The organism is Aeromonas rivuli, assembly GCF_000820045.1.
Lineage (GTDB): Bacteria > Pseudomonadota > Gammaproteobacteria > Enterobacterales > Aeromonadaceae > Aeromonas > Aeromonas rivuli.
Genome location: NZ_CDBJ01000027.1, coordinates 216,541 through 274,211, shown reverse-complemented (window position 1 = coordinate 274,211; position 57,671 = coordinate 216,541). Strand labels below are relative to the sequence as shown.

Below are 57,671 nucleotides of genomic sequence, written 5' to 3'. Positions count from 1 at the left end.
ACTCGTTGTGCTGGCGAAACGAGATGAGGTAGCGCAACAACTTCTCCCGGTCCAGACGCGGGCCCCGATAGTGGATGACCACTGATCCCCAATCCGGTTGACTGGTGACCAGGCAGTTGGACTTGAGCAGGTGGCTGTGCAGCGTCTCCTCTACCTCGCCTTGACCGGCGGCCCCGATCAGCAGATCTGCATCGAACTCATAGTTGTCGATCTCGATGTCGAGGTCATCGATGCACTCGCCCGGCAAGTCCACTATCTGGTGCGGCGCCTGTGCCAGGGGAGTGAGGGTCACGGCGACCTCGGCGCCAGCACAGGCGCTCAGGTCTTTGGCCAGCAGCTCGCGGACCGCCGCCAGGCTAGTGCAGCGAGTCTGGTTAAAGGAGTTGAGATAGAGCTTGAACGACTTGGACTCGATGAGGTTCAAACTGGTGGCGGGCACGCTTATCTCACCCAGCGCCACCACAGGTTTGCCTTTGTCATTGAGCCAGGAGAGCTCGTACAGGGTCCAGATGTCGGCGCCATGGAAGGGCAAGGGATCCGGCAGGGCCAGATCGTTTCGGTTCAGACTGCGGGGCACGGGTTGCAGCAAGGAGGGGCTGTACTGGCTGATGTAGGCGGACTGTTGGCCCAGGCTCAGCCCCTGCAGGGCGTTGGCGTATCTGTCTTGTTTGCTCATGGGATTGATGGTGCAATAGCGAATGTTGTCGCTAATTGTGAGGAATTTCGATGTCGGATCAAGTCTTGTCTGCCCTGGCGCATTTTTTTTCGCGCTGGCAACGCGACGGTGAGGCGAGACGGGGTCTGCCCTTGTGTCAGTGGGAGCCGGATTGGCGCTCCCCTTGTGAGCTGAGTGAAGCCAATGGTGGGCTGGTCGCCTGGCGTCCCCATGCTCGTACTGACGCTGCCGACTTCACCGCCCTGGAGGGCGCCCTGGAGCTGGAACTGCACCCGAGTGCCAAGCTGTGGTTTGGCCACTGGTTCAGTCGTCCACTGCCATGTCTGTTCAAGGGATTGAGGCTGGAGCTGATCCTGCCCTGGAATGAACAGGATCTCGATCTGCTGCGCGAGAACCTGATAGGTCACCTGCTGATGCTGCGCAAGCTCAAGCGCTCCCCATCGCTCTTTATTGCCACGACCCGCAACGAGATGACGCTCATCTCCCTGGATAACGAGACGGGGCAAGTGTGGCTGGAGTGGTTGGACAGTGGTCGCCGGTTGGTACTGGCCCCCTCTTTGCCGCACTTCTTGGCGAGTCTGGAGACCTTGCCGGACTAGCTGCGTCAAGTCGGCTTCAGTGCAAAGGGCGTCCCGGTAGGACGCCCTTCGTGTTTGGGGAGAAGGAGTATGGGGAGCGCAGCCCTGCCCGGGTGCGCAACCTGCTAATCCTTGAAGTCCCAGGAGATATTGGAGATCAGCCGACAGGGCTGGCACTGGAAGTCGAAGATCTCGTGCAGGGGGGTTGGCAGGGCCCAGTCACCGCCACAGCCGGGGCAGGGGCGAGCGCGCTCCTCTGGGGCACTCAGGCCGCCGACGCGGTAGAGATAGTAATAGACGGGGATGCCGGTCAGGGCTTCGAGCCGCTTGCACAAGTCAGTACCACGCCGAGCCAGGCGGCTGCCGGGGTCGCCAATCTCGTGCAGTGCCACATGTTCGGCAATGGAGCCATTCATCTGCAGCTGATCGCACGCTTCCCAATCTTCCTGCCACTTGATGATCTGCTTCTGATCGCCATTGGCGATGGCGGGCAGCCGATAGAGGGGCACGGGGGCGAAGTGATCGCCGCAGCGCAGGGGGGAGCAACTGTGCAGGAAGCTGGTGTAGAGCAGTAACCAGCTCGGTCGTCCGCAAGGGTCGGTGCCATCTGAGAGCAGATCGGCTCCCAGCAGCTGTAGCTTGGGGGCGAGCAGGCCTGCCTGGTGCAGGCCTTGTTCGGCCAGGACAACCTGTTCACTCTGGTTATCCGGGTGCAGGCTATCTTGCTCCGGGCAGACCACCCGGCTGACGAAGTGGCCTTGCTGCATGCTGGTGGGAAACTCCCGGCCCAGGATCTGACCCTGATAGCGCAGCATGTCCAGATAATTGACGATGGCGCGTTCGGCGTCGCCGAGGGAGGTATCGCGGTAGCATTCGAAAGTCAGTTCAAGAATATACATGGAGAGAGCTGGGCCTGATTTAGCGGGGCTGGGTCATGAGGGCAAGCAGGCGATCCAGCTTCTGTTCGAGTCTGTCGAGCTGGGCAGCGAGGCTCTGCACGCTGGGTTCATGGAGCAGGGGCTCTTGGTGGGGTTGTAGCCCCTCATGCCTGTCATGGGGCGCTGGCTCGTCCTGTTGCTCTTTGAGTTGTGCCTGCTTCCACTGACTGAGGCTCTTGAGCAGCTCGGCCATGGGCACGGCCTGGCTCAGGCGCGCCTTGACCATGGCGGTGGTGGGGGTGATGCCGCGGGCTTTGAGCTCGCTGGCAATCTGGTGGATCTCGGCGGATGACATTGGGCTTCCTCTGGTTCTCTCTCACGGGCGGCATGCCAGGGCCCCGGCTTGGCGGCGCTGGGCGGCCAGAGCTTACCCTGACTGCGCCTTGCCGAACAGGGGCCTCATTGGCGCAGCAGTACATCGAGTTGATCTATGGTCTCGCTCCAGGCGGCGTCATCGCGCAGGGATTCCCGCAGGAATTGGGCCTGGGAGGCGTTCCAGAACGGTGCCTCGCTCAGTTCCATCTCTTTTTGCAGGCTGTGGCTGTCGATGAAGTGACGCAGGCTGGCCGCATCATTGGCCAGTCCCAGCTGGGCAAAGAGGGTGGGCATGTCATGTACCATGGGGTCCATCGTCTTTCTCCTTGAATGAAACCCCTAGATTATAGACAGCCCGCCTCCCTTCCTGGTCCCTGGTCGTCCAATGGGCCGTGCTCAGCGCCAGTCATCCGGCACTTGTCACCGCCACAAGCCCCTGGCCCGGGTAGTCATGTTATCCACCGCCGGGCAGCCGGTGCGGCGGGATCTCCACCCCTGCCACGTTGAGCCCCTGCATGGTGAGGGTGCCAAGATAGTGACTCTCCCCATCGCTGCTGAATTCAAACTCGTAGCAGGTGAGCAGGCGCAGCGGCCGGTGGGCAAGCCGCCTGTGGCTGCGCGCCACCGACAGCAGTTGCAACTCATGCTGCTGGCAGTAGCGCCTCAGGTATTGCCAGGCCAGCTCGGCCTGGCGCCGCTGGTGCCAAAACGCGCTGGCCAGACAGACCAGCAGCATGATCCAGAGCATTTCTTCCATGGACGGGCTCCTTGAGGCCGGGTCAGTTGGCGTTGAACAGGCGACCGATGGCGCGGCTCAGCGCCTCGCTGCGATCCGGACTGCGCAGGATGGCGAGTACCTGGGGACGCAGCAGTGGCAGGGTAACCAGCTCGGCGAAGACCTGATTGAAGAAGGGGGTTGGCTGGTCAGCGAGTCGTTCCAGGAAAAGATCGAGCAGGGGGCCCTGTTGCAGATCCGGCCAGAGCCGTCCGGCGATGGCGAGCAACAGGCTGGGGCTGGGCTGGGTTTCCAGCAGGGTCAGCAACTTGTTGGTGCGTGCCTGGTTAGTGGCACTGGCGGCGAAGGCGCGACACAGATAGGCCAGGGTCTCGGGATCCGGGGAGGCGCACTCCTGCTCCTTGCCAAGGCGCTCAAGCAAGGCACCTTGCAGCGCAGGGGGCAGGGCGGCACTCTCCAGGCTCTGGCACAGGGCGTGGAGCGGCTCATCGGGCAGGCGCGCCATGGCCTTGCACACCAGCGCCAGATTGCTCTCTTGCTGCAAGCGCTCGGCGAAGTCGGCAAAGCCCTGCAGGCCGAGCTGTTGCCAGCCATCCTGTCCGGGTGCTGCCAGATAGTGGCACAGCGCCTGATAATAACTGGAGGGGGCCTGCTCGAGCTGGCGTCCCAGCTTGGCGTGCAGACTGGCCATCTTGGCTTCGGCCGGGCGGAAGGTGTAAGGGTTGTCTGCCAGTCGCTTGGCGGTGGCATCGTCCAGATCGCCGGTGAGTTTGTAGCCCAGGGTCTCGGCGACCAGATCCATGAAATGCTTGGGGCCGGCCGAGATGAGCAGGCCGCGCTCATCGAGGGCAAACTTGAGGAACCAGAGATAATGTTTCTCTTCGGTCGCTTGAAAGAAATGCACCCCCAGCCAGGCGTGTTGCTGCAACGGCCAGGGGTAGGGAATGGCCTGCTGCTCGATGCGCACAAACTCGGCGCTGTCGAGGGGGCGGACCTGGCGGCCCAGATCAAACAGCTGGAATTGCGTCTCGGCCTGGGTCAGGAAGTCGGTCAGGGTATGAATGGCGGTCATGGCATGGGATGGCTGATGGGTCATGGCCCCGATTATAAGGAGCCAGCTTCAGATAGCCAGCGGTGAGGGAGTGAGGGCTTGCGGCCCCCTGCCTAAGCCCGGTGAGATTGTGTATAGTGGCGCCCCTTTCGATACGCCCTATGAACAGTGTGGTGCTTTGCATCCACCGGGGGATTCATGACGACAAAGGGGAGCCGGTGCAACGAGCCCGGTTGGCAGAGATAGTGAGGAGTTGATGATGAACAAGTATCTGTTAGTGGCTGGCCTGCTGGGCGAGCTGAGCGCCGAGTTGCAGCGTTTGGATCGCTGGCAGCTGGACAATCCGGGTGAAGAGGCGTTGGCCAGCACACTGCCATTTTGCGTCGATACCCTGAGTTTTGATCAATGGTTGCAGTTCGTGCTGATCCCGCGCATGGAGCAGCTGGTGCTGCTACAGGCGCCCTTGCCAAGCAGCGTCTCTCTCTATCCCATGGCGAGCGAGAGCTATAAGGAGGAGCTGGCGGAGGTGACTGACTTGCTGCGGCTCATCGCCCGTTTCGATCTGCTGCTCTCAGGCAAAGTGGTGGAGCAGTGACTTGCCCCTCATCCCCTGGGGATGAGCTGAGACCCACAGGGGCAGATGCTGGGGAGGGCGATCGTGCACTGCACCACAGCTCATCCTTGGACTCATTGCCAGCCGATGAGCAACAGCGGGATGAACTGAGGCCGACCCTGCTCTATCAGGATGAGTGGTTGGTGGCGGTCAACAAACCCTCGGGACTGCTGGTGCACCGCAGCTGGCTCGACAAGGGCGAGACCCGCTTCGCCATGCAGATGACCCGGGATCTCATCGGTGGCCGTCATGTCTACCCGGTACATCGGCTCGACAGGCCCACCTCGGGTGTGCTGCTCTTTGCCCTGAGTCCCGAGGTGGCACGCAGCCTGACCGAGGCCTTCAGTGGGCGACGGGTACACAAAGAGTATCTGGCGCTGGTGCGCGGCTGGGCTCCCGAGCAGGGGCTGATTGACTATCCGCTCAAAGAGCAGCTGGACAAGATAGCCGATGCCCTCGCCACCCGAGACAAACCCGCCCAGGAGGCGGTGACCAGCTTCAGGCGCCTGCATCAGGTCGAACTGCCCCATGCGGTTTCCAAGCAGCATGCCACCAGCCGTTACAGCCTGGTGCGACTCTTCCCCCACACGGGACGCAAGCATCAACTGCGCCGTCACATGGAGCACCTCTTCCACCCCATGGTCGGGGATACCACCCATGGGGATGGTCGCCACAATCGCTTCTTCCGGGAACATTTTGGCTGCCAGCGCCTGTTGCTGGTGGCGCGTACCCTCAGCTTCGAGCACCCCGTGCTCAAGGTACCCATGCGTATTCAGGCCCCGCTGGGTGCCGAGTTGTTGACGCTATTTGGCAAGCTGGGCTGGCCAGCCAGCGAGAGTGACTACTGAGGGGGATCGGCTTAACACCAGTCAAATCAGTGTATTGATCTCTTGACCTGTCCCCCGGATGCTCGCTGTGGCATGCTGAAACCATTCCCAACGCGAGGAGGCAAGATGGCACAGATAGATATCGTAGTGGGCAGCGTCTATGGCGCCGCCTTCCTGGTCGCCGAGACCCTGATGGATGAACTGACGGGCCAAGGGCATGAGTGCAACCTGCATGAAGAGGCCCGCCTCGAGGACATCTCGCCGACCCGTTTCCTGCTGCTCGTCTCGGCAACCACAGGGCAGGGGGATGTGCCCCCCAATCTGGAAGCCTTCGCCGCCGATCTGAAAGACAGGGCGCCCTATATGAAGGGGCTCAATTATGCGGTGATCGCCATGGGTGACAGCAGTTATGAGCACTTCTGCGGCGCGGGTCGTCAGCTCGACACCTTGCTGCTGGAATTGGGGGCCCAACCCTTGCAGCCCAGACTGGAAATTGATGCGACTGTGGTCGATGAACCTGAAGTGGTCGCACTGGCCTGGCTAAGAGAGTGGCAGGGGCAACTCCAGTGAATTGACCGATTAATGCACTCTCATCGCTATTTATAATCGATAACACGGGCCCTCCATATTGGGCCCGTTATTTTTCCTACATCCCTTCCTCACACACACCCTTATTTCATTCCCCCATCATGATTAATTAGAGCACCTACTCTTAAACAGGGCACAGATAAAAGAGTGGCTTGCTGACAAGTCGCAAATTTAAAAGTTCCTCATTGAAAGCGATTTCAGTCATGTTTTTGTCATTGTTTTGATGGTTTATTACTTATTGCTCGATGCGAATTAATTTATGACACCGTTTTCAGATTGTGTCTGTGTGGTCATTTTTCGATTTAATGGGTGAGTTATTGCTATTTTATGGCTTCGTACGGGCGTTATTAGCCCATTGAAATAAATGGGCGCTATTTGTCCCTGTTTTGTGAATTGGCTCATGTTTGTCCCCATATCGCCTACCTATAATCGACCCCGGTTATCACCGAAACGTTTTTATGGTGATAGGAAGTTAAACCTAAGGATCACACACTCCTCAGCGGGAAATAAGGAAAATGAAAATGAAAGCAAAGTGGCTCCCGATCGCTGCAGCAGTTACCGCAGCCCTGGCTTCTCAAGCCGCCTTCGCCGTTGATTTCCACGGCTACTTCCGTTCCGGTGTCGGCATCTCCGAAGATGGCGACATGCAGACCTTCGACAAACAGAAAGTCGGTCGTCTGGGTAACGAGAACGAAACCTATGGCGAAGTACAACTGGGCCAGGAAGTTTATAACAAGGATGGCAAGTCCTTCTATGTCGACTCCATGGTGGCCATGGTCACCAACCAGTCCAATGACTGGGAAGGGACTGGCACCAGCTGCAACTTCGACACCAAGCAGTGTGAAGATGACGCCACTTTTGCCCTTCGTCAGTTCAACGTCCAGGCCAAAGGCGTGCTGGGCTTTGCCCCGGAAGCCACCCTGTGGGCCGGTAAGCGTTACTACCAGCGTCACGACATCCACATCTCCGATTTCTACTACTGGGATGTGTCCGGTCCTGGTGCCGGTATCGAGAACATCCAGGCCGGTCCGGGCAAACTGTCCCTGGCCTGGACTCGCAGCGATGCCGGTGAGCTGAACAACAACATACTGGACGTGCGTTACGCCGGTATCCCGCTGTGGAGCGATGCTTCCCTGGAAGTGGGCGCTGACTATGCCATCGCCAACCCCACCGACGATCAGGACAAGCTCGATGGCGACATCAAAGATGGTGTCATGCTGACGGCTGAACTGACTCAGAACATGTTGGGCGGTTTCAACAAAACCACGCTGCAGTACATGAGCGACAGCTATGCCACCCTGCCGATTTACTACGGCGCCGGTAACTGGACCAGTCAGGATGGTGCCAGCGGTGACGGCTTCCGCATCATCAACTGGGGCGTACTGCCGATCGGTGACAAGGTCGAGTTTGGTCACCAGCTGGTTTATGGTCAGTCCAACGACGTGACCATCAACGGTGTGACTGGTTCTGATGCCGATACCTTCTCTGCCGTGATCCGTCCCATGTACAAGTGGGATGACATCCAGAAGACCATCCTGGAGCTGGGCTACTATCATGACACTCAGGACGTCCGCGATCAGGACAGCCAGGACCGCAACGGTCAGAAGTACACCATTGCCCAAGCCTGGTCTGCCGGTCCCAGCTTCTGGGCCCGTCCGGAGATTCGCGTGTTCGCTTCCTACCTGAAGTCCGGTGGCGATAACGGCCAGACTTTCAATGGCAGCAACAACGATGACAACACCTGGAACTTCGGTGTCCAAGCGGAAGCTTGGTGGTAAGCCCGACTTTCAGTTAAGTTAGTGACTGCCCCCACTTGGGGGCAGTTTCGTTTCGCCGGGTAACGGCCACCGGATAAGAGGGATAATAAGAATGACGCTGGTAAAGATGTCGATTGCCGCCGCAGTGACCGTCTGGTTGACCGGTTGTGCGGGTAATATGGGCGTGCCCTTGCAAGAGCATGCGGCCGTTCTGGACAATGCCGATCAGGCCAAGCAGGCCCTGTCGCAGGCCAGCAACTGCTGTGCCGGTTTCAATGAGTTCCAATATGCCAATCTGCCGGAAGGGGAGACGCTGCTTAGCCTGGATGGCAAGCAACCCAGCTACCGTTTCGATGAAGGCATGAGCTATTTTGCCGCTTATCGTCTGCCCAAAGACACGGGTAACCTCTACATTCGCTTGGCCTCACAGGTTGGCAAAACTGTGCTGCAACCCAAGGTTGTCATGCTGGATGCCAATTTCAAGGTAACCCGTGTACTGGGTGAATCGGTGTTCTCCTATCAGCCTGCTCACCTGATGGATGCCGATCGCATCGAGGGCAAGGTGTTTGTCGATCGCAGCATGCCGGGCAATCCTGCGAGCGAAACCTATATGGTGGTCTATGCACCGGCAGATCAGTTGAGTGGTTCCACCACCATCTTGCACCCTGCCAAAGCCTTTGCCCGGGCCAACAACACAGTCGAACCCGATATCAAGGATCCGGTGATCCCTCACTCCCCTTGGGGACTGGTACAGATAGTGGTCACCGACATGGCCAAGGCACAGGGTATTGAGGCCGTGTTCACACCAGAATATGCCGATAAAGTTGCCATGAGTCAGGCCAAGCCGGCCACCACGGCAGTCGTTGCCACTGGCGCGACGGCAACCGCTGTAGCTGCGACGGCGCCAAGCAAACCCGCGCCAGCCATGCTGAGCGAGACAGAGGCGTTCTATCAGTCTCAGATCGAGAAAGCGGTCAAGGCTGGCGATATCGATAAAGCGATGCAACTGGTCAGTGAAGCCGAGCGGGGCGGTTCTAGTCGAGCCAAGTCAGTATTCGTTGATGCGGTGAAAAAATCCCAAAAATAATAACGGATTTTTTATCCTTCACTATATTTATCAGGCCTCCATTGTCGGGGGCCTTTTTAATGGTTATATTGTTTCTACACAAGATGATTAAGTGGTTACATTGAGTTACGTTTCGTTTCCTTTTATTACGGTTGGCAGTATTTAGATGCAATCTGAAACGGCACTTTTCATCGAATTGAAATATAGTAGTGTTGCCAAATTTTAACCAGAAAACGACGTTAAAGACTTATTTAAATCATCTTGTGATCTCCTCTCCAAATTTCCTATCTGCTAATTCCAGAGTAAAGAAATTCCCTTTTCTCTGAGTTATATTGTTCTCGTCAAAATAAAAACACCCGATCTCCCTTTTCCGGTTAGCTTTCATACCCATGATAGGCTTAACTTCGAATGGGTCCGTTAGGGAACAATCATTCAGGAGTACACACATGTTACAAAACGCATTCTCCAACCTGCAGAAAGTCGGTAAGGCGCTGATGCTGCCTGTCTCGGTCTTGCCTGTTGCAGGTATCTTGCTGGGGGTGGGTGCCGCCCACTTTAGCTGGATGCCCGAAATCGTCTCCCAGTTGATGGAGCAAGCCGGTGGTTCAGTGTTTGGCCAGATGGCCCTGCTGTTCGCCGTGGGTGTTGCCCTTGGTTTCACCAACAATGATGGCGTTTCCGGCCTGTCAGCCATCGTCGGCTACGGCATCATGACGGCAACCTTGTCTGTGATGGCTCCGGTGATGGGGGTCGACAAGATCGATACCGGTGTACTGGGGGGTATCCTCGCCGGTGGTGTGGCTGCCTGGGCCTTCAACCGTTTCTACAAGATCCAGCTGCCAGAGTATCTGGGCTTCTTCGCCGGCAAGCGCGCCGTGCCCATCATCACCGGTTTCGTCTCCATCGGTCTGGGTGTGATCCTGTCGGTGATTTGGCCACCGGTTGGCGGAGCCATTGCTGCCTTCTCCGATTGGGCTGCCAACCAGAACCCGGTACTGGCCTTCGGTATCTACGGCGTGGTTGAACGCTCCCTGATCCCGTTCGGTCTGCACCACATCTGGAACGTGCCCTTCTTCTATCAGGCGGGTACCTGTGTCAACGCTGCCGGTGAAACCGTACATGGCATCATGACCTGCTTCCTGACTGCTAACGACGCGACTCGCGCCGCTGGCAACGGCTTCGGTCAACTGGCCGGTGGCTATCTGTTCAAGATGTTCGGTCTGCCTGCTGCTGCGTTTGCCATTGCACACTCTGCCAAGCCGGAAAACCGCGCCAAGATCGTCGGTATCATGGCTTCTGCTGCCCTGACCTCTTTCCTGACCGGTATTACTGAGCCAATCGAATTCTCCTTCCTGTTCGTCGCTCCCGTGCTGTACGCCATCCACGCGCTGCTGGCGGGCCTGGCTTATGTGCTGACCAACTCCTTGGGCATTGTCCACGGTCATACCTTCTCCAACGGTTTCATCGACTTCGTAGTGCAATCCCCCAATGCCCAGAAAATGTGGCTGCTGGTGGGTCTGGGTCTGGCCTATGCCGCGCTCTACTACGTGGTGTTCACCGTTGTCATCCGTGCCATGAACCTGAAAACCCCTGGTCGTGAAGACGAAACCGTGGAAGTGAATGCCGTCCAAAGTAAAGACGAGATGTCTGCTGCTCTGGTTGCCGCTTTCGGTGGTAAAGATAACATCGCCTCTCTGGACGCCTGTATCACTCGCCTGCGGGTTGGTGTGAAAGAGGTTGCCAAGGTTGACCAGGCTGGCCTGAAGAAGCTGGGTGCTGCCGGTGTGGTCGTTGCTGGCTCTGGTGTACAAGCCATCTTCGGTACCAAGTCTGACAACCTGAAAACCGACATGGATATCTGGATGAAGAGCAACTAATCCGCTTGCTTGAAAGACAGATGTGAAAAGGGAGGCGCCAGCCTCCCTTTTCTATTGCGGCCGCGGAGTGTCTGCGCTGGCAGGTAGGCGAACAGCCCGGCTTGCGTGACAGCGTGTGATGGAGTGGCTGCACCCCTTGTATCAGGGGCTGAACGACGAGGCGGGAGGTTTTTTACACCCCAATAGCAAGGGCGCCATCAGGCGCCCTTGCTATTGGTGCGGCGCTGGCCGCCATCAGAGTTTCTCGAGATCTTTCTCTATCTCGCTGATCTTGTTGGCCACCACTTTCTCCAGGTGGCGCAGATCCCGCAATATCTTCTGCTTGATATCAGGGTCGGCCTGGCTATGGACCCCCTGGGTCAGGCTGTCGAGTTCATCCACCACATACTTGAGGTTGGCATTGATCTCGGTGACATCCTTGTACTGGTGGGTACCAGAGTCGACCAAAATGGTTTTGCGTTGCCGGGGGTATTTAAACTTGACGCTCTTGGCGAAGAACTCTCCTTTCAGCTTCTTGAAGTAGATCTTGAGGATGTCGTGGTTCGCTTCCTGACGGAGGGTGTAACTGTCCACTGCCGCGGGATCCTGGATCCCCAAACTCTTCAGATTCTCGTACATTCGACTATTTCCTTGGCTTAAAACCGTCTCGCCCCACCATGATAACCGAGAAAGCGCGACAGGCCTGTGACTGGGGCGCCAAAATAAAAAGAGGCCCGCACGAACCCTTGCAGAGGGAGAGCGCAGGGGCTGGCCTCATCGAGGCCACACCGGGACGATCCGCTCCCATCGGGGGCAAGACAGCAACAAAAAAGGCGCCATAAGGCGCCTATTTTGCATTCAATGACCCATCACTCGTCGATGGAGCGCAGCAGGGCATTGATACCCACCTTGGCGCGGGTCTTGGCATCGACCTTCTTGACGATGACCGCCGCGTAGAGGCTGTACTTGCCACATTTGGAGGGCAGGGAGCCGGAGACGACTACTGAGCCTGCCGGGACGCGGCCATAGTGGATTTCGCCGGTTTCACGGTCATAGATACGGGTGGATTGGCCGATGAAGACGCCCATGGAGATGACGGAGCCTTCCTCGACGATGACACCTTCCACCACTTCGGAGCGGGCACCGATGAAGCAGTTGTCTTCGATGATGGTCGGGTTGGCCTGCAGTGGCTCCAGCACGCCGCCGATGCCGACGCCGCCGGAGAGGTGGACGTTCTTGCCAATCTGAGCACAGGAGCCGACGGTGGCCCAGGTATCGACCATGGTGCCTTCATCGACGAAGGCGCCGATGTTGACGTAGGAGGGCATCAGCACGGTATTGGGCGCGATGAAGGAGCCTTTGCGGGCGGTGGCCGGCGGCACGACGCGCACACCGGCTGCCTTGAACTGCTCGGTAGTAAAATCGGAGAACTTGAGCGGAACCTTGTCAAAGTACTGGGCGTCGTCGCCCTTGATGATGCCGTTGTCATTGATGCGGAAGTAGAGCAGCACCGCTTTCTTCAGCCACTGGTGGACGACCCACTCGCCAGCAATCTTCTCTGCGACCCGCGCCTTGCCGCTGTCCAGCAACTCGATGGCCTGCAAAATGGCGGCCTTGGTGGCGCCATCGACGGAGCCTGGGGTGATGGTGTCGCGGCGCTCGAAGGCCGACTCAATGATCTGTTGCAACTCGGTCATGATGGGGTTCCTTTAAAAAATTCCGTTTGTTGTATCACACTTTTCCCGCCGGTTTTAAGGGGGAGGGTCGATTTCTTCGTCCAGCAAGCGGTCGGGACTGGCTGGTCAGGGTGTCCCGACGGTCTGCGAGCGTCACTGGGTTCAGCTTTCTTGCTCCTGGGGGTTGAGCTGATGGACCAGCTTCTCCTCCAGACTGAGCTGTTCGGCCTGGGTCAGCGGCTCGCCGTCGCGATTGGTCAGGCTGAAGAAATCCTCTACCCGCTCGCCTATGGTGGTGATCTTGGCGGCATGAAGGCTGAGACCGCACTGTTGGAAAACCGCCCCTATCCGGGCCAGCAACCCCGGGGTATCCAGCGCCGTCAGCTCCAGCAGGGTGTGGCGGTTCTCTCCCTTGTGGGGCAAGAACACCACCCGGGTCGGCACCATGAACTGGCGATGACGGCGGGACAGGGGTTTGTTGCGCAGCACCAGCTTGCCCGGTTCTTGCAATGCCTTCTCCAGTGCCTTGCGGATGGTGGCGGTGCGATTGGGGCTGATGGGTTCGCCATTGGGCTCCAGCACGATGAAGGTGTCGAGCACATAGCCACTGCGCGAGCTCATGATCTGGGCGTCGTGGATGTTGAGGTTCTTCTGATCCAGTGCCGAGGCGACGGTGGCAAACAGATTCGGGGTATCGCGGCAATAGATGAACACTTCGCTGCCGCCTCGGGTCGGGTGTTTGCCTATGGTGACCAGCGGCGTCTCGCCTGCACCCTCCTGTTCGAGAATGTGACGGCTGTGCCAGGCGATCTGCTCCGGACTGTGGCGCAGGAAGTAGTCCGCCTTGAAGTCGCTCCACAGCGCCGTGATGGAGGCATCGTCCAGATGACGCTGACTGAGCAGCTGGCGCGCCTGGCGCTGGTTCTCACGGATACGCAGCCGGATATCGGGCGGGTTTTCCAATCCCTGACGCAGCGCCTTCTGAGTGGTGAAATAGAGCTCGCGCAGCAGGGTGCCTTTCCAGTCGTTCCAGAGACTGTCGTTGGTGGCGCAGATATCGGCCACGGTCAGGCAGTAGAGCAAGTCCAGGTGCTGCTCATCGCGCACCTTCTGGGCGAAATCGGTCACCACCTCGGGATCGTGAATGTCCCGGCGCTGGGCGGTGACCGACATCAGCAGGTGATGACGCACCAGCCAGGCGACCAGGCGGCTCTCGTAACGATCCAGCCCGTGCAGCTGGCAGAACTCCAGGGCATCGACGGCACCGAGCTCGGAGTGATCCCCGCGCCGTCCCTTGGCGATGTCGTGGAACAGGGCCGCGATACAGAGCAGCTCGGGTTTGCGCAGCCGGTTCACTATCTCATGGCAGAGCGGATGGGTCTGGCGGCTGGCCGACGTGGGGAAATGATGAATGTTGTTGAGCAGGCGGTGGGTGTGCTCATCGACCGTGTAGGCGTGGAACATGTCGAACTGCATCTGGCCGACGATGAGGTTCCACTGAGGCAGATAGGCCGCCAGTATGCCGTACTTGTGCATCAGGGTGAGCGGCTGGCCTATGCCGTTGGGGTGGCGCAGCAGCGCCATGAACAGGCGGCGGCACTCGGGGATATCTTGCAGCCAGCAGTCGAGCTTGCGCCGCGCCTCACGCAGCTGACGCAGGGTCGCCGAGTGAATGCCGGCTATCTCGGGGTGCTGGGCTATCTGGTAGAAGAGCCGCAATATGGCGGCGGGATCGCGACCAAACAGCTCGGCGTCCACGGCATCGATAAGCCGGCCACGGAGCTGGAACTCGTCGCTGATCCGGCGCACGTCCATGGCGGTATTGCCGAGGATCGCCTCATCAAACAGCTGTAGCAGCATCTCGTTGAGCTCGGACACCCGCCGTACCGTCTGATAGAAGCGCTTCATCATCTGCTCGACCGATCGGTTGCCTTCCCCCTCGAAACCCAGCATCTCGGCGACGGTGCGCTGCCGGTCGAACAGCAAGCGGTTGTCACCTCTGTTGATAGCCATGTGCAGGGCGAAGCGCACCTTCCACAGGAAGTTCTGGCAGTCGAGCAGCTCACGGTACTCGGCGCGATTGAGGAAACCGTGGCTGGTCATCTCATAGAGGGTGGTGGCGCCGAAATGGCGACGGGCAACCCAGGCCAGGGTCTGGATGTCGCGCAGCCCCCCCGGGTTGCTCTTGAGATCGGGTTCGAGCTTGTAGGCGGTGCCGAGGAACTGCTGGTGACGCTGGGCCTGCTCGGCGCGCTTGGCGCGAAAGAAATCTTCGCTCGGCCAGAACACCTCGGGGCGGGTGGCCTGTTGGAGCGTCTCGAATCCGCCGAGGTTGCCCGTGATATGGCGCGCCTCGATGAGGTTGGTGGCGACCGTGATGTCGGCCAATCCCTGTTCGATGCACTCGGCCACGTTGCGTACCGACTGACCCACTTCCAGCTTCAGATCCCACAGCAAGGTGATGAACTCACCGATGCGCAGCCCCAGTGCCTCGTCGAGCTGCCCCCCCTCATAGAGAATGAGCAGGTCGATATCGGAGTGGGGATGCAACTCGCCACGGCCATAGCCGCCCACGGCGATGAGCGTGAGGTGCGTCTCCTGATCGAAGCCGAACTTGTGCCACAGCCGGGTGAGCAGCTGATCCATGTACAAGGAGCGGGTCGCCACCAGTTCGATGATGTTGTCGCCAGCATCGAAGCGGGCGTGCAACCAGCCGAGAAAACGGCTCAGGTACTCTTTGCAGTTATCCCGGCTGAGGTCATCATCGGGCAGCAGATGGGGGGAAAGCAGGCTGGCGTCCATGGCATCTCATCGTCTGGAAAACAAAAACCCCGGCGCTGGGCCGGGGTTTGATGTTAACCCTGTTTGATATGGCGGTCGATAGTGTCGTCCGGGCGAAGGGTGAGCACCTCGCAGCCATCCTCCGTCACCAGCAGGGTGTGCTCCCACTGGGCAGAGTCGCCGCCATCCTTGGTGGTGACAGTCCAGCCATCCTTGGGGTTGGTACGGCAGTGGTACTTCTTGCTGTTGACCATGGGCTCAATGGTGAAGCACATGCCCGCCTTGAGCTCCAGCTTGCCGTTGTTGCGGTAATGCAGGATCTGCGGCTCTTCATGGAATTCGCTGCCGATACCGTGGCCACAGTAGTCACGCACCACGGAGAAACCGGCCTGCTCGACGATGGGCTGGATCACGGCACCAATCTCGGTGATGCACATGCCCGGGCGTACCCGCTTGATGGCGGCATACAGGCTCTCCTGGGCAACCTTGCACAGCTGGCGGCGCAGGGGGGTGGTCTGACCGACGATGAACATGGCGGAGGTATCACCGTGGTAGCCATCTTTGATGACGGTGATGTCCAGGTTGACGATGTCGCCTTCCCGCAATTTCTTGTGGTTGGGGATACCGTGACAGATCACATCATTCACCGAGGTGCAGATGGATTTAGGGAAGCCGTGATAGTTCAAGGGGGCCGGAACGGCCTGTTGGACATCGACGATGAAGTCATGGCACAGAGTGTTGAGTTCGTCAGTGGTGACGCCTGCCTGTACGTGGGGGGCTATCATCACCAGCACATCGGCGGCCAGTTGGCCGGCAACGCGCATCTTTTCAATCTCTTCCGGCGTCTTGATTTTAATGGACATGGGATCTCTCTTGCGGCCTGGTTCTTCGTCGGCATGGCCGACAACAAGCAGGTAATGAAAAATAGATGCGTTTGCAATCAGGGCAAAATTTTATCCGCAACCCCCGCCGACTTCCAGTGTGATTGTCATCACAAGGTCAAATCATTGGCGCAGAGTCGACCCCGTTGCACTTTTTTTAGCGCGGCTGCTGGTGGCGCCAGTGGCAAACTTATGGTATAAAGCGCGCCGGAACCGGAACTACTTGTCCCGGTTTCATCACCCTAATCAATAACACACACACATCGATACCTGTACCGGGGTGCCCCTTTGGGGTCGGTTACATGGGATGTGTGGAGGCCTAACCCCAATACAGAGGTATAAAATGGCTAAAGTTTCTATGCGCGACATGCTGCAAGCCGGCGTTCACTTCGGTCACCAGACTCGTTACTGGAACCCGAAAATGAAATCCTACATCTTCGGTGCCCGTAGCAAGGTTCACATCATCAACTTGGAAAAAACCGTTCCGATGTTTGACGATGCCATGAACTTCGTGAGCTCCGTTGCTGCCAAAAAAGGCAAGGTACTGTTCGTTGGTACCAAGCGTGCTGCGTCTGAAGCCGTCAAAGATGCTGCTATCCGCTGCGATCAGTTCTACGTGAACCATCGCTGGTTGGGTGGCATGCTGACCAACTGGAAAACCGTTCGTCAGTCCATCAAGCGTCTGAAAGATCTGGAAGCTCAGAGCCAAGACGGTACCTTCGAGAAGCTGACCAAGAAAGAGGCGCTGATGCGTACTCGCGAAATGGACAAGCTGGAGAAGAGCCTGGGCGGTATCAAGAACATGGGCGGCCTGCCTGACGTGCTGTTCGTTGTCGATGCCGACCACGAGCACATCGCTATCAAAGAAGCCAACAACCTGGGTATCCCGGTTGTCTCCATCGTTGATACCAACTCCAATCCGGACGGCGTTGATTACGTCATCCCGGGTAACGACGATGCGATCCGTGCCGTTCAGCTGTACCTGAATGCTGCTGCTGACACCGTACTGGAAGCTCGCGCTCAAGACATCGTTGTTCAAGCCGAACAAGATGGCTTCGTTGAAGCTGAGTAATTGATAAGGACTGTTAAAGCCCTTATTAACCAAGCTGATGTAATTGGTTAGCAGGGGCCCTTGTGGCCCCTGTTTCTTGTCAATTCAAGACCGAGGATACTGGACATGGCTAACGTTACTGCCGCCCTGGTAAAAGAACTGCGCGAGCGCACCGCCGCTGGCATGATGGATTGCAAAAAAGCACTCGAAGAAGCCAATGGCGACATCGAGCTGGCGATCGAGAATATGCGTAAATCTGGTCAGGCCAAAGCCGCCAAGAAAGCAGGCCGTATCGCTGCTGAAGGTGTGATCTTTGCCCGTACCGAAGGCAATGTTGCCGTCATGATCGAGCTGAACAGCGAAACCGACTTCGTCGCCAAAGATGCCAGCTTCATGGGCATGGGCCAGAAGATCGCTGACATCGCTGCGACCCAGAAAATTGCTGATGTTGACGCCCTGAAAGCGGCCGACTTCGGTAACGGTGAGTCCGTCGAACTGACCATCACCAACCTGATCGCCAAGATCGGTGAGAACATGAACCTGCGTCGCGTGATGCTGGTTGAAGGTGACAACCTGGGTACCTATGTACACGGTTCCCGCATTGGTGTTATCACCAAGCTGACCGGTGGCTCCGCCGAGCTGGCCAAAGACTTGGCCATGCACGTTGCTGCCAACAGCCCGCAATTCGTCAAGCCTGAAGATGTGTCCGCTGAAGTCGTTGCCAAAGAGCGCGAAATTCAGATCGACATCGCCATCAACTCCGGCAAGCCGAAAGAGATCGCCGAGAAAATGGTTGAAGGCCGCATGAAGAAGTTCACCGGTGAGGTTTCCCTGACTGGTCAACCCTTCGTCAAGGATCCGTCCATGACCGTTGCCGAGCTGCTGAAGAAAGAAGGTGCTGACGTTGTTTCCTTCACTCGCTTCGAAGTGGGCGAAGGCATCGAGAAGCAGGAAACTGACTTCGCTGCCGAAGTTGCTGCCCAGATCGCGGCTGCTCAGAAGGCATAACCGAACCGGTTTTAGCTAACTCCAGACCGCGACTTATGTCGCGGTCTTTATATGACCAGGAATCAGTGACATGAGTACCAATCCCAAACCTGCATACCGACGTGTTCTTCTTAAGTTGAGTGGTGAAGCCCTGCAAGGATCCGAGGGTTTTGGCATTGATCCGGCTGTACTGGAGCGGATGGCCCAAGAGATCAAAGAGCTGGTTGAGCTGGGTGTTCAAGTCGGTCTGGTCATCGGCGGCGGCAACCTGTTCCGTGGTGCCGGTCTCGCCAAAGCGGGTATGAACCGCGTGGTGGGTGACCACATGGGCATGCTGGCTACCGTCATGAACGGCCTGGCGATGCGTGATGCCCTGCATCGTGCTTATGTGAATGCCCGTCTGATGTCTGCCATCTCCTTGCAAGGTGTTTGCGATTCCTATAGTTGGGCTGAGGCGATCAGCCAACTGCGCGCCGGCAAGGTTGTCATCTTCTCTGCCGGTACCGGCAACCCCTTCTTTACCACTGATTCTGCGGCTTGCCTGCGTGGGATCGAGATCGAAGCCGACGTGGTGCTCAAGGCCACCAAGGTCGATGGTGTCTACACCGAGGATCCGGTTAAGAATCCGGACGCCGTGTTGTATCATGAGCTGAGCTACGACGAAGTGCTTGATAAAGAACTCAAAGTAATGGATCTTGCCGCCTTTACCCTGGCGCGCGATCACGACTTGCCGATCCGTGTCTTCAACATGAACAAGCCGGGTGCCCTGCGCCGGGTTATCATGGGTGAACCGGAAGGCACGCTGATCCACCACGTCGGCAAGTAAGATTGCAGCGAACCGGAAGGCGGTTTGTTATCCATTGCGTCAGTAAATTAAGCTAGAAACGGACCCGTCGCGGGTTCGTTCGCCAAAAGGAAAACCACTGTGATCAACGAGATTAAAAACGACGCCAAGGACCGCATGTCCAAGAGCGTAGAATCGCTCAAATCCCAGATGTCCAAGATCCGTACCGGCCGTGCTCACCCGAGCCTGCTCGACGGCATCCAGGTTGAGTACTATGGCGCAGCGACTCCGCTCAAGCAGTTGGCTAACGTGGTGGCCGAGGATGCCCGCACCTTGTCCATCTCCATCTTCGACCGCTCCATGATGCAGGCGATCGAGAAAGCGATCCTGACCTCGGATCTGGGTCTGAACCCGTCCAGCAATGGCCAGACTCTGCGTGTGCCGCTGCCGGCGCTGACCGAAGAGCGCCGTCGCGATCTGACCAAGATCGTCCGCTCCGAGGCCGAAGGTGCCCGGGTTGCCATCCGCAACATCCGTCGCGATGCCAACGCCGATCTGAAGGCCCTGCTCAAGGACAAAGAGATCTCCGAGGACGACGACCGTCGTGCCCAGGAAGAGATCCAGAAACTGACCGATGCCTTCATCAAGCTGGCGGATGACGCCCTGGCCGTGAAGGAAAAGGAGCTAATGGAAATCTAAGCGTCTGACAGGTATATTACGAGCGCCGTGTAGTGCCCCTGCACGGCGCTTTTGTCTTTGTGGGAGAAATGAATGTCGCGTTTGGCAGCCTTCGGCGATAGCGCCAACCAGTGTCTGCCCCGCCATGTTGCCATCATCATGGATGGCAACGGGCGCTGGGCCGAGAACCGTGGCAAGATGCGGGTCTATGGGCACAAGGCCGGCGTCAAGGCCGTGCGGGAGACGGTGACCTTTGCCACACGGGCCAAGATGGATGCTCTCACCCTCTTTGCTTTCTCCAGTGAGAACTGGCGTCGTCCGGAAGGGGAAGTCAGTGCCCTGATGGAGCTCTTCCTCACCGTGCTCGGCAGCGAGGTCAAGAAGCTGCACAGCAACGGCATCCGCTTGCGGGTGATTGGCGATACCTCGCGTTTCAGTGCGCGGCTGCGGGCCAAGATCGCCAAGGCAGAGGCACTGACCGAGCATAATCAGGGTCTGACCCTCAATATTGCCGCCAATTACGGCGGTCAGTGGGACATTACCCAGGCTGCGCGCAAGCTGGCCGAAGCCGTGGCGGCGGGTGAACTCCAAGCCGAGGAGATCACTGAAGCCCGACTGGGACAGGCCATCTGCATGGCCGATCTGCCCCCGGTCGATCTGCTGATCCGCACCGGTGGAGATCACCGCATCAGCAATTTTTTGTTATGGCAGCTCGCCTATGCCGAGCTCCATTTTACGCCTGTGTTATGGCCCGATTTTAACGAGGCCGAGTTCAGTGAGGCAGTTGCCTCTTTCGTGGCCCGCGAGCGTCGCTTCGGGTGTACGGGTGAACAGATCCGGGAATTGATCGCCGAGCAACAGACCGGCTAAACCCCGCTCCCAAGAGAGAGGTTTCTTTTGCTAAAACAACGAATTATTACCGCATTGTGTCTGATCCCCCTGGTGCTGGGGGCGCTGTTCTTCTTGCCTTTGAAATTTTTTGCCCTGTTGGCAGCCCTGGTCTTCTTGCTGGCCAGTCGGGAGTGGGGTGGTTTTGTTAGCAGTGAGCGGCGGGAATGGATACCCCTGCTGTTTTGTCTCTTGCTCGGTGCCAGCCTGATGTGGCTGCCGGTGGAGCAGCTGTGGGCACCTGGACTCAACCCCATATTGATGGGGGTACTCTGGACGGCGGCCAGCTGGTGGCTGCTCGGCCTGCTGCTGGTGCTGCGCTACCCCCAGAGCGCCAGACTGTGGAAGGAGTCTGTCTGGCTCAAGTCGCTGTTTGGCCTGGTGACGCTCATCCCCTTCTTCTGGTCTATGGTCGCTATTCGCGGCTACAACTTCTATCACGACTCCTCCATGGGCGCCTGGATCCTGCTGTTCGTCATGGGCCTGGTCTGGGCGGCAGATTCTGGCGCGTATTTTTTCGGCAAGGCGTTTGGCAAACACAAGCTGGCTCCCTTCGTCAGCCCGGGTAAGACCATCGAAGGTCTGTGCGGTGGCCTGTTTACCGCGGGCCTGCTCGCGGTCGGTGTGACCTGGTGGATGGGGTTCGTGCCCGCCAAGATGGGCACTGTGCTGCTTTGCTCTCTGCTGGCGGTGCTGGCCTCGGTGCTGGGCGATCTGACCGAGAGCATGTTCAAGCGTGAGGCGGGCATCAAGGATTCCGGCAACCTGTTGCCGGGTCATGGTGGCATTCTCGATCGTATCGACAGCCTGACGGCGGCCCTGCCAGTCTTCCTGCTCAGCTATCTGTTGCTGAGCCAGGGGGGCTGATGCGCCAGCTCGTTATCCTGGGGGCCTCCGGCTCCATCGGTCAGAGCACCCTCAGAGTGCTGCGTCATAATCCGGGCCGCTGGCAGGTACTGGCGCTGACCGCCTGGCGCAGTCTGGATACCATGCTGCGTGACTGCCTCGAATTCTCTCCTCGCTTCGCCGTCATGGTCGACGAGACCGCGGCCCGCGAGTTGGCGAGCCGACTCAAGGCTCATGGTAGCCAAACCCAGGTACTGTCCGGTGCCAAGGCGCTGTGCGAGGTGGCGGCTCATCCCGATGCCCACAGCGTCATGGCGGCTATCGTGGGGGCGGCCGGTCTGGCGCCGACCATGGCCGCGGTGCGAGCGGGCAAGCGTATTCTGCTGGCCAACAAGGAGGCGCTGGTGATGTCCGGGGCCTTCTTCATGGACGCCGTGCGCGACCACAGCGCCGAACTGCTGCCCATCGACAGCGAACATAATGCCATCTTCCAGTGCCTGCCCGAGGCCATTCAACGTCAGCTTGGCTGCTGCGATCTGGCCGGGGCCGGTATCAGCAAAATCTTGTTGACCGGTTCGGGCGGCCCGTTCCGTTACACCGATATCAACGACTTGGACAAGGTCACTCCCGCGCAAGCGGTGGCACACCCCAACTGGTCCATGGGGGCCAAGATCTCGGTAGACTCCGCCACCATGTTCAACAAGGGCCTGGAGTATATAGAGGCGCGCTGGCTGTTCAATGCCGCCCCTGAGCAGATCCAGGTCGTGGTCCATCCCCAGTCTGTCATTCACTCCATGGTGCAGTACAAGGATGGCTCCGTGCTGGCCCAGCTCGGCAACCCCGACATGTGTACCCCCATCGCCCATGCCCTGGCTTATCCGGCCAGGATTGAGTCTGGCGTGGAACCTCTGGATTTCTTCAGTGTCGGAGAGTTCAGCTTTATTCGCCCCGACGTCGAGCGCTACCCCTGCCTGGCGCTGGCCATGGCCGCCTGCCAGGCGGGACAGAGTGCCACCACGGCACTCAACGCCGCCAATGAGGAGGCCGTGGCGGCTTTCCTTGCCGAGCGCATCGGTTTCATGGATATTGCCAGAGTCAATGAGACTGCCCTGCTGACCGTTGGCCGGCAGTCTGCCGACTCGCTGGACGATTTGATTGCCCTGGACTGTGCTGCACGTGCCCGGGCTCAGGATTTGATTAAGGCACTTAGCCGATGAATGCCATACCCTGGCCTGCTGCTTTTCTCCTTGCAGCGTCGCGGGTCATCGATGACATCAAGGAATTGGACTCATGAGTACGCTGTGCAAAAACAAGTGCAAAAACGACACCAGGGTCGCCTTCGGCGCTGACCTGATGACCGGACATGACGCAAGGAGCCTTGGCTGATGGGGGGGGTACTCTGGAATATCGGCGCCTTCATCGTCGCCCTGGGCCTGCTGGTTGCGGTGCATGAGTTTGGCCACTTCTGGGTGGCCCGCCGTTGTGGCGTCAAGGTGGAGCGCTTCTCCATCGGTTTTGGCAAGGCTATCTGGCGCCGGATGGGCAAGGATGGCACCGAGTATGTGCTGGCGCTGATCCCCCTTGGCGGTTACGTCAAGATGCTGGACGGCCGGGTCGACGAGCTTAAACCGGGGGAGGAGGCGCAGGCCTTCAACCACAAGAGCGTCTGGGCCCGCATGGCCATCGTCGCAGCCGGCCCCATGGCGAATTTCGTGTTCGCCCTGTTCGCCTTCTGGCTGATGTTCATGATAGGGGTGCCGAGCGTCAAACCCATCGTCGGCGAGGTGCGCACTGACTCCATCGCCGCCGAGGCTGGCTTGCTGCCAGGGATGCAGATCGTCGAGGTGGGCGGTGAGCCGACCGGTGACTGGGAGAGCATTGTCTATGCCCTGATAAGCCACCTTGGGGACGATTCGGTACAGCTCAAGCTGACCGAACCCAAGAGCAGTTATGCCAGCGACAAGACGCTCGAACTGAAGAGCTGGACATTCGATCCGGATAAAGAGTCGCCCATCGTCAGCCTGGGGATCATCCCGCTGGGGGCCAAGGTGTTGCCCGTAGTGGCCGACGTGGTGCAGGGCAGTGCCAGTGACACGGCTGGCATGCGCAAAGGGGACAAGATCCTGGCGCTGGATGGCGAACCCCTGACTGACTGGGTCGCCTTCGTGGGCAAGGTACAATCTTCCCCCGAGCAGCCCTTGCAGTTGACCATTGAGCGTGATGGCAGTGAACAGAGCATCACCCTGACTCCCCATGCCAAAGAGGTAAAGGGCAAGGCGGTGGGCTTCGTGGGATTATCGCCTCAAGTGGTTCCATTACCGGATGAATATCGAATTCTGTTACAGTATGGGCCGCTCGACGCCCTCTGGCAGGGCATGCACAAGACATGGAGCCTGATCACGCTCACCTTCGATATGATAGGCAAGCTGATTGGTGGCATAGTGTCGCTGGACAACCTGAGCGGGCCCATCTCCATTGCCAAGGGCGCGGGTAACAGCGCCGATTACGGTCTGGTCTATTTTCTCGGTTTCCTGGCGCTGATCAGCGTCAACCTGGGGATCATCAATCTGTTCCCGCTGCCGGTGCTGGATGGGGGCCATTTGGTCTACTTCCTCATCGAGGCAGTGACTGGCAAGCCGGTCTCGGAGAAGATTCAGGAAGTGGGGTTCAGGATAGGCGCCGCCATTCTGATGTTGCTGATGGGTATTGCGCTGTTTAATGATTTCGCTCGCCTCTGAGGCCAGAGCATCAACAAGGACACATAAGAACAAAATGGCTGTTAAAAAAGCATTGGTGTTGAGTTGCCTGCTGGGTGCCAGCTTCCTGGCCCAGGCGGCCCCTGCCTCTTTTGTGGTGCAAGACATTCAGGTTGACGGTTTGCAGCGGGTGACACTGGGCGCCGCCCTGTTGAATCTGCCGATCCGGGTCGGTGACACCGTCGATCCCGTTACCCTGGCCAGCGCCATCAAGAAGCTCTATGCCTCGGGCAACTTCGAGGACGTCAAGGTCTATCGGGACGGCGATGTGCTGCAAGTGGCGGTCAAGGAGCGACCGACCATCTCCAGCATCGAGTTCTCCGGTAACAAGGACATCAAGGAAGAGCAGCTGACCCAGAGCCTGGAGTCCTCCGGTATCCGCGTCGGTGATCCCCTGGATCGTACCGTGCTGAGCTCCCTCGAGAAGGGGCTGGAAGACTTCTACTATGGCGTGGGCAAATACTCCGCCAAGGTCAAGGCCATCGTCACCCCCTTGCCCCGCAACCGGGTCGACCTCAAGTTCACCTTCGTCGAAGGGGAAGCGGCCAAGATCCAGCAGATCAACATCGTCGGCAACAATGTGTTCCCGGAAGAGAAGCTGCTGGCCCAGCTCTCCCTCAAGGACGATGTGCCCTGGTGGAACTTCACCGGCGATCAGCGCTACCAGAAGCAGAAGCTGGCCGGCGATATCGAGGTGCTGCGCTCCTACTATCTGGATCGCGGTTACATCCGCTTCGCCCAGGAGTCTACCCAGGTCTCCATGACGCCGGACAAGAAGGGGGTCTATGTCACCCTCAACCTCAAGGAAGGGGATCAGTACAAGGTCTCCGGCATCCAGCTCAAGGGGGACATGATAGATCGCGGTGCCGAGATGAAGGAGCTTATCCCCATCACGGCAGGTAGCGTCTACTCCGCCAGCCAGGTGACCCACACCGAAGAGGTGCTCTCCAAGTTACTCGGCCGTTATGGTTATGCCTATCCCAAGGTCACCACCTTCCCGCAGATCAATGACGAGACCAAGGAAGTGGAGTTGATCATTAACATAGAGCCGGGTCCCCGTGTCTATGTGCGCAACATCAACTTCAGCGGCAACGTCACCACCAAGGACGAAGTGCTGCGCCGCGAGATGCGTCAGATGGAAGGCACCTGGCTCTCCTCCGACAACGTCGAGCAGTCCAAGACCCGTCTCAACCGGCTCGGCTATTTCGAGAGCGCCGACGTGGATACCAAGCGCGTGGCGGGTAGCGATGACCAAGTGGATCTGGACTTCAAGGTCAAGGAGCAGCCAGCCGGTTCCATCAATGCCGGTGTCGGCTATGGTACCGATTCGGGTCTGAGCCTGCAGGCGGGCCTGCAGCAGGACAACTTCATGGGTACCGGTAAAAAAATCGGTATCTCGGCCAGTACCAACGACTACTCGAAGAGTATCGATCTCAGCTATAACGATCCCTACTTCACCGTCGATGGGGTCAGCCTGGGTGGCCGTCTCTACTACAACGAGTTCAGCGCGGCAGATGCCAACATCGTTGACTATGAGAACACCACCATCGGCTTCCGTCTCTCCAGCGGCTTCCCGGTCAACGAGAACAACCGTCTCGACTTCAGCCTTGGCTTTGAGAATAACAAGCTGTCCCAGCCCAATCCCTATCAGCAGGTTGAGGAGTTCTGGAAGGTATACAGCGACAACATCGACGGTGACAACCGCCTGACCTTCAACACGGTCGATTTCACCGCAGGCTGGACCCGTTCCACCCTGAACAAGGGCACCTTCCCGAGCGATGGTAACCGTCAGCGGATCAACGCCAAGGTGACTGTGCCCGGCATGGATCTGCAGTACTTCAAGCTCAATGCCGAAGATGCTCACTACTTCCCGTTCGATGCGGATCACAGCTGGGTACTGATGACCAAGGCCCGCCTCTCCTACGGCAACGGCTACGGCAGCAACGGCGACTATGACCATGTACTGCCCTTCTTCGAGAACTACTTCGCCGGTGGCTTCGATACCCTGCGTGGCTTCAAGAGCAACACAGTCGGTCCCAAGGCGCTCTACTACTACAACGTAGGGGGTAACGATGTTGCCCAAGGCACCGACAGCTCCGTGGGGGGTAACGCCCTGGCTATCGCCTCCCTTGAGCTGATAGTGCCGACGCCCTTTGCCTCGGAGACCTATCAGCCTCAGCTGCGTACCAGTGTCTTCGTTGATGCGGGCTCGGTATGGGACACCACCTTCGACTATGACCAGTACCAGAACCGCTGTGTCACTGGCTGTAAGTACTTGATGGACTACTCGGATCCCACCAACTTCCGCGCCTCCTATGGCCTGTCGGTTCAGTGGCTCTCACCCATGGGCCCCCTGGTGTTTGCCATTGCGCGTCCGCTCAAAGAGTACGAAGGGGATAGAACCGAGTTCTTCTCCTTCAACATTGGTCGTACCTTCTAAAGGAGGGCGCCAGCAAGGCTGGTTCCACCTGGTGTAACCGCTCTCCTCGGGAGAGCGGTAAATAATGGGGCCGTCGGGCCCCGCTAGTAACAAGTTGGCACCGGGTGTCGCTTGCAATTCAAGGTAATCAGTTACCCTCATCCGGGGGTACAAGGAGTAAGTGTGAACAAAGCATTGAAAGTCGCTGGTCTGAGTATTGCTCTGATGGTCGCTGGCATGGGTTCCGCCCTGGCTGAGACCAAGATTGCCGTGGTCGACATGAGCGAAATCTTCCAGAAATTGCCCCAGCGTGAAGCGGTTTCCAAGAAGCTGAAAGGCGAGTTCGAGCCGCGCATGCGCGAGTTGCAGAAGCTGGAGTCCGATGGCCAGAAGCTGGTCGAGAAGTTCAAGAAGGATGAAGCCTTCATGAGCGCCGATCAGAAGAAGCAGAACCAGGAGAAACTGGCCAAGCTGCAGATGGAGTTCAACCAGAAGCGTCAGGCCTTCGAGCAGGATAACGGCCGTCGTCAGGCTGAAGAGCGCAACAAGATCCTGACCAAGGTAAAAGCGGCCATCGACTCCATCGCCAGGAGCAATGGTTACGATCTGGTTCTGGAGCGCAACGCAGCCCCTTATGCTGCCAGCAAGCTGGACATCTCCGGTCAGGTTATCTCTCAGGTCAGCAAGAGCAACTAATTGATGGTATTCACTCTCGCACAGCTGGCCCAGCGACTCGGGGCAGAAGTTCATGGCGATGGAAGCCAGGAAATTCGCAAGGTAGCGACACTGGAAAAGGCCGGGAAGGGGGAAATCGCCTTCCTGTCCAACAAGAAGTACCGTACTTATCTGGAGCAGAGTCAGGCTACCGCCGTGTTGATCACGGAGGCAGATCTGCCGTTTTGTCCCACCAATGCGCTGGTACTCAAGGATCCCTATGTCGGCTTTGCCCGGGTTGCCCAGTTGCTGGACACTACGCCGCAGCCAGCCATGGATATTCATCCTAGCGCTGTCATTGCCGCCGATGTCCAGCTGGGTGAGAGGGTTGCCATTGGTGCCAATGCGGTCATCGAATCCGGCGTTGTGCTGGGAGACGATGTCCGCATAGGTCCGGGTTGCTTCGTGGGTAAAAACACCCGATTGGGTGATCGCTCCCGCCTGTGGGCCAATGTCACGCTCTATCATGAGGTGACCTTGGGCACGGACTGTCTGGTGCAAGCCGGGACAGTGATAGGAGCAGACGGTTTCGGTTATGCCAACGAGCGTGGCGAGTGGATCAAGATCCCCCAGCTCGGTGGCGTGACCATCGGCAACAGAGTCGAGATTGGCGCCTGTACTACCATTGACAGGGGCGCCTTGGAAGACACACGCATTGCCGACAATGTCATCATCGACAATCAGTGCCAGATCGCCCACAACGTCGAGATTGGTTACGGCACCGCCGTGGCCGGTGCGACCACGATGGCCGGTAGTCTCAAGGTTGGTAAGTATTGTATTATTGGCGGCGCTTCCGTCTTTAACGGGCACATGGAGATCTGCGACCAGGCCACCGTTACCGGTATGGCCATGGTGATGCGACCCATTACCGAGCCCGGTGTCTACTCGTCCGGCATCCCCCTGCAAACCAATAAAGAGTGGCGCAAGACCGCCGCCCGGGTGATGCGTATCGACGAGATGCACAAACGGTTAAGCCAGCTTGAGAAGAAACTGGGTGACGAAGAATAATCACGATAGGGTACTGTTTTGACTACTGAAAAGAAAAGCTTAGGGATCCAGGAAATCATGGATCTGCTGCCACACCGTTATCCGTTCCTGATGGTGGACAAGGTTGAGCATTACGAGATAAGCGATGAGCGCAAGACCTTGCGTGCCATCAAGAACGTCTCGTTCAACGAACCCATTTTCCAGGGCCACTTCCCGGCCAAACCGGTATTCCCCGGTGTGTTGATCCTGGAGGCCATGGCGCAGGCCACTGGCATTCTAGCGTTCACCATGGTCGGCAAGCCGTCCCCGAATGAGCTCTACTACTTCGCCTCCATCGACCATGCGCGCTTCAAGCGTCCGGTCGGCCCTGGCGACCAGCTGGTGCTGGACGTGGTGTTCCTGAAGGAGCGTCGTGGCATTGCCAAATTTACCGGTGTGGCTACCGTTGATGGTGAGGTGGTCTGTACCGCCGAACTGATGTGTGCCAAACGCGAGGTGTAATAGTGATCGATTCGACAGCCGTCATTCACGATACTGCCATCGTCCATGAGTCTGCCGTGATAGGCAAAGGGGTTGAGATAGGCCCCTTTTCCGTCATTGGCGCCGAGGTGGAGATCGGTGATAACACCTGGATAAGCTCTCATGTTCTGATCAAGGGCCCGACCAAGATTGGCCGTGGCAACAAGATCTTCCAGCACACCTCCCTCGGTGAGGATTGCCAGGACAAGAAGTACGCTGGTGAGCGCACCTTCCTCGAGATTGGCGATAACAACGTCTTTCGCGAAAACTGCACCGTCCACCGTGGCACAGTGCAGGATCAGTGTCTGACCAAGGTCGGCAGCGGTAATCTGTTCATGGTCAACGTCCACGTGGCCCATGACTGTGTCATCGGTGACAACTGCATCTTTGCCAACAATGCGACCCTGGCGGGTCATGTGGTGATCGGCGATTTCGTCATCTTCGGTGGCCTCTCTGCCATTCACCAGTTTGGCCGAGTCGGCTCCCACGCCTTCGTCGGTGGCTGCGCCGCCCTGAACAAGGACGTGCCGCCTTACGTCATGGCTGCTGGCAACTATGCCAAGCCATTCGGGGTCAACTCCGAGGGCCTGCGTCGCCGCAGTTTCAGCCCGGAGGCGATATCCGCCGTCAAGCGTGCCTACAAAGAGATCTTCCGCTCAGGCAAGACCATCGAAGAGGTGCTGCCAGTGCTGACTGAGATGGCGGCCAGCGAACCGGCTGTCCAGCTCTATGTCGATTTCCTCAAAGACAATGAGCGTGGCATCATCCGTGCCTGATCCTATTCGCATCGGTATCGTTGCCGGAGAGACCTCCGGCGACATCCTGGCCGCCGGCCTGGTGCGTGAGCTGCAACGCCGTTATCCGGATGCGCAGTTCGAAGGGATAGCCGGGCCGCGCATGCAGGCCCTTGGCGTCAAGGCGCTGTTCGAGATGGAAGAGCTCTCCGTCATGGGCATCACTGAAGTGCTTGGCCGTCTGCCACGCATTCTTCAGGTACGCCGCGAACTGCTGCGCCATTTCATTGCCAATCCGCCCGATATCTTCATCGGGGTGGATGCGCCAGATTTCAATATCGGGGTGGAGCTCAAACTGCGCCGCGCCGGTATCAAGACGGTTCATTATGTCAGCCCCTCAGTCTGGGCCTGGCGTCAGGGTCGCATTCACAAGATAAAGGCTGCCACCGACATGGTGCTCGCCTTCTTGCCGTTCGAGAAAGCCTTCTACGACAGATTCGATGCGCCCTGCCGCTTCGTCGGCCACACCATGGCCGATGCCATTCCGCTGGTGCCGGATCAGGGGGCCGCTCGCGCCGAGCTGGGGCTGGATCCCTCCCGCCGCTGGCTGGCGGTGCTGCCAGGCAGTCGCAGCGCCGAGGTGGGCTTCATGTCCCCCCTCTTCCTCGAGGCGTGCAAGCACCTGACGGTACACTACCCGAGTCTCGGTTTCATCGTGCCCCTGGTCAACGAGGCGCGACGGGAGCAGTTCCTGCGCATCAAGCAGGAGATAGCCCCCAAGCTTGAAATGGTGCTGCTCGAAGGGCAGGGCCGGGAGGCCATGACGGCCGCCGATGTGGTGCTGCTGGCCTCGGGCACGGCGGCACTGGAAGCCATGCTGGTGAAAAAACCCATGGTGGTCGGCTACAAGCTCAAACCCTTCAGCTATTGGTTGGCCCAGCGCCTGGTCAAGACGGATTACGTCTCCCTGCCCAACCTGCTGGCGGATCAGATGCTGGTGCCCGAGCTTATCCAGCACGAGTGCACCACCGAGAATCTGGTCGAAGAGGTGTGCAAGCTGCTGCAACATGATAACAGCGAGCTCATCGCCACCTTCACCCGGCTGCATCAGAGCATCCGCTGCGATGCCGACAAGCAGGCTGCCGATGCCGTACTCGCGCTGCTTGGCAAATAGTGCACCCGCTGGCGATGTTGTGCTGACACTGGCCCTGCGGGGCCTGTTTTGATTCAAGGCTGCAAGATGATGATCGATATTCCCGAAGACAAGCTGGTTGCCGGTGTGGACGAAGTCGGCCGCGGCCCCCTGGTGGGGGACGTGGTCACCGCCGCGGTGATCCTGGATCCTGCCAATCCCATTGTCGGGCTGGCCGATTCCAAGAAGCTCTCCGAGAAGAAGCGTCTCGCCCTGTACGGCGAGATAAAGGAGAAGGCATTGGCCTGGGCCGTCGGCCGGGCCACTCCCAGCGAGATCGACCAGCTCAACATACTGCACGCCACCATGCTGGCGATGCAGCGCGCCGTGGCGGGGCTCCACATAGTGCCGGAATTGGTGTTCATCGACGGCAATCGCTGCCCAAGCTTGCCGATGGAGGCCCGCGCCGTGGTCAAGGGCGACAGCCTGGTGGCTGCCATCAGTGCCGCTTCCATCCTCGCCAAGGTGACCCGTGACAGCGAAATGACCGAGCTCGATAGCCGTCATCCCGAATATGGTTTCGCCCGCCACAAGGGCTACCCGACCCCTGAGCACCTTGCCATTCTGGCCGAGCATGGCCCCCTGCCAGAGTATCGCCAGAGCTTCAAACCGGTGCGCCGGGCACTCGGGCAGGCGTGACCTTGCGGCCTTCATCCATGACTCAACCGACGACAGCGTCAGTCAATATCAACCAAGCACCAGGGAGTGACCATGGCCGAGCCTAGCTTTATCCATCTGCGCGTTCATTCCGATTTCTCCATGGTCGATGGCCTGCAGAAGATAGGCCCCATCGTCAGCGCCGCCGCCGCCGATGGTCAACCAGCCCTGGCGCTGACCGATCAGGTCAACATGTGTGGTCTGGTGCGCTTCTATGGGGCGGCCCATGGCAAGGGGATCAAGCCCATTGTCGGGACCGACTTCTGGGCGCAGAGCGACGAGTTGGGGGACGAGCTGTTTCGGCTCACCCTGCTGGCCATGGACAATGAGGGTTACCAGAACATCACCATGCTCATCTCCCGTGCCTACCAGCGTGGTCATGTGCAGGACAAGCCTGTCATCGACAAGGCCTGGCTGAGCGATCATGCCAAAGGGGTGATAGTGCTCTCCGGTGGGCGTGAGGGGGACGTGGGCAAGTTTCTGCTCAAGGGCAATCGGCAGCAGACCGAGCAGTGTCTCGATTTCTATCGCCAGCATTTCCCCGATGCCTATTACCTCGAGTTGCTGCGCACCGAGCGGCCGGACGAGGAGGCTTACCTGCACATGGCGGTGGCCATCGCCGCCGAGTTCGAGTTGCCGGTGGTGGCCACCAACGAGGTGGTGTTCCTCAACGCCGAAGACTTTGATGCCCACGAAATCCGGGTGGCCATCCATGATGGCTACACCCTGGCGGACAAGCGCAGGCCGCGCAATTACAGCCCCAAGCAATATCTGCGCAGCCAGGCCGAGATGGTCGAGCTGTTCGCCGATATCCCGGAGGCGCTGGAGAACACGGTCGAAATCGCCAAGCGCTGCAACGTGACTGTGCGCCTTGGGGAATATTTCCTGCCCAACTTCCCGACCGGCGACATGACCACGGAAGAGTTTCTGGTGGTGAAATCCCAGGAGGGACTGGAGGAGCGGCTCGCTTTCCTGTTCCCGGACGCGGAAGTGCGTGCCGCCAAGCGCGGCGAGTATGATGAGCGCCTCGAGATAGAGCTCAAGGTGATCAACCAGATGGGCTTCCCTGGTTACTTCCTCATCGTGATGGAGTTTATCCAGTGGTCCAAGGACAACGGCATTCCGGTCGGGCCCGGCCGAGGGTCGGGGGCGGGTTCGCTGGTGGCGTACGCGCTCAAGATCACCGATCTCGATCCGCTGGAGTTTGATCTGCTGTTCGAACGTTTCCTGAACCCGGAACGGGTCTCCATGCCCGACTTCGACGTCGACTTTTGCATGGACAGGCGCGACGAGGTGATCGATCACGTCGCCGACATGTATGGCCGGGATGCGGTGTCGCAGATCATCACCTTCGGCAGCATGGCCGCCAAGGCGGTAGTGCGGGACGTAGGAAGGGTGTTGGGCCACCCTTATGGCTTCGTGGACCGTATCTCCAAGCTGATACCGCCGGATCCGGGCATGACGCTCGCCAAGGCGTTCGAGGCCGAACCCAAGCTGCCCGAGCTCTACGATCAGGATGAAGAGGTCAAGGATCTCATCGACATGGCGCGCCGCCTCGAAGGGGTGGTGCGCAACGCAGGCAAACACGCCGGTGGTGTGGTGATAGCGCCCACCAAGATCACCGATTTCGCGCCGCTCTATTGTGACAGTGAAGGACAGCACCCGGTCACCCAGTTCGACAAGAACGATGTGGAGTATGCGGGTCTGGTGAAGTTTGACTTCCTGGGGCTGCGCACCCTCACCATCATCGACTGGGCGCTCGGCATGATCAACCCGCGCCTGGCCAAAGAGGGCAAGCCGCCGATCGATATCGCCGCCATCCCCATCGATGACAAGAAGTCGTTTGCGCTGTTGCAGCGTTTCGAGACCACCGCGGTGTTCCAGCTCGAATCCCGCGGCATGAAGGATCTGATCAAGCGGCTGCAACCCGACTGTTTCGAAGACATGATTGCTCTGGTGGCACTGTTCCGGCCGGGCCCGCTCCAGTCCGGGATGGTGGACAACTTCATCGAGCGCAAGCGCGGGGATGAGGCCATCTCCTACCCGGATGCCACCTGGCAGCACGAGAGCCTCAAACCCATACTCGAACCCACCTACGGCATCATCGTCTATCAGGAACAGGTGATGCAGATAGCCCAGGTGCTGGCGGGCTACACCCTGGGTGGGGCAGACATGCTGCGCCGGGCCATGGGCAAGAAAAACCCGGTCGAGATGGCCAAGCAGCGCTCGGGGTTCGAGGAAGGCGCCGTTAAAAACGGCATCGATGGCGAGCTGGCGGTAAAGATCTTCGATCTGGTGGAAAAATTTGCGGGCTACGGCTTCAACAAGTCCCACTCCGCCGCCTACGCCCTGGTCTCCTACCAGACCCTCTGGCTCAAGACCCACTTCCCGGCCGAGTTCATGGCGGCGGTGATGACGGCCGACATGGACAACACCGACAAGATAGTGACCCTGGTGGACGAGTGCCAGCGCATGGGGCTCACGGTGATACCGCCGGACGTGAATACCGGCCGTTATCGCTTCAGCGTCAATGAAGATGGCCATATCGTCTATGGTATCGGGGCAGTGAAGGGGGTCGGCGAGGGCCCCATCGATGCTATCCTGGCGGCGCGGGACAGCGACGGCCCCTTCCGGGATCTGTTCGATTTCTGCAACCGGGTCGACATCAAGAAGATCAACAAGCGGGTGATGGAGAAGCTCATCTACTCCGGGGCCATGGACCGGCTCGGCCCCCACCGGGCCGCCCTGATGGCCACCCTGGAGGAGGCGATGCGCGCCGCCGAGCAGCATGCCAAGGCCCAGGCATTTGGTCAGGTCGACATGTTCGGGGTCTTGACCCAGGAGATTGATGACGTCAAAAAGGCGTTCGCCAACGTGCCGCACTGGCCCGACAAGGTATGGCTGGAAGGGGAGCGCGAGACCCTCGGGCTTTATCTGACTGGCCACCCCATCAACCAGTACAGCAGCGAACTGCGCCGTTATACCTCGGGTCGGCTGTGCGATCTGCATCCCACCTCCCGGGATACGGTGACCACGGCAGCGGGTCTGGTGATTGCGGCTCGCAGCATGGTCACCAAGCGCGGCAACAAGATGGGGATCTTTACCCTGGACGACAGATCCGGGCGTCTGGATGTGACACTATTTAGTGAAGCACTGGAAAAATACGAAGAATTGATGCAAAAAGACCGTATTTTGGTGGTTTCTGGACAGGTCAGCTTTGATGACTTCTCCGGTGGCCTTAAAATGTCGGCCCGTGAACTGCTGGATATCAATGATGCGAGGGAGCGATTCGCCAGGGCGATCCGTATTTCTCTCGACGAACAGCGCATAGATGAACGCTTTTTTCAGCGTTTTAGCGAGATTTTGGAGCCCGCTCGTGCCGGAGTCTGTCCGGTTCAGGTACACTATCGGCGTCCCGGCTCACGGGTGCGACTGACGCTCGGTACCGAGTGGCGGGTGACGCCCACCGATCAACTGATAGATGACTTGCGTGTCCTGCTGGGACGAGAGCGGGTGGAATTGGTTTTTGATTAGAGGTTCTAAGGCCCTATGAGTCTTTTTCTGGATTTTGAACAGCCGATAGCCGAATTGCAGGCGCAGATCGATGAGCTCAAACATGTGAGCGAAGGCAATCACGCAGTGGATCTCAAAGAAGATATCCGCCGGTTGGAGAAGAAAAACGAAGAGCTGACCAAGAAGATCTTCGGTGATCTTGGGGCCTGGCAGGTATCCCAGATGGCGCGCCATCCCCAGCGTCCTTACACCCTGGATTACATCGCGCAGATCTTCACCGACTTCGACGAGCTGGCTGGCGATCGCGCCTATGCCGATGACAAAGCCATCATCGGCGGCATCGCCCGTCTTGACGGTGAGCCGGTGATGATCATCGGTCAGCAGAAGGGGCGCGAGACCAAGGAGAAGATCAAGCGCAACTTCGGCATGCCGCGCCCGGAAGGGTACCGCAAGGCCCTGCGGCTGATGGAGATGGCCGAGCGCTTCAAGATGCCGATCATCACCTTCATCGACACCCCGGGCGCCTATCCCGGCGTGGGTGCCGAGGAGCGTGGCCAGTCCGAGGCCATCGCCCGCAACCTGAAAGTGATGGCTGGCCTGACCGTGCCGGTGGTCTGCACCGTGATCGGTGAAGGCGGCTCGGGCGGAGCCCTGGCGATAGGTGTTGGCGATCGCGTCAACATGCTGCAGTACTCCACCTACTCCGTCATCTCGCCGGAAGGGTGCGCCTCCATCCTGTGGAAGAGCGCCGACAAGGCCCCGATCGCTGCCGATGCCATGGGCATCACGGCTCAGCGCCTGAAGGAGCTGAAGCTTATCGACACCATCGTCGAGGAGCCCCTCGGTGGCGCCCACCGCAATGTGGTCCTGATGGCCGAGCGCCTCAAGGCCCGCATCAAGCAAGATCTCGAGGCGCTGCGCCCGCTGGACAGCGACCAGTTGCTGGAGCAGCGCTACCAGCGTCTGCTGGGTTACGGCTACTGCTGATAACACCTGCGGCAGCTCGCGCCTGAAAAAAGTCCCCGCCATGCGGGGACTTTTTTTATGTCGGCGTCGGGATAATGACCATGGCAGAAGGTCTGTCCCTATGTCACAGCGGTTTATCCCAGGCTGGACTGGAGCTGCATCTGCTCCGTGGCCGGGGTCAGCTTGCACCACTCCCGCCACAGCAGCCCGCACAGGGGCAGGCTCAGCAGCAGCACTGTGATGGGCTGGGCCAGCAGCACCCCGTCGCGGCCCCACCAGAGCGGCAGCCAGAAGATGAGCGGCAGCAGCAGCGCCGTCTTGGCGGTCGAGATGATCAGCGCCTGCCTGGTGCGGGCCATGGATTGCAGCAGCACTATGCCGAACATGATGATCCCCTCCAGCGGAATGGCGGCAAGATTGAGGGTCAGGCTGCTGACGGCGGCGGCAATCAGCTCCGCATCCTGGGAACCGGTGTAGAGCATGGCCACCGGTTGCGGCAGCAGCTGGATCAACAGCCAGACCGCCACCCCGTAGATCAAGGTTACCTTGAGCCCCATCTCCATCAGGAACTTCAGATCCCGATGGCGCTTGGCCCCCGCCGCCTGGCTGACCAGCGGCTGGATGCCGAAGGCCAACCCCTGCAGGATGACGATGAACACCGCCTCGGTGTACCCGGCCACGGTGAAGCCGGCCAGATCCTTGATGGAGCCATAGACCATCAGCTGGCTGTTGTGCAGCAGCAGCAGCAGCCCCAGGTTGAACTGGGTGATGAGGCTCGGCAGGCCGCTGAACAGCAATCCGGGCATGGCCACCCACTCGGGGACGAGGTCGCGCCAGGAGAGGCGCAGCCTGGCATGGGAGCTAAAGAAATAGCCGAGGCCCAGCAGGCTGACGATACCCTCTGAGATGAGCGTCGCCTGGGCGGTGCCCACCAGTCCCAGCCCCAGTCGGCCCACCATCACATAGTTGAGCGCGATGTTGAGGATGGCGCCACTGCTGACCAGGATCATGGCGAGGCGGGGGCGGCCATCGTTGCGCAGCAGGTAGGGCACCGCCAGGTTGCTGGCCAGCAGCAGGGTGCCGCCACCAATCCAGGTGAGATAGTCGCTGGCCTGCTGCCAGGTCGCGGTGCCTTGCTCAATCCCCAGCGCCAGCAGGATCTCCATGTGCCAATGGTGCAGCAGCAGGGGGGCGGCGACCCCAAGCCCTGCCACTAGCCAGAGCGCATTGACCAGGCTCTGACGGGCCTGCTTGAGGTTTCTCGCCCCTTGCTGGAAGGAGATGGCAGTTGCCGCCCCCATGGCTACCATGGCGGCGAGGCCGATCAGCACCATGATGACCGGGTAGACCAGATTGATACCGGCGAGGCCGGCGGCCCCCACATAGTGGCCGACGAAGATGCCATCGATCAGGTAATAGGCACCGGAGACCAGCATGGCGAGGATGGAGGGGAGGGCATAGCCCCAGAAGCGGCGGGTCATGACCCGTTGGCGCAGGGTGAAGTAGGCAGACATATCTGTTCTCTCGGGGAGGCCCAATATCGAGCAGACAGTCTAGATTGATAAACTTACATTGATAATCCGATTTATATTTGATGAATTACTGAATAATACTCAGCAATCATGGCGGTGATAGTGCTCCTTGAGCTGGTCGATCAGGGTGCGCAGGCCGTGACCCAACTGATGGCGGCTGGGGTAGAAGAGTGAGAAGCCCGTGAAGCTGGGGCACCAGGGCTCCAGCACGCTCAGCAGTTTCCCCTCGGCGAGCTGCTGGCTCACCTCCTCCTCCAGGCAGTAGGCCAACCCCAATCCCGCCTCGGCCGCTCCCAGATAAAGAGCGGGGGTGCTGGTGGTCAGGGGGCCAGTCACCTCTATCTCCAGCAGGCTGCCCTCTTCCCCGGCAAAGGCCCAGCGGTAGTGGTGGGAGGGGGTCAGTCGATAACCGATGCAGGCGTGACGGGCCAGTTCGCGAGGGTGCTGTGGCGTGCCGTGCTCGGCCAGATAGGCGGGGGAAGCCACCACCAGATAGCGTTGCAGCGGGCCGAGCGGTACGGCAATCATCTCCTTGGGCAACAGGTCGCCATAGAAGATGGCGGCATCGTAGCCATCCTCGATGAGGCGCGGCATCAGCTCCTGCTCCACCACCTCCACCTGCATGCGCGGGTAGCGCACCAGATAATCGATCAGCACAGGTGCCAGTACGGTATGGATGGCACCCCGTGGCGCACAGAGCTTCAGCCTGCCGACCGGCTCCTCGCTGTGGCGGGTCAGCTCCTCCAGCGCCTCTTCCAGCTGGGTCAGGGTCGGCACCAGCTGCTCCAGCAGCCGTTGGCCCGCATCGGTCGGCACCACGGCGCGGGTGCTGCGATTGAGCAGCCTGACCCCCAGCCGCTGCTCCAAGCCCTTCAGGCTATGGCTCAGGGCGGAGGCTGAGACGCCAAGTTCGAGGGCGGCCTTGCTGAAGCTCTGGTGGCGGGCGACGGCGGCAAACACCGCCAGTTCGGCGAGATCGGTACGGGTGATGGCCATAGTTATTCAACGGAAAAAGCGGTGAGGAACAGGGTACGCCAGGGCAAGGTGGCACACAACTTGAGTCCCGGAGGGAGGAGTGTGATCAGGTTGTTTCAGCATCGGGAGCAGGCGTCGATAACGGGCTCCCGGGAATTGTTAACGACTCTTCACCAGAGTGGAAAGGAAGCGTGACTCAGAGCGTGGCAAACACGATTTAAGTCAAACTTTTGTTTAATTGTTCAAATTTACCTGTGATTTGGCCGGATGTTTAATTTAGAGTGACCCCATCAACGCGATACAGGGTTAACGGGGTGTGAACGCCGCCGTGGCATGGTTCAACGTGAATCCCCTGATCGCCCCACTTGTTGCAATTTGGTAATGCTTGCCGGGTTGCGCCACGGTTCGAGCCAGATCCAGGGTGGACATAAGGTTCCAGGGAGTCGGAACAAGACGGCACTTGCCGTGAGCCAGAAATTCGATTCTCAAACTACAGGAACGACTCATGTCCGAGATGAATGTTGCAGTAGAGGGCAGCCTGCCGCGCCAGGGCACCCGTGCCACTGGCATGAACAAGGCCGATCTGGTGTGGATGCTGGGCCTGTATGGCACGGCCATCGGTGCCGGTACCCTGTTTTTGCCCATCAATGCCGGGGTCGGCGGACTCTGGCCGCTGCTGGCCATGACCCTGCTGGCGTTGCCGCTCACCTTCTTCGCTCACCGTGGCCTCAATCGCTTCGTGCTCTCTGGCTCGACCCGGGATGGTGACATCACCGAGGTGGTCGAGGAGCATTTTGGCAAGATGGCGGGCAAGCTCATCACGCTGCTCTACTTCTTCGCCATCTACCCCATCTTGCTGATGTACGCCGTTGCCATCACCAACACGGTGGAGAGCCTGATGATCCATCAGCTCGGCATGACGCCGCCACCCCGCGCCCTGCTGGCCCTGGGGCTGATCCTCTCCCTGATGGCCGTGGTGCGTCTGGGGGGCAAGTTTATCGTCAAGGCGATGAGCATACTGGTGTTCCCCTTCGTCATCGCCCTCATGGGGCTGGCCTTCTACCTGGTTCCGCACTGGAATGGTGCCATCATCAGCGAGGCGCCGGCCTTGTCCGACGCCCTCAATGGGGACTTCGTCAAGACCCTGTGGCTGGCCATTCCCGTGATGGTGTTCTCCTTCAACCACTCGCCCATCATCTCGTCGTTTGCGGTGGATAATAAGGGCCGCTACGGTGAGCGAGCCGATGGCAAGTGCAACCGCATCCTGCTGGGCGCCCACATCATGATGGTGGTGAGCGTGATGTTCTTCGTGTTCAGCTGCGTACTGGCACTCTCTCCAAGTGATTTGCTGGCGGCCAAGGATCAGAACATCTCCATCCTCTCCTACCTGGCAAACCACTTCGACAATCCCGTGATTGCCACCCTGGCGCCGCTGATCGCCATGGTCGCCATCAGCAAGTCTTTCCTGGGTCACTATCTGGGGGCGCAAGAGGGCTTCAATGGGCTGATGGTCAAGATGCTGCGTGAACGTGGCAAGTCGATTGACAGCACGCGGCTCAACAAGGTCACCGCCCTGTTCATGATCCTGACCACCTGGGCCGTGGCCACGGTGAACCCCAGCATACTCGGCATGATCGAATCCCTGGGGGGCCCCATCATCGCCATGCTGCTGTTCCTGATGCCCATGTACGCCATTGCCAAGGTACCGGCCATGCGCAAGTTTGCGGGCCAGCCCAGCAACCTGTTCGTGACCCTGATTGGCGTGCTGGCCATGACCGGCATCCTTTACTCCCTCTTGTTCTGAGTCAGCGTTATCAGCACCAAGCCGCCCTCGGGCGGCTTGGTGCTGTCTGGGCATCCCTGAACTGGCTCAACGGGTGCGATCGACAAGCTCGCTCAAGATGGTATGGGTCTTTATCATGCTGAGCTGGGGCAGGGCCTCCAACTGTTGGCGAATGGCGTCGAGCCGCGTCATGTTCGCCACCCTGACCTGCACCAGCATGTCGGTGTCGCCACTGATGCTGTAGCAGAGCCGCACCTCGGGGATCTGGCCGATGCGGGCGCCATATTGCTCGCAGCGGGGGGTGCGAAAGCTGAGTTCGAAGAAGGCGCTGATCTGGCCCTGGGGCTCGGCCAGCACGGCGCGATAGCCGAGGATGATGCCTCGCTCCTCCAGGCGCTTGAGCCGCTCGCTCACCGCGGAGCGGGACAGCGCCACCGCCTCGGCCAGCTTGCTGATGCTGAGCCGACCATCTTGCGAAAGCAGGGCCACTATCTTGTCGTCGTATTTGTCCACGTTGCCTCTTTGCTGCTGCTTTCCTGCGCACCCCGGTTATGGCCGACGAAATGGCGGTGATAACCGTCACTTCACCGCTGCCAAGCGGCAGTCTGATGACTTACCTGCGAGGCCGAATTGGCCTAACATGGTGGACGATTTTCACATCGGACAACGGAAAATGTCGAGCTTAAAGAAGGATCTGGGACTGTGGCAGGGGATGGGGTTGCTGGCGACCTCCTTGCTTGGTACCGGGATTTTCGTGGTACCTGCCGCCGCGGCCTCCCTGGCGGGGGGAGCCTCCCTCTGGGCCTGGGGGCTGCTCATCGTGCTGGTGCTGCCCATCGCCTTTACCTTTGCCCGGCTCGGGCGCCGCTATCCCCATGCGGGCGGGGCGCCCCATCTTATCGGCAAGGCCTTTGGAGCCGGCGCAGAGCGTTACTCCGCCTTCCTGTTTCTGGCGGTGCTGCCGGTGGGATTGCCCGCGGCCCTCACCATAGCGGCGGGATTCTGGCATGCCCTGTTCGAACTTGGTGAGCTGACCCTGTGGGCCATACAGCTGTTGACCCTGCTCGGCGTCTTGCTGCTCGGCCTGCGCGGCGCACGCTCCTCGGGTAATCTGCAACTGCTCATTGCCCTGGCCATCGTCGGGCTGACCCTGCTTATCGCCCTCAAGGGCGAGATTGGCTGGCGTGATGCCGCTCAGCCTCTGCCGACGGCAGCTGAATGGCCCGCCATGGCCACGGCGCTGGCGGTGATGTTCTGGTGCTTCGTCGGTCTGGAAGCCTTCGCCCACATGGGGGAGGAGTTCAAAAACCCGGGGCGCGACTATCCCCTTGCCCTGCTTGGTGGCGTGCTGCTGGCGGGGCTCATCTACGGGATCCACTCCCTGGTCGTGCTCAAGTACGGCCTCTATGGCGACGAGGCGACCAATGCCACCGCTATTCCTACCCTGCTGGCGCTCTTGTTCGGGCCGACCGCCAAGTGGCTGGTGGCGATCCTCGGCTATCTCTCCTGCTTTGCCAGCATCAACATCTATCTACAGGGGTTTGCACGGCTCATCTGGAGCATGGCGCGTGAGGGCAAGCTGCCTGCTTCCCTGGCAACCCTGTCGACGCGGGGGGCTCCGGTGCGAGCGCTCTGTCTGGTGCTCGGTATCTGTGTCGCCTCCATCACCCTGATCCTCTGGTGGCGGCTGCCCCTCGATACCCTGATCCGCTACGCCAACGGCAACTTTGTACTGGTCTATCTGCTCTGCATGGCGGCGGGCTGGCGCCTGTTGGCAGGCGGCGGCAAGTGGTTGGCGGGTATGAGTGCCCTGCTCTGTGCGGCCGTCATGGTCGCCCTGGCCGCCGAGGGGATCTATGCCCTGCTGCTGACCCTGGGTTATGGGCTCTTCGCCCTGTGGCGGCGCAGGTGTCGTCAGCACCAGGGCACGGCCGAGGGGGGCAGCTGCTCCGTTATCGAGTAACCGCTGTCACAAGGCGCCGACGCGACCCAGTCAAAGCCCCGCAATGCGGGGCTTTGTCATCATGATTGGCGGCCGCGCTCAGAGGCCAAGCCGCTCGGTGAGCAGGGATAGCTCGTCGCGCCAGTGCTGTTGCAGCCGCGGGGTCTGATGCCTGGGCTTGCGGGCGAGATCGGCCGCCAGCAAGCTGTCCAGTTCGTACCAGCGTGCCAGCATGGCCTCGTCATCCTCCTCTGCCGTGGCCTGGGGCTGAGAGAGGGCCGTGGGGATCGGACTGCTTGATGGGCCTGCCAGTTCATGGCCGAGCAGCTCGGCATAGGCTCGCTCGGCACTGTGGGCCTCGACAATGCGTCCCCCCTTGATCACCCAGAAGCGGTTGCAACTGCGCTCGATCAGATCCCGGTCGTGGGAGACCAGCAAGACGCCACCGGCAAAGCCGGTCAGTGCCTCGGCCAGCTCCTCCTTGCCCTCCAGATCCAGATGGTTGGTGGGTTCATCGAGCCAGAGCAGGTGGTGACTCGCCAGGGAGAGGGCGAGGAACAGCAGTCTGGCCCGCTCGCCACCACTCAGGCTCAAGACCCGCTGGCCGTGACGGGTGTAGGGGAAGCCTGCCCGGATCAGGGCCTGGCGCAGGGTTACCGCCGGTCGCGGCGCCAGGGCGTAGAGGGCGTCGCTCAGGGTGGCCCCGTCATCGAGCTGCTGCAGGGATTGATCGTAGTAGGCGATGCTGGCTGCGGGGTGGCGGTACCAGCCCTCTGCCTGGCGCTGTTCACCTATCTCGGCCCAGCACTGGCGCAGCAGGGAGGATTTCCCCGTGCCATTGGCACCGAGCAGGGCGACCCTGTCACCGGATTTCAACCAGAGATCCTCGGCGCGCAGCAGGGGCGGCAACTGTGGCGCCGGGCGCACGTCGAGGGCTTCCAGCCGCAACAGGGCATCGGCGGGCAGCCCCAGTCCGTGCAGTTCGAGTCGCCAGGGGGCGCCGGCGCCGACCAGGCTCTGCTCCTCCTGCAGCTTCACGATGCGTTTCTCCATGGACTTGGCCTGGCGTATCAGCTTCTCGCTGTCATGTTCCCGCCCCCAGATGGTGAGGCGTTTGCTGCTGGCACTCAGGCGGTCTATCTCTTTTTGTTCATCCATCCGGCGCAGGCGAGCATTGTCGTCCTCTTCCACCAGCGCCGCCCTGGCCTGGCTGCAAGGCTGGGCGAAGCGGTAGATGCGCCTGTCCCGCAGGATCAGAGTGTGCTGGGTCACCCGATCTAGCAGGCGGCCATCGTGGGAGACCAGCACGAAGGCGCCGCGCCAGCTCGACAAGAAGCGCTCCAGCCAGAGCAGGGCGGGCAAGTCCAGGTGGTTGCTTGGCTCATCGAGCAGCAGCAGATTGGGTTGGCGCAGCAGGGCGCGCCCTATCTGCAGGCGGCTGTGCTGGCCGCCGCTCAGGGTAGTGACCGGCAAGTCGGCCTGCTCGGCGAGTTGCAGCTCATCGAGCATCTTGTCCACCTGCCAGCCGAGGGCGGGATCCCCTGCCACGGCTTGCTCCAGCACGGCGCGGGTGCTGAGCCCTTGCAACGCAGTGGGTAAATGCTGCGCCACAAACTCGCAGCGGCAGGGGGCGGCCTGTTGCACGCGTCCATCATGGGGCTGGATCTGGCCAGCCAGCAGGGCGAGCAGGGTGCTCTTGCCGCTGCCGTTGGCGCCGATGAGGCCGATGCGGTCACCGCTCTGGATGCTGAGGTCGATATTGTCGAACAGGGGAAGGTGACCTGCGCTCATCTGCAGGGAGTGGGTACTCATCAATGTTGTCATGCTGTTGCTCTCTAAAATGCGGGATCGGAGATCCCTGTCATCAGGAGCGCTGGCGACAATGGTCGAGAAAGGTCTCGGTCAAGAAGGGAGTCGGCTTTGCTCGAACCCGCTATCGCAGCGCGATCTTATGCAGGCAAGAGCTGGGGAAAGTGTCGAACAGACGAGCCGAGAACATCGGACACGTTGGGATTACCATTTTTTACCTCCTTGTGTTTTGTCATGGCACAGTGAGGCGATTATAAGCACAGAAAAAAACAAGCGTCCATCGGCGAACCAGAGGGCGTGACCCCCTGGTGATGAGTGTGGCGAACAGCGCATCTCACTGTCTGTCGCAAGCAAAGCGACAGCCTGCATGGCAGGCTGTCGGCTTCACTGTCCATTAATCCCTAGGGGTCTTGAGTGCCTGGATCACATCATCGTTTGGCGCCAGCCCCTCCACGTGGTTGAAGCTGTCGAGCCCCTGCTGGGGATCGATGATGAAGGCACTGGCACTGAGATAGCTGCCGCTGCCAGCGCTCTCGATGATGACGATGAGTTCGGGCTGCTTGTCACCGTTGAGATCCTGCAGTGTCAGCTCCTTGATGCTGCCATCGCGGGGCAAGATCTTGCCATCGATGAACTGGTCGAGGGGAAATTGGGGGTTGGCTCCGGTGTAGAGGCGCACGCCGTAGCTGCCGGTGGAGGCGGGTTCACCGCGCCCCTCGCTGACTGTGATCACCTGACCGGAGGGCAGCGTCAGCTGTTTGAAGAAACCATCCGCCGCCTGGCCGGTCAGTGGCAGGCTGAGCAGGCCGAGTGTCATGAGCAAGGTTTTCATCGATTTGACCCTTGTTACTGCGGTGACTGGCAAACAGGGTTGCCTGTCACGGATTGAAACCAGTGGGCCGGGCATCTGTGCCCGGCGCCTGTCATCTGCCTCTACGAGGCGGCGATCACCAGATCTTGACCCGTTTGGCCGGGTCCAGATAGAGCTTGTCGCCCTGGTCTATCTTGAACGCCTCGTAGAAGGCGGGAATATTGGGCACCACGCCATTGACCCTGTATTCGGGCGGGGAGTGGGGATCCGAACTGAGCAACATCTGCATCAGCTCGGGGCGATATTTGCCCTTCCACACCTGGGCCCAGCCGAGGAAGAAGCGCTGTTCGCCGGTGAAGCCGTCGAGCACCGGGGCCTCCTTGCCAGCGAGTGACAACAGGTAGGCCTTGTGGGCAATGGTGAGGCCGCCCAGATCGCCAATGTTCTCCCCCAGGGTGAACTGACCGTTGACGAACTGACCCGCTATGGGTTCGAAGCGGTTGTATTGGGCGACCAACCGGCTGGTGCGGAACCTGAACTCCTTGAGATCGGTCGGCGTCCACCAGTCACGCAACACGCCGTCCCCATCGGACTTGGCGCCCTGATCATCGAAACCATGACCCATCTCGTGGCCGATGACGCCGCCGATGGCGCCATAGTTGACCGCATCATCGGCGTTCAGATCGAAGAAGGGGGGCTGCAGGATGGCCGCCGGGAACACGATTTCGTTGTTGCTGGGGTTGTAGTAGGCGTTCACCGTCTGGGGCGACATGTACCAGCGATCCTTGTCGACCGGGGTGCCGAGCCGGGAGAGACTCTCCTGATACTCGAAGGCCTGGGCGCGCAGCAGGTTGCCGACCAGATCATCCGCGTTGACCTGGATGGCACTGTAGTCCCGCCACTTGTCCGGGTAGCCGATCTTGGGTCTGAACTTGGCGAGCTTCTCCTTGGCCTGGGCCTTGGTGGCCGGTGACATCCAGTCGAGGGTATCTATGCTCTGGCCGTAGGCGATGCGCAGGTTTTCGACCAGTTGCTCCATGCGGGCCTTGGCCTCGGGGGGGAAATATTGCGCCACATAGCGTTTGCCGACGGCCTCGCCCAGGTGGGCATCGAGTACCGCCAATGCTCGCTCCCAGGCCGCACGCTGCTTGGGAGTGCCGCTCAGGACGGTGCCGAAGAAGGCGAAGTTGGCCTGGTCGGTGTCGCTGTCGAGATAGGGGGCATAGTCGCTGATGAGCTGCCATTTCAGGTAGTCGCGCCACTGGGCTGCGGGAGTCTGCACCATCAGCTTGTCCAGGGCTTGCAGGTAGCTGGGCTGGCCCAGGATCAGGGTCGGCTGGGCGGCAATGCCCGCCTCCTCGAGATAGCTCTGCCAGTCGATATGGGGGGCGAGGCGGCTGAGATCGCCGCTGGCAACTTTGTTGTAGCTCTTCTCCCGATCACGCAGGGCGACCTTGTCCCACTGGATGCGGGCGATGGCGGTTTCCAGCGCCACTATCTGTTTGGCTTTGGCCTCGGCATCGGTTTCACCGGCCCGGGTCAGCATGCCAGCGATATGCTGCTGGTACTGCTGGCGCAGGCGCACACTGGCGTCATCACTCTTGAGGTAGTAGTCCCGGTCTGGCAGGCCGAGACCGGACTGGCCTATGTTGACGCTGTACTGGGTCGGCGCCTTGGCATCGGGTCCAATCCAGAAGCCGAAGGGGGCACCACCGCCCACCTTGCCGGTTCGCGCCAGGGCCTGGGCCAGGGTGCGGCTATCCGTCACCTGATCCAGCTCGGCGAGCAGGGGGCGAAGCGGGCTCATGCCCTTGCCATCACGGCCAGCTTTATCCAGATAGCTGGCGTAGAAATCGCGGATCTGCTGGGCTTCAGAGCCCTGGGGCGCATCCTTGGGCAGCGCCTCAATCAGGGTGCGAACATCGGCAAGGGACTTGTCGCGCAGGGTATAGAAGGCACCATCTGCGGGTCTGTCATCGGGGATCTTGGCGCTGGCGAGCCAGTGGCCGTTGGCATAGCGGAAAAAATCGTCGCCGGGCTTGATGCGGGTATCCATGTTGGCCAAGGTCAGCCCTGAGTGGGCCTGATCCTGGGCAGGTCCCTGGCTACAACCGGCCAGCAGGGCCAAGCCTATCAACCCGGCCAGTATGCTTTTCTTGTTGTGCATTGTACTTGTTCCAATTCGAGTTATTTGCTTCCTTGCTCAGGGTGCGAGCAGGCGAGTCTCACTCTAGCAGTCCGGTTACAGCTTGATAAGTCCGCATCTGCTAAGATCGGCCCGTCTATTCCGGGGAAGCCTATGATTTCTCAACTCTATTCACGTGTCTGTCAGACCCTGCCGACGCCAACAAGTTCCAGCTCCTTATTGGTGGCTTACAGCGGTGGTCTCGACTCCACCCTGCTGCTCTTGCTGGCCGAGCGTTTCGCCCGCGAGCGGCAGCTGCCCCTGCGTGCTCTGCACGTGCACCATGGGCTCAGCCCCAATGCCGATGCCTGGGCCGAGCAGTGCGCCGCATTCTGTCGGCAGCTCGGCGTGCCGCTGCAGGTGGCGCGGGTAGCGCTGAACCGGGGCAATGGCGAGAGCCTGGAGGCGCAGGCCCGCACCGCTCGCTATGACCAGCTGAGCACGGCGCTGGCGCCTGGGGGCTGGTTGCTCACGGCGCATCATCAGGACGATCAGCTGGAGACCCTCTTGCTGGCCCTCAAGCGTGGCGCCGGCCCACGGGGCTTGTCCGGCATTGTGCCGAGCCAGCCATTTGGTCAGGGATGGTTGTTGCGCCCCTTGCTGACCACTGGCCGCGAGGAGCTGGCCGAGGCGGCCGGCGAGGCGGGGCTGAGCTGGGTGGAAGATGAGAGCAATGTGGACGTGAGTTACGATCGCAACTTCCTGCGCCAGCGGGTGATCCCCGGGCTCAGGGCCCGCTGGCCGGCCATCGCCCAGACGGCGGCCCGCAGCATGGCCCTCTGTGCGGAACAGCAGGCGCTGCTCGAAGAGCTGGCGGCCGAGGATTGGCGGTTGGCGGGAGAGGGGGAGGCGCTGCGCATCGCCCCGCTCCATGAGTTGAGCCCGGCCAGGCGCAATAACCTGTTGCGCCACTGGATCCGGCGCCAGGGTGGCGAGATGCCGGCCCGGGATCAGCTGGCCCGGTTGTGGGACGAACTGGTGTTGGCCCGTCCGGATGCCAATCCTCAACTCAATTGGGGTCGGGTGAGTTGCCGTCGTTATCAGGGCCTGCTCTATCTGGTGCGCCCGGATCTGGCGCCGCTGACCGAGCAGATCCCCCTGGTTCCTGGTCGCTGGGTGACATTGCCGGACCGGCTTGGCAGCGTGCAGTTGCGCATCGGCGCCGAGGGGACATTGAGGCTGCCCGGGGCGGATGAGCCGCTCTCCATTCGTTTCTCGGTGGCCCCTGGCCAGACCCTCACCCCGCAGGGGCGAGGGGGGAGCCGTCGCCTCAAGAAATTGTGGCAGGAGTACGGGGTGCCCTCCTGGCAGCGAGGTCGAATCCCCATTCTCTTCTATGGCGAGGCGCCCGCGGCGGCCCTGGATCTCTTCATCTGCGAGGGCTTTGCCCGGACCGGTGGCCTGGGGCTGGCCTGGCAGAGGCTGGACTCGCCGGACGATGCCGAGCCCTTGCCATAAAAAATCCGGGGCGGCCATTGGCCGCCCCGGATTTGTTAAACAGCGCAAGCTCATGGCTTGGCTATCCCTGGATGCAGACAGGCATGACTGCTTAGCCAGCGCCTTCCGCTTTCTTGCGGGAGTAGAGGTGGCTATCCGCGGTCTCGTACAGGGTGTAGACGTCCATGCCCGGCAGCCAGTTAGCGGCGCCAAGGGAGCAGCCGACCTCGAAGCTGACGAGCTCCTGGTGGCTGCGGAGCATCTGTTGCAGCCGCAGCCAGACTGGTCGCCAGGCCTCGGCATCGGCCGGTTGCAGCAGCAAGGCGAACTCATCCCCCCCGATCCGAAACGCCTGATCCGTGGCGCGGATGCACTGCTGCAGCAGTTGGGCGAAGCGGCTGAGCACCAGGTCACCGACCGGGTGGCCCCAGGTGTCATTGACTTGCTTGAAGCGATCGAGATCCAGCAGTACCAACACCAAGCCATGAGGATCCCGGCTGTGCTGCTCGACGGCGCGGCCGAGGGCTTCATCGAAATAGGCCCGGTTGCCAAGCCCGGTCAGATGATCGAGACGCACCTGTTGTTCCAGATTGGCCAGGCGCAGGTAGAGGGGCAGCGCCAGCTCGAACTGGCGGTGACAGGCCTGCAACTCAGCAGTCTGCTGCTGGCTGGGGGTCTGGATCAGCTGATAATGGAGCTGTCCCAGGCAGAGACCCTGGCCATCCTTGAGCGGAAACTGGTAGCTGTGCAGGCTGATCTGATCCTGGGGCAGACACTGGATCAGGCTGTGGTGGTGGGTGCCCTCCAGGCAGAGGCTGTGGATGCGGACAATCCTTGCCGCCGTGCGGGCAAAGATTGCCAGCAGCTCGCTCAGCGTCTGCTGGCCGAGCAAGCGCTCGAGCAAGCCATGAGCTGGCTGACTTATCACGGGCGTCAGGTGATCCAGTTGGCGGATCCACTGCGCTGCGTCATAACCGACAGAGGCGTTTGCCCCTCTCCACGATGTTGAATTATCCACTCTATTTCCTTCCCAAGCGGCACCCAGGCCCACCATGGTGCCAAATACTGCAAGATCCGCGCCCAAAATATGTCCTATAGGGGCAACCCCGGCTGGCTAGACTTAAGTCGATAAAATAGGAGGAAAAATTGTATACGGAATTTTTGACGTTGCTGTTTGCCGCCGTGTTGCTGGTGGCGGTTTTCCGGCGCTTGGGCCTGCCGGCGATCCTCGCTTACCTGATCGCCGGCGTGCTGCTCGGCCCCTATGGTCTGGCGTGGGTCACTGAGCAAGCCATGATGCACACCCTGGGGGAACTTGGGGTGGTCTTCCTGATGTTCTCTCTCGGCCTCGAATTCTCCCTCTCCAAGCTCATTGCCATGCGCAGCCTGGTGGTCGGGGTCGGGGGGCTGCAGGTGATCCTGACCACGGCGCTGTTTTGCTGGATTGGCTGGTGGTGGGGGCTGACCCTGCCCCAGGCACTGGTGGTGGCGGGCACCCTCAGCCTCTCCTCGACTGCGGTGGTGATCAAACAGCTTGGGGAGCAGAAGCAGCTGCATACCCGTCGTGCCCAGCTTGGGGTCAGCGTCCTGCTGTTTCAGGACTTGGCCGTGGTGCCCCTGCTGGTGATGATCCCCATATTGGCCGAGCCCGAAGCCCAGGGCGATGCCCTGCTGGTTGCGGTCGCCTGGGCCTCACTCAAGGGCTTGCTGGTCCTGCTCGGCCTGTTGGCGGTGGGCAAGTGGTGGTTGCCCTCCCTGTTTCATGAGGTTGCCCGGGCCCGCTCCGACGAGTTGTTCGTACTGAGCGCCCTGCTGGTCGCGCTGCTTGCGGCTTCTCTCACTCAGTGGATGGGGCTCTCCATGGCCCTGGGGGCTTTCCTGGCGGGGATGATGTTGGGGGAGTCCCACTATCGTCACCAGCTGGAGGTGGACATCAAGCCGTTTCGCGATGTCTTGATGGGGCTCTTCTTCATCACCATCGGCATGGCCATGGAGTGGCAGCAGGTAGCGCGCCATTGGTGGCAGGTGGTGGGCATTGTGGTGCTGCTGGTGCTGTTCAAATCGCTATTGGTTCTGCTGGCGGGGCGCTTGATGGGGGAGCGAAAACGCGATGCCATGGCGGCGGGCATCATGCTGAGTCAGGTTGGCGAGTTTGGCTTCGTGCTGCTGGCCCTGGCGCTCAGCCACGGCTTGCTTGGTCAGGATATCGTCTCCCTGTTGATCGGTATTGGCGTTATCTCTATTGCCATCACCCCTTGGCTGGTGGGGCGCTCCCAGGATCTGGCGCGCTGGCTGACGCGATCTTCCCTGCTTTCCCAATCAGAAGTGGCCCAGTCGGGCCTGAGCAAGAGTGGTCACGTCATCATCGCGGGCTTCGGTCGGGCCGGTCAGACCTGTGCCCGCTTTCTCAAGCTGGAGGGGATCCCCTTCCTGGCACTGGATCTGGATCCCGAGCGGGTGAATGAGGCCAAGCTGGCGGGGGAGCAGGTGGCCTTTGGTGATGCCAGCAGACGCGAGATCTTGCTGGCCGCGGGCCTGCAACGGGCCCGTCTGGTGATCATCACTTTCGACGATGCCAAGCGGATCGGCGCCATGCTCTCCCTGATCCCCGGTTTGGCAGAGGGGGTCAAGATAGTGGTGCGCACCCAGGATGACCGCCTGTTGGAGCAGTACAAGCAGGCCGGGGCTCACGAAGTGGTGCCGGAATCCCAGGAGGGGACCCTGATGCTGGTGTCCCACCTGTTGCTGCACTGTGACGTGCCCATAGGCCGGGTGATCCGGCGCATGGAGAAGGAGCGCAACAGCCAGTACTCCTTCCTGCATGGCTTTTACTGGGGGGGGCAGAGTGCCCCGGATCTGGAGACGGATCAGGGCCTGGAGCGGCTGCACCCGCTCGTGCTGAGCGAGCAGGCCTGGGCCATAGGCCACAAGGTGCAGGATCTCGCCCTGGAGGCTGTGCACATCAAGGAGGTGCAGCGTGGGGGCGATGTGCTGGAGCCCAGGGCCGAGCTGCTGCTGGGGGCGGGGGATACCCTGGTGCTGTTTGGCACGAGTGCCGCCATCGAGCAGGCAGAGCAACGGCTGCTGGAGGGGCGCTAGTGCAGGCCGGGCTTGTGGGAGGCCGCCAGATAGCGGCAAGAACATAGCCCTGGCCGCTATCTGGCGGGTTGGACTGCGGTGACTTGCGAGACGCTGGCCGGGCTCTGGATATCGAGGAAGCGAGCGACACGGGATCTGTCGTCCAGGGTGTCTTGATAACCCAGGGCGATGAGCTGTTGGCAGTAGCCGGGGACGAACATCAGAAAACTGGCCAGGCTGCTGGTCTCATCGCCCTTGACACCCAACACCCGCAGCAGGCGGCGCATCTCGGTTGGCAGCTGGGGCAGAAAAGGGAGCGCCAACACGTCGAGATCCTGGCTTGGTTTGAGCACGCAGGCTTCCACCTCCTTGAGTTTTAGCCTTGCTCTGTCCCGCTCTGGAATGAGCGACAGGGTGAGGTTGATGCGGCCCAGGCGCTCCAGATCCGAATTGAGGGTGTCGGTGAACACGGTGTCGAGCAGGTGGCTGGCGATGTGGGAGCTGGTCAGCCGCTCCCGGTATTGAGTCGGGTTATGTTGGGGAGGCGGCGCCAGGGCAATGGCCAGGATCCGCTCTGCCCCCAGATGGATAGCCGGGCTCAGGGGACTGAGCTGATGAATGGAGCCATCGCCATAGAATTTGTCGCCGATACGGGTGGCGGGGAACACGAAGGGCAGGGCACTGGAGGCGATCAGATGATCTGAGGTGATCAGGGTACGGATGCCGCGCCTGCGTTCCCGCTCCCAGGGGTGATGCTGAGAACGTCCCTGAAAGAAGGTGGTGCTAAGGCCGCTCTCATAATCCGATGCGGTGATGGCCAAGGCCTCCAGACTGCCGTAGAGGATATTGTCATCGATGCGGTGGTAGTCGATGAGCTGCTCGAGCAGCTTGCGCAGTGGACTATTGTCGAACAGGTTGAAGGCGCGATTTGGGTCTGGATGGATCAGGCCCGCCGACCCCTCGTAGAGCAGACGCCAGAGCAGGCGCCCCGGGTGAAAATCGAAGATGTGGCGCGTCTCGAAACGGCGCCAGACCCACTCCAGTTTACGCACTCCCAGGTGAAAGCATGAGGCATGGCAGGCGAGGGCTGTGGCGTTGAGGGCACCGGCCGAGGTGCCGCATAAAATGGGGAAAGGGATCCCCTGATTGCGGGGGTAGAGTTCGGCGATAGCTTTGAGGGCGCCAACTTGATAGGCGGCGCGAGCACCACCACCGGTTAACAGCAGGGCTGTGTTAGGTTTGGCCATAGCGGATGCCTTTGGAACTATTCAAGGTTGTTCTGTGGCGCTCAAAGCAAGAGCCGCCGGTCGGGTTCCATCCTGTGACATGGGTTCTGCCAGCGCCCGGCCAAGGGTAGATAAGATGTCATAGCTGCGTCATTTCCGTCAGGGACGCTGGGCAGTAACTTGACTACAAGTCTATAACATTATTAATAAAAATAGTTAAGCCCATGTGTAAAGTCAGGGTAAATCCAGCCCAGGTTCAGCCTTGCTGTGGGTTAATGTAACGCGAGTTGTGAAATCAATTGAGGCCCCATCAATGCAAGCAGCGCATATCAGCGTCTCCATCGTCATACCGGCACAGAACGAGCGGGACAACCTGAAACCCCTGATCGGCGAGATCCGCCAGGCCATGGATGGACAGTTCGAGTACGAACTCATCTGTGTGGATGACGGCAGCACCGATGACAGCGTTGCCATTCTGACCCGGATAAAGCAGGATTTTCCAAGGCTCAGAGTGCTGCGCCATGAGCAGGGGGTGGGCCAAAGTTTTGCCGTCCTGAGCGGGGTGCGCCATGGCCGTGGCGACTGGCTGGTGATACTGGATGGGGATGGCCAGAACGATCCGGCCGACATCCCCGGCCTGTTGCATGAATTGATGGGGCGCAATGAGGCGGATCCGGCGCTGGTGGGTCTGATTGGTCACAGGGTCAACCGGCGGGATGACTGGGTCAAGCGACTCTCCTCCAGAGTGGCAAACAGCTTTCGTGATCTTTTGCTGCGCGATGGCATCCCCGATACCGGCTGTGGCCTCAAGGCGCTCAAGCGGGAATGCTACCTGGCGCTGCCCTGCTTCAACCACATGCATCGCTACATTCCGGCGCTGATCCAGGCCTATGGCGGCAAGATGGCCTCTTACCCGGTCAACCACAGGCCACGTCAGGCCGGAACGTCCAAATACGGGGTCTGGAACCGGCTCTGGGTCGGGCTTGTGGATGTGATCGGGGTCTGCTGGTTGCTGCGCAGGGCCAAGGTAGTCCAAGTCAGGGAGCAGCTGGATTGATGATGCTGGAGACCCAAATTGACTGGCTGATATGGACCGGGCTGCATGTCACCGGCTGGAAGCTCATCGGTTATGCGGGGGCCTTGATGTTTGGCGGGCGCTGGCTGGCGCAGTTCATCGCGTCCAGGCGGGCAGGCAAGCCGGTGATCCCGCGGCTGTTCTGGTACATGAGCATACTCGGCAGCCTGATGACGCTCAGTTATTTCATTTTCTCCCCCAAGCAAGACTCGGTCGGTGTGTTGCAGAATCTGTTTCCCGCCTTCACCGCGCTCTACAGCCTCTATCTGGATGTGAAACATCGTGGCTGGCGCCGGGACAGGGGGGATCGGTGATGACAAGGGGCTGCCATGATAAGTGATCGATTTTTACTGGAGGCATCACCGCGCCAGACTCTGGGTTGGCTGATGCTGCTGGCCCTGGTCATACTGGCTGCGGGGATCGGCTTGCGCGACCCCTGGCCCGCCGACGAGCCCCGTTTCGCCCTGGTGGCCAAGGAGATGGTCGAGAGCGGCCGCTGGCTGTTTCCCATGCGTGGCGGCGAGATTTATCCCGACAAGCCGCCCCTGTTCATGTGGGGTATTGCCCTCGGTTATCTGCTGACAGGCTCACTCAAGGTGGCTTTCTTGCTGCCTTCCCTGCTGGCGGGACTCGGTACCCTGGTGCTGACCTGGGATCTCGGTCGTCGGCTGTGGAATGCTCAGGTGGGCTTCCTGGCGGGGGTACTGCTGCTCTTTACCGTCCAGTTCACCCTGCAGGCCAAGACGGCGCAAATCGATGCCCTGGTGAGTTTCTTCATCACCCTGGGGCTCTATGGCTTCCTGCGCTTCCTGCTCGCGGGCGGCGGCTGGCGCTGGTACTACCTCGGCTGGTTTGCCGCGGGTCTTGGCATCATCACCAAGGGGGTTGGCATCTTGGCGGTACTGGTGTTGATCCCGGCTATCTGGACGCACAGGGCGCCGTTGTGTCAAGCCAGTCGCGCCGCCTGGTGCAAGGGGCTGCTTGGCCCCTTGGTGATGCTGGGGGCGATTGGCCTCTGGCTGCTGCCCATGGTGCTGGCGGTGGCATCGAGCGGTGATGCCGTGCTGCAAGCCTATCGTGACAACATCCTGCTGCATCAGACGGTGACCCGCTATGCCAACGCCTGGCATCACGTCAAACCCCTCTGGTACTACTTCACCGCCGTCATCCCCCCCTTCTGGCTGCCGGTCTCCCTGCTGCTACCCTGGCTCGCGGTCCGCTGGGTTCGTGCCATTCGAAATGATGGTGACAGGCGGGTGATACTGCTGCTCGGCTATCTGCTCTTGATGCTGCTGTTCTTCTCCCTGTCACCGGGCAAGCGCGGCGTCTACATCACGCCGGGCACCCCGGTGCTGGCGCTGCTGGCGGCGCCCTGGCTGGGCCAGCTGCTTGACCGGGTCTGGCCGGCACGGCTGCTCAAGGGGTTGGGCTGGCTGCTCGCTCTGGTGGGGATCGGCGCTGCTCTGGCACTGATGTTCAATGCCAGGCTGGCCGCCAAGGCGGCCGAGCTTGGGGATGATCCCTGGTTGCCGCTGCTGATCCTGGGTCTCGGTCTGCTGGTGATCAATGGCATATTGCACCGGGCCCCGCTGCTAGGGATCCTCGGCTCATTGGCCTTCGGCTGGCTGCTCTATTCCACCCAGATAGCGATGCGGCTCAACGAGGTGCGCACCCCGGAGGAGATCATGGTCAAGGCGGCGCAAGAGGTGCCCCAGGGAGATCAGCTGCTGCTGGTGGGCTTCAAGGAGCAGCATCTGCTGTTCGCCCGTCAGCCGCTTTGGCACTACTCCTACCATGAGGAGAACCGGGTGCAGGGCCGGGAGGCTGCCGCTTGGGTGGCGGCCATGCCCGGGCGCTGGGTGCTGGGCTCGCGCAACATCATCAGTGTCTGTTTCGACCCCCGGCAGACCATGAGTCTGGGCTATCGCCACCGCACCGACTGGTTGCTGGCCCGTGCCGATGCCCTGCGCCCCGCATGCCGGGGCCTGACTCCGACCATCGAGCCCTTCTTCTACGCCCCCACGCTGGTCTATTGAGTTCAGGCAGGTTGACCAAGAAGGGAGGGGGGCCATGGCTCCCCTCTCTTCTTGGCGGGTCGCGAGGTCAGGCCGGCGATTGGCTGAGTTCGACGAAGGCGGCAAACAGGGGCGGGCTGGTCAGTATGCGGCCATGACCCAGGCCTTGGGTGGAGATGAGCCGGGTGCGGCCATTCTGGCTGGCACGCAGGGAGTCTTGATGGGGGGCGAACCTGTCCCCCTCGTCGTGGACGATGAGGGCCGGGCCGCTGCGCCTGGTCAGGGCAGCCAGGGGGTCCACCTCGCTCAAGGGGTGTTGATACTCCTGCTCTATCTCTTTGACCACGGCATCGAACAGCCGCATCGAATAACCGGATCGCGCCACCATGGCGTAGAGCTGGGGCACATAGTCGATGACGGGAGCGACCAGCAGCAGGGGGCAGGTCTGCAGGCGAGGGTGGCGGCTGGAGAGGGCCACGGCGCCTCCCATGCTGTGGGCCATCACGCCGGCGATGGGGCCAAGCCGTTCGATCAACTCATCCAGGGCGCGCACGAAGCGGGGCAGATGACCGGTTTTCCCCTCGCTATGGCCGTGGGCTGGGTGATCGTAGGCGATGGCGGTGAACCCCCGGGCCGCAATGTGTTCCATCAGCGGGTAGAGCTGGCTGGCGCTGCCGGACCAGCCATGCATCAACAGCCAGACCGGGCCTTGACCGAGGCGATAGCTCATCAGCTGCCCCTCGCTGGTGTGCACGGCCTGGCGCACCAGACCTGCGGGGAGATCGGTGTCGCGCTGGGCGCGGCTCGGGGTCAGCAGCAGTTTGCTGGCGGTGCGTTTGGCGTGGGCGGGGGCCAGGCCATGATGCAGGCGGGTGCCGAGACCCAGCAGCCACTTGCCCGGGCTGAAACGGCGGGTATTGAAGTAGATCTTGCTGCTCATGGGCGGTCACTCCTGTGGTGCGCCGGTGTGAGGCGGCTGGGTGTGTTATTTTGAGTACGGTCGTGCTTTTTAATCGGTTTTAAAAAACAGCGGCTGAAAACAGCCAATCCACCAGGGCGATCAGCTTGGGCGCCAACTGATGAACAGCGCCTCTACCTCGGGCCAGAAATGGTGCCCGGGATCGTCGCTCAGGGCCAGGGCATCGAACACCTGATCGCCCAGATAGAGGCCGTAGAGCCGGTAGACGGCGCGCCAGGGATCCATCTCGGCTCGCCATTCGCCCAGGGCCTGGCCTGCGGCAACCTGACGGGCGAGATAGTCGAGCCAGAAGCGCACCAGCTGGCGAGCGGCTTGCTGCACCTCTCCCTCCTGGGCCGAGGTCCAGGCATCGAGAAACATGCAGCGTCCGGCGAAATTCTGATTCCAGGCGAGCCAGGCTTCCAGCAGCGCCCGTAATTTAGCCTGCTGATCCGGATATGCCCGCTGGCGCACCGGCTGGATCACTCTGTCCCGAAACACCTGGCCTGCGTATTCGAGCACGGCTATCTGCAAGTTGTCTCTGGACTGGAAGTGGGCGAACAGGCCGCTCTTGGACATCTCGCACCGGCTGGCGAGGGAGCCGATGGTGAGACTCTCCAACCCCTGCTGGCTCGCCTGCTCGAAACCTTGCTGCAAGATAGTCTCACGGGTCAGTCGGCCTTTGCTCATCCATCACCTCAGTGTCGATCCCGTGGCAGCATATAGGACGATCGTACTTTTTGCGAGCCACAGTTGCACAGCAGACAAGTCGCGGTCCGGCAATGAGAAGACGCCGCTCAGTTATCCTTGATATC

The 57,671-nt window shown here is 60.2% G+C and carries 51 protein-coding genes (1 of these 51 running past the window's edge); 31 read left to right on the top strand and 20 right to left on the bottom strand.

Annotated features, from left to right (window positions below; all coding sequences use genetic code 11):
• Window positions 1–676, bottom strand: partial view of an NADPH-dependent 7-cyano-7-deazaguanine reductase QueF gene (gene queF, locus BN1130_RS05490; RefSeq protein ID WP_042040776.1) — the 5' portion only. It extends 167 nt beyond the left edge of the window; the window shows 676 of its 843 coding nt (coding positions 1–676); it begins with the start codon at window positions 674–676; its stop codon lies off the left edge, out of view.
• 50 nt (window positions 677–726) lie between these two features.
• Here queF and syd point away from each other — a divergent pair, with 50 nt between their 5' ends.
• Window positions 727–1,275, top strand: coding sequence for a SecY-interacting protein (gene syd / locus BN1130_RS05485; RefSeq protein WP_042040775.1), 549 nt, complete (start codon window positions 727–729; stop codon window positions 1,273–1,275).
• A gap of 104 nt (window positions 1,276–1,379) precedes the next feature.
• On the opposite strand, the gene BN1130_RS05480 is transcribed toward syd, so the two are convergent.
• The 5 genes from BN1130_RS05480 to BN1130_RS05460 all read right to left on the bottom strand — a co-directional run bounded on the left by BN1130_RS05480 (window position 1,380) and on the right by BN1130_RS05460 (window position 4,315).
• The gene (locus tag BN1130_RS05480) at window positions 1,380–2,153 is read right to left on the bottom strand and encodes a Zn-ribbon-containing protein (protein WP_042040774.1); all 774 of its coding nucleotides are present in this window, start codon (window positions 2,151–2,153) and stop codon (window positions 1,380–1,382) included.
• Between the two features lie 19 nt (window positions 2,154–2,172).
• Window positions 2,173–2,487: a hypothetical protein gene (locus BN1130_RS05475; RefSeq protein WP_042040773.1), complete on the bottom strand. Its 315-nt coding sequence runs from the start codon at window positions 2,485–2,487 to the stop codon at window positions 2,173–2,175.
• 104 nt (window positions 2,488–2,591) lie between these two features.
• A complete protein-coding gene (locus BN1130_RS05470) occupies window positions 2,592–2,822 on the bottom strand; it encodes a DUF2789 domain-containing protein (protein WP_042040772.1) in 231 nt (76 codons plus the stop codon).
• Between the two features lie 139 nt (window positions 2,823–2,961).
• Window positions 2,962–3,264, bottom strand: a complete 303-nt coding sequence (locus BN1130_RS05465) for a DUF3301 domain-containing protein (RefSeq protein WP_042040771.1) — start codon at window positions 3,262–3,264, stop codon at window positions 2,962–2,964.
• A 22-nt stretch (window positions 3,265–3,286) separates the two neighbouring features.
• Window positions 3,287–4,315: a DUF3549 family protein gene (locus tag BN1130_RS05460; protein ID WP_042041002.1), complete on the bottom strand. Its 1,029-nt coding sequence runs from the start codon at window positions 4,313–4,315 to the stop codon at window positions 3,287–3,289.
• A 238-nt stretch (window positions 4,316–4,553) separates the two neighbouring features.
• Between BN1130_RS05460 and BN1130_RS05455 the strand changes: the two genes are divergently transcribed.
• From BN1130_RS05455 to ptsG, 6 genes are all read left to right on the top strand, one after another.
• Window positions 4,554–4,889 carry a YqcC family protein gene (locus tag BN1130_RS05455; protein WP_042040770.1) on the top strand — a complete coding sequence of 112 codons (336 nt, stop codon included), beginning with the start codon at window positions 4,554–4,556 and terminating at the stop codon, window positions 4,887–4,889.
• Between the two features lie 125 nt (window positions 4,890–5,014).
• Entirely contained in the window at window positions 5,015–5,755 is a 741-nt protein-coding gene (gene truC, locus BN1130_RS05450) for a tRNA pseudouridine(65) synthase TruC (protein WP_084218149.1), read from the top strand.
• A 105-nt stretch (window positions 5,756–5,860) separates the two neighbouring features.
• Window positions 5,861–6,304: a flavodoxin gene (locus BN1130_RS05445; protein ID WP_042040769.1), complete on the top strand. Its 444-nt coding sequence runs from the start codon at window positions 5,861–5,863 to the stop codon at window positions 6,302–6,304.
• A 539-nt stretch (window positions 6,305–6,843) separates the two neighbouring features.
• Window positions 6,844–8,100: a maltoporin gene (locus BN1130_RS05440; protein WP_042040768.1), complete on the top strand. Its 1,257-nt coding sequence runs from the start codon at window positions 6,844–6,846 to the stop codon at window positions 8,098–8,100.
• A 91-nt stretch (window positions 8,101–8,191) separates the two neighbouring features.
• A complete protein-coding gene (locus BN1130_RS05435; protein ID WP_042040767.1) occupies window positions 8,192–9,166 on the top strand; it encodes a MalM family protein in 975 nt (324 codons plus the stop codon).
• 425 nt (window positions 9,167–9,591) lie between these two features.
• The gene (gene ptsG, locus BN1130_RS05425; RefSeq protein WP_042040765.1) at window positions 9,592–11,022 is read left to right on the top strand and encodes a PTS glucose transporter subunit IIBC; all 1,431 of its coding nucleotides are present in this window, start codon (window positions 9,592–9,594) and stop codon (window positions 11,020–11,022) included.
• A 234-nt stretch (window positions 11,023–11,256) separates the two neighbouring features.
• Here the strand turns inward: ptsG and BN1130_RS05420 are convergent, their stop codons facing one another.
• The 4 genes from BN1130_RS05420 to map form a co-directional block, all read right to left on the bottom strand.
• On the bottom strand, window positions 11,257–11,640 hold the full coding sequence (locus tag BN1130_RS05420; protein WP_042040764.1) for a DUF3461 family protein: 384 nt from the start codon (window positions 11,638–11,640) through the stop codon (window positions 11,257–11,259).
• 230 nt (window positions 11,641–11,870) lie between these two features.
• The gene (gene dapD, locus BN1130_RS05415) at window positions 11,871–12,698 is read right to left on the bottom strand and encodes a 2,3,4,5-tetrahydropyridine-2,6-dicarboxylate N-succinyltransferase (RefSeq protein WP_042040763.1); all 828 of its coding nucleotides are present in this window, start codon (window positions 12,696–12,698) and stop codon (window positions 11,871–11,873) included.
• Between the two features lie 141 nt (window positions 12,699–12,839).
• Window positions 12,840–15,479, bottom strand: coding sequence for a bifunctional uridylyltransferase/uridylyl-removing protein GlnD (gene glnD / locus BN1130_RS05410; protein ID WP_042040762.1), 2,640 nt, complete (start codon window positions 15,477–15,479; stop codon window positions 12,840–12,842).
• Between the two features lie 53 nt (window positions 15,480–15,532).
• Window positions 15,533–16,321, bottom strand: a complete 789-nt coding sequence (gene map / locus BN1130_RS05405) for a type I methionyl aminopeptidase (RefSeq protein ID WP_042040761.1) — start codon at window positions 16,319–16,321, stop codon at window positions 15,533–15,535.
• Window positions 16,322–16,682: 361 nt separating this feature from the next.
• Between map and rpsB the strand changes: the two genes are divergently transcribed.
• The 17 genes from rpsB (at window position 16,683) to accA (ending at window position 36,051) form a co-directional block, all read left to right on the top strand.
• Window positions 16,683–17,411 (top strand): 30S ribosomal protein S2, encoded by a 729-nt coding sequence (gene rpsB, locus BN1130_RS05400; RefSeq protein ID WP_005892043.1) that lies wholly within the window; start codon window positions 16,683–16,685, stop codon window positions 17,409–17,411.
• Window positions 17,412–17,516: 105 nt separating this feature from the next.
• Window positions 17,517–18,398, top strand: coding sequence for a translation elongation factor Ts (gene tsf / locus BN1130_RS05395; RefSeq protein ID WP_005892045.1), 882 nt, complete (start codon window positions 17,517–17,519; stop codon window positions 18,396–18,398).
• Between the two features lie 70 nt (window positions 18,399–18,468).
• The gene (gene pyrH / locus BN1130_RS05390; RefSeq protein ID WP_042040760.1) at window positions 18,469–19,203 is read left to right on the top strand and encodes a UMP kinase; all 735 of its coding nucleotides are present in this window, start codon (window positions 18,469–18,471) and stop codon (window positions 19,201–19,203) included.
• Window positions 19,204–19,302: 99 nt separating this feature from the next.
• Complete coding sequence (gene frr, locus BN1130_RS05385; protein WP_042040759.1) at window positions 19,303–19,860, top strand: ribosome recycling factor; 558 nt, start codon at window positions 19,303–19,305, stop codon at window positions 19,858–19,860.
• Window positions 19,861–19,932: 72 nt separating this feature from the next.
• Window positions 19,933–20,709 carry a polyprenyl diphosphate synthase gene (gene uppS / locus BN1130_RS05380; RefSeq protein WP_042040758.1) on the top strand — a complete coding sequence of 259 codons (777 nt, stop codon included), beginning with the start codon at window positions 19,933–19,935 and terminating at the stop codon, window positions 20,707–20,709.
• A 27-nt stretch (window positions 20,710–20,736) separates the two neighbouring features.
• A complete protein-coding gene (locus tag BN1130_RS05375; protein WP_042040757.1) occupies window positions 20,737–21,594 on the top strand; it encodes a phosphatidate cytidylyltransferase in 858 nt (285 codons plus the stop codon).
• Window positions 21,594–22,790, top strand: a complete 1,197-nt coding sequence (gene ispC / locus BN1130_RS05370) for a 1-deoxy-D-xylulose-5-phosphate reductoisomerase (RefSeq protein WP_042040756.1) — start codon at window positions 21,594–21,596, stop codon at window positions 22,788–22,790. Before BN1130_RS05375 ends, ispC begins: the two co-directional genes overlap by 1 nt.
• Before the next feature lie 168 nt (window positions 22,791–22,958).
• Window positions 22,959–24,311 (top strand): sigma E protease regulator RseP, encoded by a 1,353-nt coding sequence (rseP, locus tag BN1130_RS05365; RefSeq protein WP_042040755.1) that lies wholly within the window; start codon window positions 22,959–22,961, stop codon window positions 24,309–24,311.
• Between the two features lie 34 nt (window positions 24,312–24,345).
• Window positions 24,346–26,769 (top strand): outer membrane protein assembly factor BamA, encoded by a 2,424-nt coding sequence (gene bamA, locus BN1130_RS05360; RefSeq protein ID WP_042040754.1) that lies wholly within the window; start codon window positions 24,346–24,348, stop codon window positions 26,767–26,769.
• A 162-nt stretch (window positions 26,770–26,931) separates the two neighbouring features.
• A complete protein-coding gene (locus tag BN1130_RS05355; RefSeq protein WP_042040753.1) occupies window positions 26,932–27,444 on the top strand; it encodes an OmpH/Skp family outer membrane protein in 513 nt (170 codons plus the stop codon).
• A 3-nt stretch (window positions 27,445–27,447) separates the two neighbouring features.
• Entirely contained in the window at window positions 27,448–28,470 is a 1,023-nt protein-coding gene (lpxD, locus tag BN1130_RS05350; protein ID WP_042041000.1) for a UDP-3-O-(3-hydroxymyristoyl)glucosamine N-acyltransferase, read from the top strand.
• A gap of 18 nt (window positions 28,471–28,488) precedes the next feature.
• The gene (gene fabZ, locus BN1130_RS05345) at window positions 28,489–28,950 is read left to right on the top strand and encodes a 3-hydroxyacyl-ACP dehydratase FabZ (RefSeq protein ID WP_005892075.1); all 462 of its coding nucleotides are present in this window, start codon (window positions 28,489–28,491) and stop codon (window positions 28,948–28,950) included.
• A gap of 2 nt (window positions 28,951–28,952) precedes the next feature.
• Window positions 28,953–29,744, top strand: a complete 792-nt coding sequence (gene lpxA, locus BN1130_RS05340; RefSeq protein WP_042040752.1) for an acyl-ACP--UDP-N-acetylglucosamine O-acyltransferase — start codon at window positions 28,953–28,955, stop codon at window positions 29,742–29,744.
• Window positions 29,737–30,876, top strand: a complete 1,140-nt coding sequence (lpxB, locus tag BN1130_RS05335) for a lipid-A-disaccharide synthase (protein ID WP_042040751.1) — start codon at window positions 29,737–29,739, stop codon at window positions 30,874–30,876. The genes lpxA and lpxB overlap by 8 nt, the downstream gene beginning before the upstream one ends.
• Before the next feature lie 66 nt (window positions 30,877–30,942).
• Window positions 30,943–31,533: a ribonuclease HII gene (gene rnhB, locus BN1130_RS05330; RefSeq protein ID WP_157013911.1), complete on the top strand. Its 591-nt coding sequence runs from the start codon at window positions 30,943–30,945 to the stop codon at window positions 31,531–31,533.
• A gap of 72 nt (window positions 31,534–31,605) precedes the next feature.
• Window positions 31,606–35,085 (top strand): DNA polymerase III subunit alpha, encoded by a 3,480-nt coding sequence (dnaE, locus tag BN1130_RS05325; RefSeq protein WP_042040750.1) that lies wholly within the window; start codon window positions 31,606–31,608, stop codon window positions 35,083–35,085.
• 15 nt (window positions 35,086–35,100) lie between these two features.
• The gene (gene accA / locus BN1130_RS05320) at window positions 35,101–36,051 is read left to right on the top strand and encodes an acetyl-CoA carboxylase carboxyl transferase subunit alpha (RefSeq protein ID WP_042040749.1); all 951 of its coding nucleotides are present in this window, start codon (window positions 35,101–35,103) and stop codon (window positions 36,049–36,051) included.
• 113 nt (window positions 36,052–36,164) lie between these two features.
• Here accA and BN1130_RS05315 read toward each other — a convergent pair whose 3' ends face one another.
• Complete coding sequence (locus BN1130_RS05315) at window positions 36,165–37,544, bottom strand: MATE family efflux transporter (RefSeq protein WP_042040748.1); 1,380 nt, start codon at window positions 37,542–37,544, stop codon at window positions 36,165–36,167.
• Between the two features lie 99 nt (window positions 37,545–37,643).
• The gene (locus tag BN1130_RS05310; protein ID WP_042040747.1) at window positions 37,644–38,558 is read right to left on the bottom strand and encodes a LysR substrate-binding domain-containing protein; all 915 of its coding nucleotides are present in this window, start codon (window positions 38,556–38,558) and stop codon (window positions 37,644–37,646) included.
• Between the two features lie 484 nt (window positions 38,559–39,042).
• Between BN1130_RS05310 and BN1130_RS05305 the strand changes: the two genes are divergently transcribed.
• Entirely contained in the window at window positions 39,043–40,341 is a 1,299-nt protein-coding gene (locus BN1130_RS05305) for an HAAAP family serine/threonine permease (protein WP_052448198.1), read from the top strand.
• 66 nt (window positions 40,342–40,407) lie between these two features.
• Here BN1130_RS05305 and BN1130_RS05300 read toward each other — a convergent pair whose 3' ends face one another.
• On the bottom strand, window positions 40,408–40,833 hold the full coding sequence (locus BN1130_RS05300) for an Lrp/AsnC family transcriptional regulator (protein ID WP_042040746.1): 426 nt from the start codon (window positions 40,831–40,833) through the stop codon (window positions 40,408–40,410).
• 160 nt (window positions 40,834–40,993) lie between these two features.
• Here BN1130_RS05300 and yjeH point away from each other — a divergent pair, with 160 nt between their 5' ends.
• On the top strand, window positions 40,994–42,283 hold the full coding sequence (gene yjeH / locus BN1130_RS05295; protein ID WP_042040745.1) for an L-methionine/branched-chain amino acid transporter: 1,290 nt from the start codon (window positions 40,994–40,996) through the stop codon (window positions 42,281–42,283).
• Window positions 42,284–42,361: 78 nt separating this feature from the next.
• Here the strand turns inward: yjeH and BN1130_RS05290 are convergent, their stop codons facing one another.
• The 3 genes from BN1130_RS05290 to BN1130_RS05280 form a co-directional block, all read right to left on the bottom strand.
• Window positions 42,362–44,086 carry an ABC-F family ATP-binding cassette domain-containing protein gene (locus BN1130_RS05290; RefSeq protein WP_042040744.1) on the bottom strand — a complete coding sequence of 575 codons (1,725 nt, stop codon included), beginning with the start codon at window positions 44,084–44,086 and terminating at the stop codon, window positions 42,362–42,364.
• A gap of 379 nt (window positions 44,087–44,465) precedes the next feature.
• Window positions 44,466–44,903 (bottom strand): PliI family lysozyme inhibitor of I-type lysozyme, encoded by a 438-nt coding sequence (locus BN1130_RS05285; protein ID WP_042040743.1) that lies wholly within the window; start codon window positions 44,901–44,903, stop codon window positions 44,466–44,468.
• Window positions 44,904–45,018: 115 nt separating this feature from the next.
• Window positions 45,019–47,049: a M13 family metallopeptidase gene (locus tag BN1130_RS05280; RefSeq protein ID WP_042040742.1), complete on the bottom strand. Its 2,031-nt coding sequence runs from the start codon at window positions 47,047–47,049 to the stop codon at window positions 45,019–45,021.
• A gap of 132 nt (window positions 47,050–47,181) precedes the next feature.
• On the opposite strand from BN1130_RS05280, the gene tilS reads away from it, so the two are divergent.
• Window positions 47,182–48,525, top strand: a complete 1,344-nt coding sequence (tilS, locus tag BN1130_RS05275) for a tRNA lysidine(34) synthetase TilS (RefSeq protein WP_042040741.1) — start codon at window positions 47,182–47,184, stop codon at window positions 48,523–48,525.
• 91 nt (window positions 48,526–48,616) lie between these two features.
• On the opposite strand, the gene BN1130_RS05270 is transcribed toward tilS, so the two are convergent.
• Window positions 48,617–49,522 (bottom strand): GGDEF domain-containing protein, encoded by a 906-nt coding sequence (locus BN1130_RS05270; protein WP_370736601.1) that lies wholly within the window; start codon window positions 49,520–49,522, stop codon window positions 48,617–48,619.
• Window positions 49,523–49,650: 128 nt separating this feature from the next.
• Here BN1130_RS05270 and BN1130_RS05265 point away from each other — a divergent pair, with 128 nt between their 5' ends.
• Window positions 49,651–51,603, top strand: coding sequence for a monovalent cation:proton antiporter family protein (locus tag BN1130_RS05265; protein WP_042040740.1), 1,953 nt, complete (start codon window positions 49,651–49,653; stop codon window positions 51,601–51,603).
• A gap of 56 nt (window positions 51,604–51,659) precedes the next feature.
• Here BN1130_RS05265 and BN1130_RS05260 read toward each other — a convergent pair whose 3' ends face one another.
• Window positions 51,660–52,829 (bottom strand): patatin-like phospholipase family protein, encoded by a 1,170-nt coding sequence (locus BN1130_RS05260; RefSeq protein ID WP_042040739.1) that lies wholly within the window; start codon window positions 52,827–52,829, stop codon window positions 51,660–51,662.
• Between the two features lie 292 nt (window positions 52,830–53,121).
• On the opposite strand from BN1130_RS05260, the gene BN1130_RS05255 reads away from it, so the two are divergent.
• From BN1130_RS05255 to BN1130_RS05245, 3 genes are read left to right on the top strand one after another with little or no spacing between them, the layout of a single operon-like run.
• Window positions 53,122–53,865 carry a glycosyltransferase family 2 protein gene (locus BN1130_RS05255; RefSeq protein WP_042040738.1) on the top strand — a complete coding sequence of 248 codons (744 nt, stop codon included), beginning with the start codon at window positions 53,122–53,124 and terminating at the stop codon, window positions 53,863–53,865.
• Window positions 53,865–54,197, top strand: a complete 333-nt coding sequence (locus BN1130_RS05250) for a lipid-A-disaccharide synthase N-terminal domain-containing protein (RefSeq protein WP_232301931.1) — start codon at window positions 53,865–53,867, stop codon at window positions 54,195–54,197. The genes BN1130_RS05255 and BN1130_RS05250 overlap by 1 nt, the downstream gene beginning before the upstream one ends.
• 15 nt (window positions 54,198–54,212) lie before the next feature.
• On the top strand, window positions 54,213–55,919 hold the full coding sequence (locus tag BN1130_RS05245) for an ArnT family glycosyltransferase (RefSeq protein WP_042040736.1): 1,707 nt from the start codon (window positions 54,213–54,215) through the stop codon (window positions 55,917–55,919).
• Window positions 55,920–55,986: 67 nt separating this feature from the next.
• Here the strand turns inward: BN1130_RS05245 and BN1130_RS05240 are convergent, their stop codons facing one another.
• Both BN1130_RS05240 and BN1130_RS05235 read right to left on the bottom strand, forming a co-directional pair.
• Entirely contained in the window at window positions 55,987–56,838 is an 852-nt protein-coding gene (locus tag BN1130_RS05240) for an alpha/beta fold hydrolase (protein WP_042040735.1), read from the bottom strand.
• Window positions 56,839–56,958: 120 nt separating this feature from the next.
• Window positions 56,959–57,546, bottom strand: coding sequence for a TetR/AcrR family transcriptional regulator (locus tag BN1130_RS05235; RefSeq protein ID WP_042040734.1), 588 nt, complete (start codon window positions 57,544–57,546; stop codon window positions 56,959–56,961).
• Between the last annotated feature and the right edge of the window lie 125 nt (window positions 57,547–57,671).

Bases quoted from the DNA above. Each gene is read 5' to 3' on its own strand.
- syd (WP_042040775.1), top strand. From the start codon at position 727: ATGTCGGATCAAGTCTTGTCTGCCCTGGCGCATTTTTTTTCGCGCTGG.
- BN1130_RS05480 (WP_042040774.1), bottom strand. From the start codon at position 2,153: ATGTATATTCTTGAACTGACTTTCGAATGCTACCGCGATACCTCCCTC.
- BN1130_RS05475 (WP_042040773.1), bottom strand. From the start codon at position 2,487: ATGTCATCCGCCGAGATCCACCAGATTGCCAGCGAGCTCAAAGCCCGC.
- BN1130_RS05470 (WP_042040772.1), bottom strand. From the start codon at position 2,822: ATGGACCCCATGGTACATGACATGCCCACCCTCTTTGCCCAGCTGGGA.
- BN1130_RS05465 (WP_042040771.1), bottom strand. From the start codon at position 3,264: ATGGAAGAAATGCTCTGGATCATGCTGCTGGTCTGTCTGGCCAGCGCG.
- BN1130_RS05460 (WP_042041002.1), bottom strand. From the start codon at position 4,315: ATGACCGCCATTCATACCCTGACCGACTTCCTGACCCAGGCCGAGACG.
- BN1130_RS05455 (WP_042040770.1), top strand. From the start codon at position 4,554: ATGAACAAGTATCTGTTAGTGGCTGGCCTGCTGGGCGAGCTGAGCGCC.
- BN1130_RS05445 (WP_042040769.1), top strand. From the start codon at position 5,861: ATGGCACAGATAGATATCGTAGTGGGCAGCGTCTATGGCGCCGCCTTC.
- BN1130_RS05440 (WP_042040768.1), top strand. From the start codon at position 6,844: ATGAAAGCAAAGTGGCTCCCGATCGCTGCAGCAGTTACCGCAGCCCTG.
- BN1130_RS05435 (WP_042040767.1), top strand. From the start codon at position 8,192: ATGACGCTGGTAAAGATGTCGATTGCCGCCGCAGTGACCGTCTGGTTG.
- ptsG (WP_042040765.1), top strand. From the start codon at position 9,592: ATGTTACAAAACGCATTCTCCAACCTGCAGAAAGTCGGTAAGGCGCTG.
- BN1130_RS05420 (WP_042040764.1), bottom strand. From the start codon at position 11,640: ATGTACGAGAATCTGAAGAGTTTGGGGATCCAGGATCCCGCGGCAGTG.
- dapD (WP_042040763.1), bottom strand. From the start codon at position 12,698: ATGACCGAGTTGCAACAGATCATTGAGTCGGCCTTCGAGCGCCGCGAC.
- glnD (WP_042040762.1), bottom strand. From the start codon at position 15,479: ATGGACGCCAGCCTGCTTTCCCCCCATCTGCTGCCCGATGATGACCTC.
- map (WP_042040761.1), bottom strand. From the start codon at position 16,321: ATGTCCATTAAAATCAAGACGCCGGAAGAGATTGAAAAGATGCGCGTT.
- rpsB (WP_005892043.1), top strand. From the start codon at position 16,683: ATGGCTAAAGTTTCTATGCGCGACATGCTGCAAGCCGGCGTTCACTTC.
- tsf (WP_005892045.1), top strand. From the start codon at position 17,517: ATGGCTAACGTTACTGCCGCCCTGGTAAAAGAACTGCGCGAGCGCACC.
- pyrH (WP_042040760.1), top strand. From the start codon at position 18,469: ATGAGTACCAATCCCAAACCTGCATACCGACGTGTTCTTCTTAAGTTG.
- uppS (WP_042040758.1), top strand. From the start codon at position 19,933: ATGTCGCGTTTGGCAGCCTTCGGCGATAGCGCCAACCAGTGTCTGCCC.
- ispC (WP_042040756.1), top strand. From the start codon at position 21,594: ATGCGCCAGCTCGTTATCCTGGGGGCCTCCGGCTCCATCGGTCAGAGC.
- rseP (WP_042040755.1), top strand. From the start codon at position 22,959: ATGGGGGGGGTACTCTGGAATATCGGCGCCTTCATCGTCGCCCTGGGC.
- bamA (WP_042040754.1), top strand. From the start codon at position 24,346: ATGGCTGTTAAAAAAGCATTGGTGTTGAGTTGCCTGCTGGGTGCCAGC.
- lpxD (WP_042041000.1), top strand. From the start codon at position 27,448: ATGGTATTCACTCTCGCACAGCTGGCCCAGCGACTCGGGGCAGAAGTT.
- rnhB (WP_157013911.1), top strand. From the start codon at position 30,943: ATGATGATCGATATTCCCGAAGACAAGCTGGTTGCCGGTGTGGACGAA.
- dnaE (WP_042040750.1), top strand. From the start codon at position 31,606: ATGGCCGAGCCTAGCTTTATCCATCTGCGCGTTCATTCCGATTTCTCC.
- accA (WP_042040749.1), top strand. From the start codon at position 35,101: ATGAGTCTTTTTCTGGATTTTGAACAGCCGATAGCCGAATTGCAGGCG.
- BN1130_RS05315 (WP_042040748.1), bottom strand. From the start codon at position 37,544: ATGTCTGCCTACTTCACCCTGCGCCAACGGGTCATGACCCGCCGCTTC.
- BN1130_RS05310 (WP_042040747.1), bottom strand. From the start codon at position 38,558: ATGGCCATCACCCGTACCGATCTCGCCGAACTGGCGGTGTTTGCCGCC.
- BN1130_RS05305 (WP_052448198.1), top strand. From the start codon at position 39,043: ATGTCCGAGATGAATGTTGCAGTAGAGGGCAGCCTGCCGCGCCAGGGC.
- yjeH (WP_042040745.1), top strand. From the start codon at position 40,994: ATGTCGAGCTTAAAGAAGGATCTGGGACTGTGGCAGGGGATGGGGTTG.
- BN1130_RS05290 (WP_042040744.1), bottom strand. From the start codon at position 44,086: ATGACAACATTGATGAGTACCCACTCCCTGCAGATGAGCGCAGGTCAC.
- BN1130_RS05285 (WP_042040743.1), bottom strand. From the start codon at position 44,903: ATGAAAACCTTGCTCATGACACTCGGCCTGCTCAGCCTGCCACTGACC.
- BN1130_RS05280 (WP_042040742.1), bottom strand. From the start codon at position 47,049: ATGCACAACAAGAAAAGCATACTGGCCGGGTTGATAGGCTTGGCCCTG.
- tilS (WP_042040741.1), top strand. From the start codon at position 47,182: ATGATTTCTCAACTCTATTCACGTGTCTGTCAGACCCTGCCGACGCCA.
- BN1130_RS05260 (WP_042040739.1), bottom strand. From the start codon at position 52,829: ATGGCCAAACCTAACACAGCCCTGCTGTTAACCGGTGGTGGTGCTCGC.
- BN1130_RS05255 (WP_042040738.1), top strand. From the start codon at position 53,122: ATGCAAGCAGCGCATATCAGCGTCTCCATCGTCATACCGGCACAGAAC.
- BN1130_RS05250 (WP_232301931.1), top strand. From the start codon at position 53,865: ATGATGCTGGAGACCCAAATTGACTGGCTGATATGGACCGGGCTGCAT.
- BN1130_RS05245 (WP_042040736.1), top strand. From the start codon at position 54,213: ATGATAAGTGATCGATTTTTACTGGAGGCATCACCGCGCCAGACTCTG.
- BN1130_RS05240 (WP_042040735.1), bottom strand. From the start codon at position 56,838: ATGAGCAGCAAGATCTACTTCAATACCCGCCGTTTCAGCCCGGGCAAG.
- BN1130_RS05235 (WP_042040734.1), bottom strand. From the start codon at position 57,546: ATGAGCAAAGGCCGACTGACCCGTGAGACTATCTTGCAGCAAGGTTTC.